At 73.7% G+C, this 56,390-nt stretch carries 54 protein-coding genes (1 of these 54 running past the window's edge); 17 read left to right on the top strand and 37 right to left on the bottom strand.

From position 1 onward, the window contains the following. A protein-coding gene (locus tag GXB85_RS13280) for an ROK family transcriptional regulator (protein ID WP_161918135.1) crosses the window boundary here: on the bottom strand, positions 1–380 show its 5' end (the start). Its footprint begins 865 nt before the window's first position; only the first 380 of its 1,245 coding nucleotides appear in the window; it begins with the start codon at positions 378–380; its stop codon lies off the left edge, out of view. Between the two features lie 177 nt (positions 381–557). Between GXB85_RS13280 and xylA the strand changes: the two genes are divergently transcribed. Together xylA and xylB are read left to right on the top strand one after the other, a co-directional pair. Beyond that, the gene (gene xylA, locus GXB85_RS13275; RefSeq protein ID WP_161918134.1) at positions 558–1,745 is read left to right on the top strand and encodes a xylose isomerase; all 1,188 of its coding nucleotides are present in this window, start codon (positions 558–560) and stop codon (positions 1,743–1,745) included. A 123-nt stretch (positions 1,746–1,868) separates the two neighbouring features. Next, complete coding sequence (gene xylB / locus GXB85_RS13270; protein ID WP_161918133.1) at positions 1,869–3,302, top strand: xylulokinase; 1,434 nt, start codon at positions 1,869–1,871, stop codon at positions 3,300–3,302. Between the two features lie 92 nt (positions 3,303–3,394). Here the strand turns inward: xylB and GXB85_RS13265 are convergent, their stop codons facing one another. From GXB85_RS13265 to nadC, 4 genes are all read right to left on the bottom strand, one after another. Further along, the gene (locus GXB85_RS13265) at positions 3,395–3,733 is read right to left on the bottom strand and encodes an Lsr2 family protein (RefSeq protein ID WP_161918132.1); all 339 of its coding nucleotides are present in this window, start codon (positions 3,731–3,733) and stop codon (positions 3,395–3,397) included. A 93-nt stretch (positions 3,734–3,826) separates the two neighbouring features. Next, positions 3,827–3,991 (bottom strand): hypothetical protein, encoded by a 165-nt coding sequence (locus tag GXB85_RS17880; protein ID WP_202627952.1) that lies wholly within the window; start codon positions 3,989–3,991, stop codon positions 3,827–3,829. A gap of 23 nt (positions 3,992–4,014) precedes the next feature. Then, positions 4,015–5,562, bottom strand: a complete 1,548-nt coding sequence (gene lysS / locus GXB85_RS13260) for a lysine--tRNA ligase (RefSeq protein ID WP_161918131.1) — start codon at positions 5,560–5,562, stop codon at positions 4,015–4,017. After that, on the bottom strand, positions 5,559–6,476 hold the full coding sequence (gene nadC / locus GXB85_RS13255; RefSeq protein WP_370524239.1) for a carboxylating nicotinate-nucleotide diphosphorylase: 918 nt from the start codon (positions 6,474–6,476) through the stop codon (positions 5,559–5,561). Before nadC ends, lysS begins: the two co-directional genes overlap by 4 nt. Positions 6,477–6,577: 101 nt before the next feature. Between nadC and GXB85_RS13250 the strand changes: the two genes are divergently transcribed. From GXB85_RS13250 to GXB85_RS13235, 4 genes are all read left to right on the top strand, one after another. Continuing rightward, positions 6,578–6,931, top strand: a complete 354-nt coding sequence (locus GXB85_RS13250) for a rhodanese-like domain-containing protein (RefSeq protein ID WP_161918129.1) — start codon at positions 6,578–6,580, stop codon at positions 6,929–6,931. A 30-nt stretch (positions 6,932–6,961) separates the two neighbouring features. Beyond that, a complete protein-coding gene (locus GXB85_RS13245; protein WP_161918159.1) occupies positions 6,962–7,225 on the top strand; it encodes a metal-sensitive transcriptional regulator in 264 nt (87 codons plus the stop codon). A gap of 127 nt (positions 7,226–7,352) precedes the next feature. Continuing rightward, entirely contained in the window at positions 7,353–9,044 is a 1,692-nt protein-coding gene (locus GXB85_RS13240) for an FAD-dependent oxidoreductase (RefSeq protein WP_161918128.1), read from the top strand. Further along, entirely contained in the window at positions 9,044–9,379 is a 336-nt protein-coding gene (locus GXB85_RS13235) for a rhodanese-like domain-containing protein (protein WP_161918127.1), read from the top strand. The genes GXB85_RS13240 and GXB85_RS13235 overlap by 1 nt, the downstream gene beginning before the upstream one ends. Here the strand turns inward: GXB85_RS13235 and GXB85_RS13230 are convergent. The 15 genes from GXB85_RS13230 to dacB form a co-directional block, all read right to left on the bottom strand. Then, the gene (locus GXB85_RS13230) at positions 9,313–11,064 is read right to left on the bottom strand and encodes an L-aspartate oxidase (protein ID WP_370524238.1); all 1,752 of its coding nucleotides are present in this window, start codon (positions 11,062–11,064) and stop codon (positions 9,313–9,315) included. The two genes, GXB85_RS13235 and GXB85_RS13230, sit on opposite strands and share 67 nt — an antisense overlap. After that, a complete protein-coding gene (panD, locus tag GXB85_RS13225) occupies positions 11,061–11,483 on the bottom strand; it encodes an aspartate 1-decarboxylase (RefSeq protein WP_237728251.1) in 423 nt (140 codons plus the stop codon). The genes GXB85_RS13230 and panD overlap by 4 nt, the downstream gene beginning before the upstream one ends. Further along, complete coding sequence (gene panC / locus GXB85_RS13220) at positions 11,480–12,337, bottom strand: pantoate--beta-alanine ligase (protein WP_161918125.1); 858 nt, start codon at positions 12,335–12,337, stop codon at positions 11,480–11,482. The genes panD and panC overlap by 4 nt, the downstream gene beginning before the upstream one ends. Then, entirely contained in the window at positions 12,334–13,281 is a 948-nt protein-coding gene (locus tag GXB85_RS13215) for a Rossmann-like and DUF2520 domain-containing protein (RefSeq protein ID WP_161918124.1), read from the bottom strand. The genes panC and GXB85_RS13215 overlap by 4 nt, the downstream gene beginning before the upstream one ends. Further along, a complete protein-coding gene (locus tag GXB85_RS13210; protein WP_161918123.1) occupies positions 13,278–14,792 on the bottom strand; it encodes a PH domain-containing protein in 1,515 nt (504 codons plus the stop codon). Before GXB85_RS13210 ends, GXB85_RS13215 begins: the two co-directional genes overlap by 4 nt. Beyond that, the gene (locus GXB85_RS13205) at positions 14,789–15,292 is read right to left on the bottom strand and encodes a PH domain-containing protein (protein ID WP_161918122.1); all 504 of its coding nucleotides are present in this window, start codon (positions 15,290–15,292) and stop codon (positions 14,789–14,791) included. Before GXB85_RS13205 ends, GXB85_RS13210 begins: the two co-directional genes overlap by 4 nt. Before the next feature lie 8 nt (positions 15,293–15,300). Further along, positions 15,301–15,780, bottom strand: a complete 480-nt coding sequence (locus tag GXB85_RS13200; protein WP_161918121.1) for a DUF3180 domain-containing protein — start codon at positions 15,778–15,780, stop codon at positions 15,301–15,303. Next, positions 15,780–17,015 carry a 2-amino-4-hydroxy-6-hydroxymethyldihydropteridine diphosphokinase gene (gene folK / locus GXB85_RS18915; RefSeq protein ID WP_161918120.1) on the bottom strand — a complete coding sequence of 412 codons (1,236 nt, stop codon included), beginning with the start codon at positions 17,013–17,015 and terminating at the stop codon, positions 15,780–15,782. Before folK ends, GXB85_RS13200 begins: the two co-directional genes overlap by 1 nt. Then, positions 16,999–17,856, bottom strand: a complete 858-nt coding sequence (folP, locus tag GXB85_RS13190; protein WP_161918157.1) for a dihydropteroate synthase — start codon at positions 17,854–17,856, stop codon at positions 16,999–17,001. Before folP ends, folK begins: the two co-directional genes overlap by 17 nt. Positions 17,857–17,927: 71 nt before the next feature. Then, the gene (gene folE / locus GXB85_RS13185; RefSeq protein WP_161918119.1) at positions 17,928–18,551 is read right to left on the bottom strand and encodes a GTP cyclohydrolase I FolE; all 624 of its coding nucleotides are present in this window, start codon (positions 18,549–18,551) and stop codon (positions 17,928–17,930) included. A 7-nt stretch (positions 18,552–18,558) separates the two neighbouring features. Then, a complete protein-coding gene (gene ftsH / locus GXB85_RS13180) occupies positions 18,559–20,583 on the bottom strand; it encodes an ATP-dependent zinc metalloprotease FtsH (RefSeq protein WP_161918118.1) in 2,025 nt (674 codons plus the stop codon). Between the two features lie 129 nt (positions 20,584–20,712). Then, entirely contained in the window at positions 20,713–21,267 is a 555-nt protein-coding gene (gene hpt, locus GXB85_RS13175; RefSeq protein ID WP_161918156.1) for a hypoxanthine phosphoribosyltransferase, read from the bottom strand. Between the two features lie 2 nt (positions 21,268–21,269). Continuing rightward, positions 21,270–22,331: a tRNA lysidine(34) synthetase TilS gene (tilS, locus tag GXB85_RS13170; RefSeq protein WP_161918117.1), complete on the bottom strand. Its 1,062-nt coding sequence runs from the start codon at positions 22,329–22,331 to the stop codon at positions 21,270–21,272. Positions 22,332–22,368: 37 nt separating this feature from the next. Next, positions 22,369–23,409 carry a zinc-dependent metalloprotease gene (locus tag GXB85_RS13165; RefSeq protein ID WP_161918116.1) on the bottom strand — a complete coding sequence of 347 codons (1,041 nt, stop codon included), beginning with the start codon at positions 23,407–23,409 and terminating at the stop codon, positions 22,369–22,371. A gap of 4 nt (positions 23,410–23,413) precedes the next feature. Further along, positions 23,414–24,835: a D-alanyl-D-alanine carboxypeptidase/D-alanyl-D-alanine-endopeptidase gene (dacB, locus tag GXB85_RS13160; RefSeq protein WP_370524237.1), complete on the bottom strand. Its 1,422-nt coding sequence runs from the start codon at positions 24,833–24,835 to the stop codon at positions 23,414–23,416. 104 nt (positions 24,836–24,939) lie between these two features. On the opposite strand from dacB, the gene GXB85_RS13155 reads away from it, so the two are divergent. Beyond that, the gene (locus GXB85_RS13155; protein WP_161918115.1) at positions 24,940–25,428 is read left to right on the top strand and encodes an inorganic diphosphatase; all 489 of its coding nucleotides are present in this window, start codon (positions 24,940–24,942) and stop codon (positions 25,426–25,428) included. Between the two features lie 33 nt (positions 25,429–25,461). Here the strand turns inward: GXB85_RS13155 and GXB85_RS13150 are convergent, their stop codons facing one another. Continuing rightward, entirely contained in the window at positions 25,462–26,838 is a 1,377-nt protein-coding gene (locus GXB85_RS13150; RefSeq protein WP_161918114.1) for a C40 family peptidase, read from the bottom strand. Between the two features lie 423 nt (positions 26,839–27,261). Here GXB85_RS13150 and GXB85_RS13145 point away from each other — a divergent pair, with 423 nt between their 5' ends. From GXB85_RS13145 to GXB85_RS13125, 5 genes are all read left to right on the top strand, one after another. After that, positions 27,262–28,578 (top strand): bifunctional o-acetylhomoserine/o-acetylserine sulfhydrylase, encoded by a 1,317-nt coding sequence (locus GXB85_RS13145; RefSeq protein WP_161918113.1) that lies wholly within the window; start codon positions 27,262–27,264, stop codon positions 28,576–28,578. A 134-nt stretch (positions 28,579–28,712) separates the two neighbouring features. After that, positions 28,713–29,867: a homoserine O-acetyltransferase gene (locus tag GXB85_RS13140; protein WP_237728255.1), complete on the top strand. Its 1,155-nt coding sequence runs from the start codon at positions 28,713–28,715 to the stop codon at positions 29,865–29,867. A gap of 102 nt (positions 29,868–29,969) precedes the next feature. Next, positions 29,970–30,725, top strand: a complete 756-nt coding sequence (locus tag GXB85_RS13135) for a maleylpyruvate isomerase N-terminal domain-containing protein (protein ID WP_161918111.1) — start codon at positions 29,970–29,972, stop codon at positions 30,723–30,725. A 113-nt stretch (positions 30,726–30,838) separates the two neighbouring features. Further along, positions 30,839–31,807, top strand: coding sequence for a zinc-binding dehydrogenase (locus GXB85_RS13130; protein ID WP_161918110.1), 969 nt, complete (start codon positions 30,839–30,841; stop codon positions 31,805–31,807). Between the two features lie 10 nt (positions 31,808–31,817). Continuing rightward, positions 31,818–32,783 (top strand): alpha/beta hydrolase, encoded by a 966-nt coding sequence (locus GXB85_RS13125; protein ID WP_161918109.1) that lies wholly within the window; start codon positions 31,818–31,820, stop codon positions 32,781–32,783. A gap of 25 nt (positions 32,784–32,808) precedes the next feature. Here GXB85_RS13125 and GXB85_RS13120 read toward each other — a convergent pair whose 3' ends face one another. The 7 genes from GXB85_RS13120 to GXB85_RS18910 all read right to left on the bottom strand — a co-directional run bounded on the left by GXB85_RS13120 (position 32,809) and on the right by GXB85_RS18910 (position 41,869). After that, entirely contained in the window at positions 32,809–34,062 is a 1,254-nt protein-coding gene (locus GXB85_RS13120) for a hypothetical protein (RefSeq protein WP_161918108.1), read from the bottom strand. A gap of 185 nt (positions 34,063–34,247) precedes the next feature. After that, entirely contained in the window at positions 34,248–37,202 is a 2,955-nt protein-coding gene (locus tag GXB85_RS13115; RefSeq protein ID WP_161918107.1) for an FAD-binding and (Fe-S)-binding domain-containing protein, read from the bottom strand. Between the two features lie 288 nt (positions 37,203–37,490). Next, entirely contained in the window at positions 37,491–38,681 is a 1,191-nt protein-coding gene (locus GXB85_RS13110; RefSeq protein WP_237728254.1) for an ABC transporter permease, read from the bottom strand. Beyond that, entirely contained in the window at positions 38,681–39,355 is a 675-nt protein-coding gene (locus GXB85_RS13105) for an ABC transporter ATP-binding protein (RefSeq protein WP_370524236.1), read from the bottom strand. The genes GXB85_RS13110 and GXB85_RS13105 overlap by 1 nt, the downstream gene beginning before the upstream one ends. Continuing rightward, a complete protein-coding gene (locus tag GXB85_RS13100; RefSeq protein ID WP_161918105.1) occupies positions 39,352–40,518 on the bottom strand; it encodes a peptidoglycan-binding protein in 1,167 nt (388 codons plus the stop codon). The genes GXB85_RS13105 and GXB85_RS13100 overlap by 4 nt, the downstream gene beginning before the upstream one ends. Positions 40,519–40,562: 44 nt before the next feature. Further along, entirely contained in the window at positions 40,563–41,117 is a 555-nt protein-coding gene (locus GXB85_RS13095; RefSeq protein ID WP_161918104.1) for a hypothetical protein, read from the bottom strand. Positions 41,118–41,503: 386 nt separating this feature from the next. Then, the gene (locus GXB85_RS18910; protein ID WP_370524235.1) at positions 41,504–41,869 is read right to left on the bottom strand and encodes a peptidase inhibitor family I36 protein; all 366 of its coding nucleotides are present in this window, start codon (positions 41,867–41,869) and stop codon (positions 41,504–41,506) included. A gap of 354 nt (positions 41,870–42,223) precedes the next feature. On the opposite strand from GXB85_RS18910, the gene GXB85_RS13085 reads away from it, so the two are divergent. Then, positions 42,224–43,417 (top strand): zinc-dependent alcohol dehydrogenase, encoded by a 1,194-nt coding sequence (locus GXB85_RS13085; RefSeq protein ID WP_161918102.1) that lies wholly within the window; start codon positions 42,224–42,226, stop codon positions 43,415–43,417. Between the two features lie 77 nt (positions 43,418–43,494). On the opposite strand, the gene GXB85_RS13080 is transcribed toward GXB85_RS13085, so the two are convergent. Continuing rightward, positions 43,495–43,932, bottom strand: a complete 438-nt coding sequence (locus GXB85_RS13080) for an OsmC family peroxiredoxin (RefSeq protein ID WP_161918101.1) — start codon at positions 43,930–43,932, stop codon at positions 43,495–43,497. A 95-nt stretch (positions 43,933–44,027) separates the two neighbouring features. On the opposite strand from GXB85_RS13080, the gene GXB85_RS13075 reads away from it, so the two are divergent. Continuing rightward, positions 44,028–44,618 (top strand): protein-L-isoaspartate O-methyltransferase, encoded by a 591-nt coding sequence (locus GXB85_RS13075; protein WP_370524234.1) that lies wholly within the window; start codon positions 44,028–44,030, stop codon positions 44,616–44,618. Between the two features lie 9 nt (positions 44,619–44,627). Here GXB85_RS13075 and GXB85_RS13070 read toward each other — a convergent pair whose 3' ends face one another. Both GXB85_RS13070 and ppdK read right to left on the bottom strand, forming a co-directional pair. Further along, positions 44,628–45,644, bottom strand: coding sequence for a DUF368 domain-containing protein (locus tag GXB85_RS13070; RefSeq protein ID WP_370524233.1), 1,017 nt, complete (start codon positions 45,642–45,644; stop codon positions 44,628–44,630). A gap of 25 nt (positions 45,645–45,669) precedes the next feature. Further along, complete coding sequence (ppdK, locus tag GXB85_RS13065; protein ID WP_161918100.1) at positions 45,670–48,396, bottom strand: pyruvate, phosphate dikinase; 2,727 nt, start codon at positions 48,394–48,396, stop codon at positions 45,670–45,672. 213 nt (positions 48,397–48,609) lie between these two features. Between ppdK and GXB85_RS13060 the strand changes: the two genes are divergently transcribed. Together GXB85_RS13060 and GXB85_RS13055 are read left to right on the top strand one after the other, a co-directional pair. Continuing rightward, positions 48,610–51,162, top strand: a complete 2,553-nt coding sequence (locus tag GXB85_RS13060; RefSeq protein WP_161918151.1) for a sodium-translocating pyrophosphatase — start codon at positions 48,610–48,612, stop codon at positions 51,160–51,162. Continuing rightward, the gene (locus GXB85_RS13055; protein WP_161918099.1) at positions 51,159–52,247 is read left to right on the top strand and encodes a glycosyltransferase; all 1,089 of its coding nucleotides are present in this window, start codon (positions 51,159–51,161) and stop codon (positions 52,245–52,247) included. Before GXB85_RS13060 ends, GXB85_RS13055 begins: the two co-directional genes overlap by 4 nt. A 12-nt stretch (positions 52,248–52,259) precedes the next feature. On the opposite strand, the gene GXB85_RS13050 is transcribed toward GXB85_RS13055, so the two are convergent. Continuing rightward, complete coding sequence (locus GXB85_RS13050) at positions 52,260–52,574, bottom strand: type II toxin-antitoxin system PemK/MazF family toxin (protein ID WP_161918098.1); 315 nt, start codon at positions 52,572–52,574, stop codon at positions 52,260–52,262. A 2-nt stretch (positions 52,575–52,576) separates the two neighbouring features. After that, entirely contained in the window at positions 52,577–52,810 is a 234-nt protein-coding gene (locus GXB85_RS13045) for a YlcI/YnfO family protein (RefSeq protein ID WP_161918097.1), read from the bottom strand. 82 nt (positions 52,811–52,892) lie between these two features. Between GXB85_RS13045 and GXB85_RS13040 the strand changes: the two genes are divergently transcribed. After that, the gene (locus GXB85_RS13040) at positions 52,893–53,399 is read left to right on the top strand and encodes an ATP-binding protein (protein WP_161918096.1); all 507 of its coding nucleotides are present in this window, start codon (positions 52,893–52,895) and stop codon (positions 53,397–53,399) included. 40 nt (positions 53,400–53,439) lie between these two features. Here the strand turns inward: GXB85_RS13040 and GXB85_RS13035 are convergent, their stop codons facing one another. From GXB85_RS13035 to GXB85_RS13020, 4 genes are all read right to left on the bottom strand, one after another. After that, a complete protein-coding gene (locus GXB85_RS13035; RefSeq protein ID WP_161918095.1) occupies positions 53,440–54,282 on the bottom strand; it encodes an SDR family NAD(P)-dependent oxidoreductase in 843 nt (280 codons plus the stop codon). 66 nt (positions 54,283–54,348) lie between these two features. Further along, entirely contained in the window at positions 54,349–54,876 is a 528-nt protein-coding gene (locus GXB85_RS13030) for a GNAT family N-acetyltransferase (RefSeq protein WP_370524231.1), read from the bottom strand. Then, positions 54,873–55,103: a hypothetical protein gene (locus tag GXB85_RS13025; RefSeq protein WP_161918094.1), complete on the bottom strand. Its 231-nt coding sequence runs from the start codon at positions 55,101–55,103 to the stop codon at positions 54,873–54,875. The genes GXB85_RS13030 and GXB85_RS13025 overlap by 4 nt, the downstream gene beginning before the upstream one ends. Further along, on the bottom strand, positions 55,100–56,390 hold a 1,291-nt coding region (locus GXB85_RS13020; protein ID WP_370524230.1), incomplete at its 5' end, for an FtsX-like permease family protein. The genes GXB85_RS13025 and GXB85_RS13020, both read right to left, overlap by 4 nt.

Below are 56,390 nucleotides of genomic sequence, written 5' to 3'. Positions count from 1 at the left end.
ACGCGCTCCGAGACCACGCGCCCCGCGAGGTCGACGCCGCGCACGCCCAGGTAGTCGACGTTGACCTCCATGCCGAGCGCGGCGACGGTCCCCCGGGCGGGCGCCAGCGGCACGGCGGGCCGGCCGGCGCGCTGGGCCGCGACAGGCGCCATCTCGACCACGAGCCCTGCGGCGAGCAGACGGTCGACGAGCGCCGAGACCGTGGCCCGCGTGAGGCCCGTCGCCTGGGCGATGTCCGCGCGGGACACCGGCTCCGGGGCGTCCAGGACGTGCCGCAGCGCGAGGCGCAGGTTGTGGTGCCGCATGCCCTGCGCGCGGACCGCGAGCCCGCGACGACGCGTGCGGCCGGCGGCCTCGGGGCGCGGCGCGACGTCGTCCATGTCTTGACCCTACCCGCTCGGGAGGGATAAGTTCATTCACACAACAAATGGCAGCGTGGCCCTTCCGGACGTCCGCCCCCTCCCCGGGCGAGGCCTCCGGGCCGCGTCGCCGACGACGCACCGGCTCGTCGCCGGGCCACCCGCCGGCCCACCGGCCGCAGCAGCGAGGAGATGGACATGGTTCGCAAGCCCACCCCCGAGGACAAGTTCTCCTTCGGCCTCTGGACCGTCGGATGGGCGGCCCGTGACCAGTTCGGTGACGCGACGCGTCCCGACCTGGACCCGGTCGAGTCCGTCCACCGTCTGGCCGAGCTCGGCGCGTCCTTCGTGACCTTCCACGACGACGACGTCGTGCCGTTCGGCTCCGACGCGGCCGAGCGCGACCGCATCCTCGCCCGCTTCCGCGGTGCGCTGGACGAGACCGGCATCAAGGTCGAGATGGTCACGACCAACACCTTCACGCACCCGATCTTCAAGGACGGCGCGTTCACCTCGAACGACCGCCGCGTGCGCCGCTACGGCCTGCGCAAGATCGTCCGCAACGTCGACCTCGCGGCCGAGCTCGGCGCCAAGACGTTCGTCATGTGGGGCGGCCGCGAGGGCGCCGAGTACGACTCCGCGAAGGACCTCTACGCCGCGCACGAGCGTTACGCCGAGGGCATCGACACGGTGGCGGGCTACATCAAGGAGAAGGGCTACGACCTCAAGATCGCCCTCGAGCCCAAGCCGAACGAGCCCCGCGGCGACATCCTGCTCCCGACCGTCGGCCACGCCCTCGCGCTCATCGCCAAGCTCGAGCACGGGGACATCGTGGGCCTCAACCCGGAGACGGGCCACGAGCAGATGGCCGGCCTGAACTACACCACCGGCATCGCCCAGGCGCTGTGGGCCGACAAGCTCTTCCACATCGACCTCAACGGCCAGCGCTCGATCAAGTACGACCAGGACCTGGTCTTCGGCCACGGCGACCTGTTCTCCGCCTTCGCGACGGTCGACCTGCTCGTCAACGGCTTCCCGAGCGGTGGCCCGCGCTACGACGGCCCGGTGCACTTCGACTACAAGCCCTCGCGCACCGAGGACATGACGGGCGTCTGGGACTCGGCCGCCGCCAACATGTCGACGTACATCCTGCTGGCCGAGCGCGCGAAGGCCTTCCGTGCCGACCCCGAGGTCCAGGAGGCCCTCGAGGCGTCCGGCGTCCTCGAGCTCGCCACGCCCACCCTGGGCGAGGGCGAGACGCTCGCCGACCTGCTCGCGGACCGCTCGGCCTACGAGGAGCTCGACGTCGACGCCGTCGCCGCGCGCGGCTTCCACTTCGTCCGGCTCAACCAGCTGGCGCTCGAGCACGCGATCGGCGCCCGCTGACCCTGCTCTCCCCGGCGTCCCGCCGCCCCCGCCCGACGTGGCGGGGCGGCGGGCCGCCGGCTCCCGTCCCCCGTGGTCGGTCGCCCCGCCGCGACCGACCACACGCGTATCGAAGGAGCCGTCATGGCGCTGGTCGCCGGGGTGGACTCGTCCACCCAGTCCTGCAAGGTCGTCATCCGTGACGCGGAGACCGGCGCGCTCGTGCGCTCGGGTCGCGCGCGTCACCCCGAGGGCACCGAGGTGCACCCGGACCACTGGTGGACCGCGCTCACCGAGGCGCTCGAGCAGGCCGGTGGCCTGGACGACGTCGCGGCTGTCGCGGTGGGCGGCCAGCAGCACGGCATGGTCGTGCTCGACGAGCACGGCGAGGTGATCCGCCCCGCCCTGCTCTGGAACGACACCCGCTCCGCCCAGGCCGCCCTCGACCTCGTCGACGAGCTCGGCGGGCCGGCCGAGTGGGCGCGGTCGATCGGATCCGTCCCGGTCGCGTCGCTCACGGTGACCAAGCTGCGTTGGCTGCGCGACGCCGAGCCGGACAACGCCGCGCGGGTCGCCGCCGTCGCGCTCCCGCACGACTGGCTCAGCTGGCGCCTCGCCGGCTACGGGCCCGGCAACGCCGACCTCGCGGCCCTCGCGACCGACCGCTCGGACGCGTCGGGCACCGGTTACTGGTCGCCCGTGACCGAGGGGTACCGACGCGACCTGCTCGAGCTCGGCCTCGGTCACGACGCGGTGCTCCCCCGGGTCGTCGGCCCGGCGGAGGCGGCGCACGTGGTCGAGCGGGCCTCGGGCACGCTCCTGGTGGGCCCCGGCGCCGGCGACAACGCCGCCGCGGCCCTGGGCCTCGGCATGAGCGCGGGCGACGTCACGATCTCGATCGGGACGTCGGGCGTCGTCTCGGCGATCGCGGACGAGCCCACCGCGGACACCTCGGGGCTCGTCACCGGGTTCGCCGACGCGACCGGCCGCTACCTGCCGCTGTGCGCGACCCTCAACGCCTCGCGCGTCCTCGACGCCGCCGCCCGCATGCTCGGGGTCGACCACGCGGGCCTCAGCGAGCTCGCGCTCTCGGCGCCCGCAGGCGCGGACGGCCTCGTCCTGGTGCCCTACCTGGAGGGTGAGCGCACACCGAACAAGCCCGACGCGACCGGCGCGCTGCACGGGCTGAGGCTCGCGAACACCACGCCCTCCCACCTCGCGCGCGCGGCCGTCGAGGGCATGCTGTGCGCCCTCGCGGACGGCCTCGACGCGCTCCGCGCCCAGGGCGTGCCGGTCGAGCGCCTGCAGCTCATCGGCGGGGGCGCCCAGTCCGAGGCGGTCCGTCGCATCGCCCCCACCGTGCTCGGCCTCCCCGTGAGCGTGCCCGAGCCGGGCGAGTACGTCGCCGACGGTGCCGCGCGTCAGGCCGCGTGGGTGCTCGCGTCGCGCGCGGGAGCCGGCGGTGCCGAGCCGCCCGCGTGGACCCCCGCGCCCGCGGAGGTCCACGACCAGCCCGTGGAGCCCGCCGTGCGCGCCCGGTACGCCGAGGTGCGTGAGCTCACCGCGACCCGGGGCTGACCGGCCGGAGGAACGACGAGGCCCGCGGTGCGTGCACCGCGGGCCTCGTCGTTCTCGTGCGCCCGGCTCGACCTACCGCCGGGAGGAAGCCGTCAGCGCGACTTCTCGTACGCCTCGCGCACCTCGGCCGGGATGCGGCCGCGCTCGTTGACGGTGAAGCCGTTCTCGCGCGCCCACTCGCGGATCGCGGCGCTCTCCCCCGAGCCGCGGCTCTGGCCGCGCGAGGCGCCGCCACGGCGCCCGCTGCGTGCGCGGCCCCCGACGCGGCGCGCGTGGCCCACCCAGGTGGCGATCTCGTCGCGGAAACGTGCCGCATTCGCGGTGCTCAGGTCGATCTCGTAGGAGATACCGTCGAGTGCGAAAGAGACAGTCTCGTCAGCGGTTCCGCCGTCGATGTCGTCGACAAGGACGACCTGGACCTTCTGTGCCATCTGGCTCTCATTTCCGGGTGCTCGACTGAACTGGTGCGCAGATCCTACGACGATTTCTGCAGGATCGCCCACCCGAGAAATGTGCGGGGGAATTCACGCGGCGTCGTCGGCGCCTTTTGCCTCGGCTTCCTCGAGGCGCGCGAGCGCGATTCGCTCACGCCTGTCGGCGCGGATGATGGCGCGCATCGCGTACCAGAAGACGAGCCCGACACCGACGGACGGTGCGAGCGCGGCGAGCACCTCGAGAGCCACGGGCATGCGGACGATGCTACTCCGCGCAGTCAGGACAACGGCTTGACCAGCGGGAACAGGATCGTCTCGCGGATGTTGAGCCCCGTCAGCGCCATGAGCAGGCGGTCGATGCCCATGCCCATGCCGCCCGCGGGGGGCATCGCGTGCTCCATCGCGGTCAGGAAGTCCTCGTCGAGCGCCATGGCCTCGTCGTCACCCGCGGCCGCGAGAAGTGCCTGCGCCTCGAATCGCCTGCGCTGCACCACCGGGTCGACCAGCTCGGAGTACGCGGTCGCGGTCTCGACCCCGCGCACGTACAGGTCCCACTTCTCGACGACGCCGGGGATGCTCCGGTGGTCACGTGTGAGCGGGCTCGTCTCGACCGGGAAGTCGCGCACGAACGTGGGGGCGTGCAGCGTGTCTCCCACGTGGTGCTCCCACAGCTCCTCGACGAGCTTTCCGTGGTTCTGCCGCGCCGGGTCCACCTGGAGGTCGAACTGCTCGACGAGCCGCATGAGGTCCGCGACGGACGTCTGCGGGGTGATCTCCTGCCCGAGCGCCTCCGACAGCGAGCCGTACAGGCTCAGGTGGGTCCAGTCCCCGCCGATGTCGTACTCGGTCCCGTCGGCGAGGGTCAGCGCAGTGGTGCCGAGCGCGTCGAGCGCCGCGGTCTGCACGAGGTCCTGCGTGAGGGCCGCCATCGTGTCGTAGTCGCCATACGCCTCGTAGGCCTCGAGCGTCGCGAACTCGGGTGAGTGGGTCGAGTCCGCCCCCTCGTTGCGGAAGCTGCGGTTGATCTCGAAGACGCGCTCGACGCCGCCCACCACGGCGCGCTTGAGGAACAGCTCGGGTGCGATGCGCAGGTAGAGGTCGAGGTCGAACGCGTTCATGTGGGTCGTGAACGGCCGCGCGGCCGCACCGCCGTGCAGCGTCTGCAGCATCGGGGTCTCGACCTCGAGGTAGCCGCGCCGGTGGAAGTTCTCGCGCAGCGAGCGCACGACGGCGGCGCGCAGGCGCACGGTGTCCCGTGCGGCCGGACGCACCACGAGGTCGACCTCGCGGCGGCGCACGCGCGCCTCCTCGGACATCTCCTTGTGCAGCACCGGCAGCGGGCGCAGCGCCTTGGCGGCCATCCGCCACTCGTCGGCGAACACGCTCAGCTCGCCGCGGCGCGAGGAGATCACCCGGCCGTGCGCGAACAGGTGGTCGCCCAGGTCGACGTCGGCCTTGAACCGCTCGAGCTCGTCCTCGCCCACGACCGCCTGGCTCAGCATGACCTGGAGGCGGTTGCCCTCGCCGTCCTGGAGCGTGGTGAAGCACAGCTTGCCGGTGTTGCGCAGGAACACGACCCGGCCCGCGACGCCCACCTCGACGTCCGTCTCCTGGCCGGCCTCGAGGTCGCCGTGCTGCGCACGCACCTGGGCGATCGTCGCCGTGACGGGGACGCCCACCGGGAAGGGCTCGCGCCCCTCGGCGAGCATGCGCTCGCGCTTGGCGCGCCGGACGCGGATCTGCTCGGGGACGTCCTCACCGAACGTCTCGTCGACGACGGGGTCGCCTGCGGCTGCGGTCGCGGGGGTGGGCTCGGGCGCGGTCACCCGGGTGATCCTACGAGGTCGAGCGCGAGGTCGAGGATGGGCGAGGAGTGGGTCAGCGCGCCGACGCTGAGGTGGTCTACCCCGGTCGCGGCGACCCGCGCGGCCGCCTCGAGCGTCAGGTTGCCCGTGGCCTCGAGCTCGACGCGCCCGTGCGTCGGCTCGAGGGCGCGTACGGCCGCGACCACCTCGCGCAGCATCTCCGGTGCCATGTTGTCGAGCAGCAGGAACCGCGCACCGGCCTCGACGGCCTCGACCGCCTGGGCGAGGGTGTCCGCCTCGACCTGTACCTCGACGTCGGGGAAACGCTTGCGGACCGCGCGGACGGCGGCCGTCACGGAGCCGGCCGCCACCACGTGGTTGTCCTTGACCATCGCGACGTCGAACAGCCCCATGCGCTTGTTCGTGCCCCCGCCGCAGCGCACCGCGTACTTCTCGAGCTCGCGCAGGCCGGGTGTGGTCTTGCGCGTGTCGAGCACGCGCGCGCCCGTGCCCTCGAGCGCGTCGGCCCACCTGCGCGTGTGCGTCGCGACCCCCGACGCCCGCGAGAGGAGGTTGAGCATCGTCCGCTCGGCCACGAGGAGGCTCAGCACCGGCCCGACGAGGCGTGCCACGCGCGTCCCCGTCACGACGCGGCCGCCGTCGGCGGTCAGGACCTCGACCCGCACGGGCGCCGTGCCCAGGCGTACCGCGACCTGGTCGAGCACCTCGGCGACCACGGGCAGACCCGCGAGCACGCCGTCGGCGCGCGCGACCAGCTCCGCGGTGCCGCTGGTCGTGGGGTCGATGGTCGCCTGCGACGTCACGTCACGGCCCGGGGCGGGGCCCAGGTCCTCGTCGAGCGCGACAGCGACGGTGCGGCGCAGCCACGCCGGGTCGAGCCCGGGCGTGCGGACGGGGGTGGGGGCGCTGGTCACGGGCCCCACGGTAGCGGCGCACGCACGGCCCGCGGGAATCCTCGGGCCTCCCGTGGGTTATACCCCTTGGGGTATGTTCATCACCGACGAGAGGACCCACCATGACCACCACCCGCCGCTCCTTCCTCGACCGCCTGCTGCGCCGCGACCCCGACGCCGTGCCCCGCAGCGTGCCCGTGGCCCGCGCGGTCGAGCTGCTGGACGCCGGCGCCGTGCTCGTCGACGTGCGCGAGCGCGACGAGTGGCGCCGCGGCCACGCCCGCCGGGCACGCCACATCCCGCTCGGCCGGCTCGACGCCGAGGCCCGTCGCCTGCCCAAGGAGGCGCCGGTGGTCGTCATGTGCGCCTCGGGCATGCGTTCGCGCGGCGCCGCCGCCCGCCTGCGCGCGGCGGGGTACCGTGCGACGAGCCTCTCGGGCGGCCTCGCCGCATGGCGCGCCGCCGGGCAGGACTGACCCGTGGACAGCACCGAAGGACGTGCGCGCATGCAGCTCGACCCCGCAGAGATGACGTCGGTCATCCATCGCCTCCGTCGCGCCCAGGGGCAGATCGGCGGCGTGCTCAAGATGCTCGAGTCCGGCGCCGACTGCGTCGACGTCGTGACGCAGCTCTCGGCCGCCTCGAAGGCGCTCGACCGCGCCGGCTTCGCGATCATCGCGACGGGCCTCGAGCGCTGCATCCTCGAGGGCGACGAGGCCGCAGGCATCGACCGCGAGCGCCTGCAGAAGCTCTTCCTGTCGCTCGCCTGACCGCCGCCGTCGCCCGCCCGGGGGCGTGACCTCGGTCCCAGGGAATCAATACCCCACGGGGTATGTTGACGTCCGCGGACCTGAAGGAACCACCCAGGCGCGGCGGCGAGCCGCACGGAGGAGAGTCATGAAGATCGTCATCGTCGGCGGGGTCGCCGGGGGCATGAGCGCCGCGGCGCGGGCACGTCGCCTGTCAGAGGACGCCGAGATCCTCGTCCTCGAGCGCGACGCCTACGTCTCGTTCGCCAACTGCGGCCTGCCGTACCACGTGGGTGACGAGATCGCGGACCGCAACTCGCTGCTGCTGCAGACGCCGGCCTCGCTGCGCGCGGCGCTCGACCTCGACGTCCGCACGGGCCACGAGGTGGTCGCGATCGACCGTGCGGCGCGCACCGTCACCGCACGGTCTGCCCACGGCGTCGAGACGTTCGCCTACGACGCCCTCGTGCTCGCCCCCGGTGCCGCGGCGGTGCGCCCGCCGGTCGAGGGGCTCGACCTGCCCGGCGTGCACACGCTGCGCACCCTCCCCGACGCCGATGCGCTGCGCGCCCTCGTCGCTGACGGCGCACGCCGCGCCGTGGTGCTGGGCGCCGGCTACATCGGCCTCGAGGCCGCCGAGGCCCTGCGCGTGCGCGGCCTCGACGTGGACCTGGTGGACCTCGCACCGCACGTGCTCCCCGTGATCGACGACGAGCTCGCGTCCCTGCTCGACGCGGAGCTCGCCGCGCACGGCGTACGCACCCACGTGGGCGTCGCGGCCCAGCGGGTCACCCGCACCCCGGGGGCCGAGACCTCGCTCGAGGTCACCCTCTCGGACGGCACCGTGCTGCCGACCGACCTCGTCGTGCTGTCCGTCGGTGTCGCCCCCGACAGCCGGCTCGCACGCGACGCCGGCCTCGAGCTCGGCGTCAACGGCGCGATCGTCGTCGACGCGCAGCAGCGCACCTCCGACCCGCACGTGTGGGCCGTGGGCGACGCGACCACGGTGCGCCACGCCGTCACCGGGACCGTCGCCCCCGTGCCGCTCGCGGGCCCCGCCAACCGCCAGGGCCGGCGCGCCGCGGACGCGATCTTCGGCCGGCTCACCTCGTCGACCGAGGCCCGGCCGGTGCTGGGCACCGCCGTCGTGCGCGTGTTCGGCCTCACGGCGGCCTCCACGGGGGCCAACCACCGCACGCTCGAGCGTGCAGGCGTCGAGCACCACACGGTGCACGTGCACCCGGGGCACCACGCCGGCTACTTCCCGGGGGCCGAGCAGCTCCACCTGCTCGTGCACGTGGGCGCCGACGGCCGCCTGCTCGGCGCGCAGGCCGTGGGCCGCGAAGGAGTCGACAAGCGCATCGACGTGCTGGCCACGGCACTCGCCGCAGGCATGACGGCCGACGACCTCGCGGAGCTCGAACTCGCCTACGCGCCGCCCTACGGCTCGGCCAAGGACGCCGTCAACATGGCCGGCTTCGTGGCCCAGAACGTGCTCGACGGCACCCTGCGGCTCTGGTACCCGCGTGACCTCGACCAGGTGCGCGCGACGGCTCTCGTGCTCGACGTGCGCTCACGCGGCGAGTTCGCACGCGGGCACCTCCCCGGCGCGCTCAACGTGCCGCACACCGAGCTGCGCGAGAGGCTCGACGAGGTGCGGGCGGTCGCAGCCGGGCGCCCCGTGCGCGTGCACTGCGCGAGCGGGTTCCGGTCCTACCTCGCGCACCGCGTGCTCGACCAGGCCGGGTTCGACTCCGCCAACCTCTCGGGTGGCATGCTCACGCTGCAGGCCGCCGTCCCGGGCCTGGAGCTCGCCACCGCCGAGATCGAGGAGGCCTGATGACCACCGGACCCGAGCAGATCCCGACGATCGACGTCGCAGGGCTGCGCGCCGCGCTCGGCAGCGACGACGGCACGCCCCGCACCGTGGTCGACGTGCGCGAGGAGCACGAGTTCGCCACGGGCCACGTGCCGGGAGCGCTCAACGTGCCGCTCACCACGTTCGTCGACCGCGTGACCGAGGTGACGGCGCGTCCGGGCGAGGTGTACCTGATCTGCCAGTCGGGGAACCGCTCGGGACAGGCCACGGCGTGGCTCGCCCAGCAGGGTCACGAGGTCGTCAACGTCGCCGGCGGTACGGGCGCCTGGCGTGCCGCGGGGTTCCCGCTCGACTGAGCGCTGAGGGGCACGCGGTCGAGCACGAGCCCGCCGTCCGGGTCCAGCGACGCGACCAGACGTACGCGCCACGCGCCGTCGTCGGGCTCGGGGAAGTCCTCACGGAAGTGCCCGCCCCGGCTCTCGGTCCGGGCGCGCGCGGCCGCGGTGAGCACCGAGGCGACCTGGTGCAGGTTGGTCGTCTCCCACTCCGCCGTCTGGGGGCTCGCGACCGTGCCCGGGTCCAGGTGCGCACGCGTGGGCACAGACGCGAGCGCATCGGCAGCCGCGGCGAGACCCGCCTCGGAGCGGATGACCCCGGGCCCGCGCTGCGCGAGCCGCTGGAGCCGCGGCCGGGCCGCCGCCGCGACGAGCGCAGCCGGGCCGCCCCGCTCGACCGGCTCGAGCTGCGGCAGGTCGCCCGCCGCAACCCGCGCGACGACGTCGTCGGCCGCGCGGTGCGCGAAGACCAGGCCCTCGAGCAGCGAGTTCGACGCGAGCCGGTTGGCGCCGTGCACGCCCGTGCACGCGGCCTCCCCGACCGCCCACAGCCCCTCGACGCCCGAGCGCCCGTACACGTCCGTCAGCACCCCGCCCGAGTGGTAGTGCTGCGCCGGTGCGACGGGCACCAGGTCGTTGCCCAGGTCGATCCCCTCGGCCGCGAGCCGCTGCGCGATCGTCGGGAACCGCTCCGCGAGGAACGCCGCGCCCAGGTGGCGCGCGTCGAGGAAGACGTGGTCCGAGCCCGTGCTCGCCATGCGGCGCACGATCGCGTGCGCCACGACGTCCCGCGGTGCGAGCTCGGCGAGCGGGTGCTCGGCGGGCATAAACCGCACGCCGTCGGTGTCGACCAGCCACGCCCCCTCGCCACGCACGGCCTCGGAGACGAGCGCGAGCTGCCCCTTGACCCCCGCGCCGAGCCACAGCACCGTCGGATGGAACTGGACGAACTCGACGTCGGCCACCGCGGCCCCCGCACGCAGCGCGGCCGCGAGCCCGTCCCCCGTGGCCGAGGCCGGGTTGGTCGAGGACGGGTAGACCTGGCCGATGCCGCCGGTCGCGAGCACGACGGCGCGGCCGAGCGCGGCGCCCTCGCCGTCCCGGCTGCCCTCGCCGATCACGTGCAGCGTCACGCCGCACACGGGCCCGGGCCGGCCGTCGGCGTCCGGCGCGGCCGTGAGCAGGTCCAGCACGAGCGCGTGCTCGATCACCTCGATGCCCGGGTCCGCCCGCACCGCCTCGAGCTGCGCGACGAGCGCACGTGAGATCTCCGCGCCCGTCGCGTCGCCGCCCGCGTGCGCGATCCGATCGGCACCGTGCCCGCCCTCGCGCGTGAGCGCCAGGCCGCCGTCGGGCCCCGTGTCGAACGCCGCGCCCAGGCCCGCGAGCTCGCGCACGCGCGCGGGGCCCTCGGTCACCAGGACGTCGACGGCGTCCGGGTCGCACAGGCCGCCCCCGGCCGCGATCGTGTCGTCGCGGTGGGCGGCCGGCGAGTCCGTCGGGGCGAGCGCCGCGGCGATCCCGCCCTGCGCCCACACCGTCGAGCCGGACGCGAGGGCGCCCTTGGTGACCAGCAGCACCCGGGGGACGCGCGTACGCAGGCGCAGCGCGGCCGTCAGACCTGCGATGCCCGAGCCCACGACCACGACGTCGGCCGTGGCGGTCCACCCCGGGACGGGGCCCGCGAGCCGACGCGCGAGCCTCACCGCGTCGCGCCCCACGGGAGCGCGGAGGTCGCCAGGCCCTCGAGCGGAGCACCCGGGTCCTCACCCACCTCGACGAGCCGGTTCTGCGCGTCGACGTGCACCACGTGGGGGCTGTACGTGCGGGCCTCGTCCTCGTCGAGCATCGCGTAGGCGATGAGGATCACGACGTCGCCCGGGTGCACCAGGTGGGCCGCGGCGCCGTTGATGCACACGGTGCCCGACCCGCGTTCACCCGCGATCGCGTACGTCGTCAGCCGCGCCCCGTTGGTCACGTCGACGACGTCCACCTGCTGGCCCGGGAGCACGTCCGCGGCGTCGAGCAGGTCTGCGTCGACGGTGACGGAGCCCACGTAGTGCAGGTCCGCCTGGGTCACCGTGGCGCGGTGGATCTTGCCCACCATCATCGGTCGCATCCTCATGCGGTCTCCTCGATCTCGAGCACGACGTTGTCGATCAGGCGCGTCGACCCCACGCGGCCGGCGACCGCCAGGACGGCCGCCCCGCGGTGGTCGCCCGCGACGTCACGCGCGAGGACCGGGTCGATCAGCGCGACGTAGTCGACCACGAGGCGGTCCGTGCGCGCGAGCTCTGCCGCGGCGGCGAGCCGCACCTCGTCGGCCCCCGCACCGGCACGCGCCCGCTGCTCGGCGAGCCGCAGGGCACGCGAGAGGCCGAGCGCGACCTGGCGCTCGGACGGGTCGAGGTACGCGTTGCGCGAGGACAGCGCGAGGCCGTCCGGGTCGCGCACCGTGGGCACCGCGACCACCTCGACGGGAACGTCGAGGTCGTGGACCATGCGGCGCACCGCCATGAGCTGCTGGGCGTCCTTCTGGCCGAACAGCGCGACCTGCGGCCGCACGAGGTGCAGCAGCTTGAGCACCACGGTGAGCACGCCGTCGAGGTGGCCCGGACGGTGCGCCCCCTCGAGGCGCGAGCCGACCTCGCCCGCGTCGACGCGCACCACGGGCTCGTCGCGGTACACCTCGTCGACCGTCGGGGCGAAGACGACGTCGGCCCCGGCGCCGGCGAGCAGCGCGACGTCGCCCTCGAGGTCACGCGGGTAGCGCTCGAGGTCCTCCGTCGGGGCGAACTGGAGGGGGTTCACGAAGATCGTCACGACCACCTGGTCGGCGCGCGAGCGCGCCTCGCGCACGAGGCTCAGGTGGCCCTCGTGCAGCGCACCCATGGTCATGACGACGGCGCGCCGGGGCACGGGCACCAGGGCGATCGCGAGCTCACGGCGCGTGCGCACCACGACGGGGGGCCTGGTCATCTGTCCTCCTCGGGCTCGGCGAGCACGTCGAGCACGGCCTGGGCCGACGACGTGCCGATCCGGCCACCCGCGAGCGCGCGGGCGGCCGTGGCACGGGCGAGCGCGCGGTACGTCGCCGGGACGTCGGCGGCGCGAGGCTCGCGGCCCGCGAGCGCGGTGAGCTCGCGCAGGTGCGCCGCCACCGTCCCCGCGTCCCCGCGGACCACGGGCCCGGTCAGGACGGCGACGCCCGCGGCCGCGGTCCCGGCCGGGTCCTCCCCGATCGACGCCGACGCCCGCACCGCGCCGTCGAGGGCCGCGGTGAGCAGGGGGCCGAGCACGCGGTGCGGCTCGGCGACGCCCGCGCCAGCGAGGGCCTGCGCGGCCTGGGCGACGAGCACGACGAGGTGGTTCGCACCGTGGGCGAGGGCCGCGTGGTAGAGCGGTCGCGCCTCCTCGGCGACCACCACGGGCTCACCGCCGATCTCGACCACGAGCGCCTGGCCGATGGGGAGCACGGGCGCCGGGGCCGTCACCGCGAACGTGCAGCCCACGAGCCGGCCCAGGTCGAGCGACGTGCCCGTGAAGGTCATCGCGGGGTGCAGCGCGAGCGGGATCGCGCCGAGCGCGCGCGCGGGCTCGAGCACCGCGGTCCCGTGGGCGCCCGCGGTGTGCACGACGATCTGCCCGGGCTGCCACGCCCCGAGGCGGGCGAGCCCCTCGACGAGCTCGGTGAGCGCGTCGTCGGGCACGGTCAGCAGCACCAGCTCGGCACGCTCGACGACCTCGGGCACCTCGAGGTGCGGGACACCCGGCAGCAGCGTCGCGATGCGCTCGGTGGTCGCGGCCGAGATGCCGCTCGCCCCCACGACGGCGTGCCCGGTCGCGCGCAGGGCGCTGCCGAGCACGGCCCCGACGCGACCTGCCCCGACCACGCCGACGCCCAGGCGTCCGGGCGCGGTCATGACGGACGTGCCTCGCCCGCCGGGTCGTCCTGCGCCGCGGCGAGCTCCGACATCCAGCGCTCGGGCCCCGCGGCGGCGCGCGCGGCACGGGCGCGGGCGGCCTGCTCGGTCATCAGCTCCGAGGCCGCGGCCGCGTCGAGGTGGTCGACACGCGGCGCGACGGGGCCCGGCGTCGAGTGCAGCGTGAACGAGGCGAGACCGAGGCGCCGCTGCAGCGGACCCTGGACGAGGCCGAGGGACTGGGTGCGCTCGTGCGGGACCACGACGAGGCGACGCACGAAGCGCCCCGAGCGTGCGAGCAGGGCGCGCGGCGTCACGACGAAGCCCTCGCGCCGCCACGAGAGCGGGTCGAGCCAGCGCGCCCGGCGCGGGCTCGTGGTGAACCCGCCGTCGGGGCCCTGCCCGGCGAGCGCGACGTCGAGCAGGGCGCGCGCGTCCGCGACGCCCAGGTCCGGGACGACGAGCCACAGCGTCGCGAGGGCCTCGTCACGGTCGCCCACGGGCAGCAGGACGGTCTCGGTCGACGACGTGCCGTCGCCCTGGCCGTAGCCGGCCACGTTGACCTGGACGCGCCACCAGTCTGGTCCGCGCCACAAGAGGGGCTGGGTGAGCCGGACCGCCTGGACGCGGCCGGGCGGCACCGTCTGCGTCCGCGTCTCGAGCAGCCCCCGGCGCAGCCGGATGCCGTCGGGCGAGAGCGCCGAGCGGAAGCCGAACTCGCCCGCGAACCGCTGCCACAGGTAGCCGATCGTGCCTGCGAGGACGGGCAGCATCGCGAACGTCGAGCCGACCGATCGCGTCGTGATCGCCGTGACCGTCACCACCGCGACGGCGACGACCGCCCAGAACGTCGCCGACGAACGCACGAGCGAGCTCACGAGGCGGCCCGGCGGCACCGCGACCATGGGCCGCTCCGGCGCGACGGGCGCCTCGGGCTGCTCGGGCGTGCCGAAGCGCACCCCCGCGGCCCGCGCGAGGATCTCGTTGCGCACGGCCTGCGCGTCGGCCTCCTTGAGGAACGCGAGGGCGACCGCCGAGTCGCTGCCGCCGGCCACCTCGATCTTGAGCTCCGCCAGGCCGAAGATGCGCGCCAGGACGGGCTGCACCACGTCGATCGCCTGGATGCGGTCGAGCCGTGCGCTGCGCTGCTGGCGGAAGAGCACGCCCGTGTGCAGGTAGACGGCCTCGTCGTCGATCGCGTAGCGCGTCATGCGCCAGGCGATCGCCGAGTAGCCGAAGCCGATGAGCGCGACGACCACCACGAGGCCGAGCACCGGGAGCCAGCCCACGGCGTCGATCGCCTCGCGCGCCGCCACGACGTTCTGGCTCACCTGCTGGCCCAGCACCACCAGCAGCACGACGATGACCTTCCACCCCCTGACCGCGGGGGTCACGGGGTGGACGCGGCGCCAGCGGTCGGCGGGGGCGTCGGGAGCGGGGTCGGCGACGCCGGGCTGGGCCGCGAGGGCGTCCGGCGCGTGCGGCCCGGGGGCGGGGTGCGGGGTGGTCACAGGCCCGCGAGCTGCGCCTCGCCGCGCGCAGCCAGACGGTCACGAAGGCGGGCCGCCTCCTCGGGCGGCAGGCCGGGGATCACGGCGTCGCTCGAGGGCGATGCCGTGTGGAGCTGCACCTTGGCGACCCCGCCCCAGCGGTCCAGCGGGCCCGCCTGGACGTCGACGAACTGCATGCGTCCGTAGGGCACCACGACGAGCGACCGGAAGAGCACGCCCGAGCGGATCAGCAGGTCGTCGTCGCGCTCGGCGTAGCCGATCGCACGCACCTGGCGCGGCACGACGACGGCGGTCCACACGGCCAGGGCGGCCACCGCGGTGGGCACGAGCCACAGCCACGGCGAGCCCACGAGCACCGCGAGCACCACGCCACCCGCCAGGGGCAGCGCGAGAGTGATCCCCGCGCTGATCAGGCGCACGGTGGTCAGGCGCGGGGAGACCCGCTGCCACGCCATCCCGGGCAGGTCGAAGACGTCGGGGTGCTGGGTCATGCGCACCATCCTCGCACTCAGGCGGTGCTGCCCGTGGCGGCGCCGTCGCCCGTCTCGTCGTCACCGCCACGCACCTCGCACCAGCGCTCGACCACGAGCCCCACGACGGCGAGCGCGACCGTGCACACGAGGGCCGGCAGCGTGCTGAGCGCGACCTCGCGACGTGCGGGGATGTCGAGGTCGCCGAGCACCACGAGGGCGTGCGCGCCGTACCAGCCGGTCAGCAGCGCCCCCGTGTAGGCCGACGCGGTCGCGAGCACCACGGTGCGGGCCGCGACCAGCGGGTCGAACCCCGGTCGACGACCGCGCGCGAACTGCCGCACGTTCCAGCCGAGCACGAGCACGACCACGGCGATCACACCCACCACCAGGCTCGAGAGCAGCGGGACGGGCAGCAGGGTGGCCCCGCGGGTCTCGGCGAGCCGCAGCCCCCCGAGGGCCACGAGCGTCGCGACGACGGCGACGCCGACGACGCGCAGCCACGGGGTGCGTCGCATCAGGACCCGGCCTCGGGCTGCTTCCACCAGTCGAGCGCCATCCAGCGGATCCCCTCGCGATCGGGGGCGGTGCGCGCGAGGTCCGCCACGGGGCCGCCACCCAGCCCGGGCAGCACGGCGTCGGGGTCCACCTGCGCCCACGGCTGGAGCACGAACGCCCGCTGGTGCGCGCGCGGGTGCGGCAGCTCGAGGTCGTCCGCGACGGCCACGGTGCGACCGTGCAGCACGATGTCCACGTCGAGGGTGCGCGGCCCCCAGTGCTCCTCGCGCACACGGCCGTGCTGCGCCTCGACCGCCTGGGTCGCGTGCAGCAGCGCGCGCGGCGCGAGGGTCGTGCGACCGAGCACCACCGCGTTGAGGTAGTCGGGCTGCTCCGGCCCGCCCACCGCGGCGGTGCGCGCGAGCGGCGAGATCACCGTGAGCTCGAGGCCGTCCACGGCCGCGAGGTCCCAGATCGCCCGGCGCAGCGTCTCCTGGCTCGCACCCACGTTCGAGCCCAGCGCGAGCACGACGTCGACGGGCTCGTCGGGCGCCACGTCGAGCCGGTCCTCGAGGGTCAGGGCCGGCAGCGCCATCGGCGCCTCGCCCGCTGCGACCTCCGCGGGAGCGGCGACGTCCGGGCTGAAGGGCACGGGTGCGGGCGTGGGCGCGCCCGTGGCTGCGAGGCCTGCGCCGACGACGGCGGCCCCGGCCGAGCCCCCGAGGGGCAGCGGCGTCGCGACCCCGCCCGCGACACCCGTCGCGAGGTGCGGGGCGATGATCTCAGCCAGCGGTACCGCGGCGTCGAGGACGTCGGCGGGTGCCGGCCGGGTCGCCGGGCCGGACGAGCTCGGGACGCCGACCACCGGGCGGTGCTCGCGGTCCCGGTGCACCTCGACCGTCACGTCCGTGAACGGGACCGTGATGGGGGCCTGCGGCTTGTGCAGCACCACGTCGACGGCCTCCACGGCCGGGTGGGCGAGCGCGACCGCGGCGATGCGTTCGGCCACGGTCTCGAGCAGGTCCGCCGGCTCACCCGTGAGAACCCCCGCGACCTGCTCCGCGACCGCGCCGTAGTCCACCGTGCGGTCGAGGCGGTCCTCGTGCGCAGCGGGACGCGTGTCGACGTGCAGCACGACGTCGGCGACGAACGTCTGCCCGTCGCGGCGCTCGTGCGCGAACACCCCGTGGTAGCCCGTCGCCGCGATCCCCGTGAGTCGGATCCGGTCGAGGGACCGGTCAGCCGGCTGGTGCACTCTCGTGTCCTTCCTGCGTCGTCCCCTGCAGGTGGTCGCCCGTCGAGCGGGCGGCTGTCCACGCGTGGGCGACCCGGACGGCGTCCGCCGAGCCGGGTACGTCGTGGACCCGCACGCACCATGCTCCCGCAACCGCGGCCAGCGCCGACACCGCCGCGGTCGCGCGGTCGCGCGCTGCGGGTGCGACGGGCGCGCCGTCCGGCCCCGCGAGCAGATGGCCGAGGAACCGCTTGCGCGACGCGCCCACGAGCACCGGCCGGCCGAGCCCGACGAGTGCGTCGAGGTGCGCGAGCAGGGGCCAGTTGTCACGTCCCGGCTTCGCGAAGCCCAGCCCCGGGTCGAGCACCACCTGCTCGGGCCGCGCGCCCGCGGCCACCACGGCCTCGAGGCGGGACGCGAGCTCGTCGCGCACGTCCGCGACGACGTCGTCGTACGCGGCGAGGTCGTCCATCACGTCGGCGTGACCGCGCCAGTGCATCGCGACGTAGACGACGCCCGTGCGGGCGACGACGTCGTACATCGCCGGGTCGGCCAGGCCGCCCGAGACGTCGTTGACGACGAGCGCGCCCGCCTCGACCGCTGCCTGCGCGACCTCGGCCCTGGTCGTGTCGACGCTCACCACGGCACCCGCGTCGGCGAGCGCACGGATCACCGGCAGCACGCGTCGGTGCTCCTCGTCGAGCGGCACCCGGCGCGCACCGGGCCGCGTGGACTCACCGCCCACGTCGAGCACGTCCGCGCCCTCCGCGAGCAGCGCCAAGCCATGCGCGACGGCGTCGTCGGGCTCGAACCACCGGCCGCCGTCGCTGAACGAGTCGGGGGTCACGTTGACGACGCCCATGACGAGCGTGCGGCGCAGCCGCGTGAGCCGCTCGGGCAGCGGGGCGGGGTGGAGCACGGTGCGCCCCGCGCTCAGCGTCCGAGGATGAGGCTCATCGCCTCGGCCCGGGTCGCGACGTCACGCATCTGCCCGCGCACGGCCGAGGTCACGGTGCGCGAGCCGGGCTTGCGCACACCGCGCATCGACATGCACAGGTGCTCGCACTCGATCACCACGAGCACCCCGCGCGGCGCCAGCCCCTCGACGAGCGCGTCGGCCACCTGGGACGTGAGGCGCTCCTGGACCTGCGGTCGCCGTGCGTAGAGGTCGACCAGGCGGGCGATCTTCGACAGGCCCGTGATCCGGCCGTCGGCGTTCGGGATGTAGCCCACGTGGGCCACGCCGTGGAACGGCACCAGGTGGTGCTCGCACGTCGAGTACACCGCGATGTCCTTGACGACCACCATCTCCTCGTGGCCCTCGTCGAAGGTCGTCGCGAGCACCTCGCGCGGGTCGGAGTACAGGCCCGCGAAGGTCTCGGCGTAGGCGCGGGCGACGCGTGCGGGGGTGTCCCGCAGGCCGTCGCGGTCCGGGTCCTCCCCCACGGCGAGCAGCAGCTCGCGCACCGCACGCTCGGCGCGTGGCGCGTCGTAGCGCACGGGGGCGCGCACGGCGTCCTCCTCGGGCAGCGGCACGTCGTCGGGCGTGTGCGTCATCGTGACCTCAGTGCGCGCCGTCGACGGTGCCGCCGGGCGGAACCTCGCCGACGGGGTTCGCCGGGTGCTCGTCCTTCGCGGCCGCGGCCTCGTCCTGGGGGACCACGGGCGCGCCGTTGGCGCTCGCGCGCTCCTTGGCGGTCTGGACGGGCGGCAGGTCCGACGGCGTGCGCTCGGGGCTCGAGAGCCAGACGTCGCGCGGGTCGCGCTTGACCACCGGGGCGAAGACCTCGGCCAGCTCGGCCTGGTTGAGCGTCTCCCGCTCGAGCAGCTGGACCACGAGGTCGTCGAGCACGTGCCGGTACTCGTTGAGGATCGCGTAGGCCTCGTCGTGGGCGAAGTCCATGAGCCTGCGCACCTCGACGTCGACCGTCGCGGCCACCTGCTCGGAGTAGTCGCGCTCGTGGCCCATGTCGCGGCCCAGGAAGACCTCGCCGCTGCCCTGGCCCAGTTTGACCGCGCCCACGCGCTCGCTCATGCCGTACTGGGTGACCATCTTGCGCGCGACCGAGGTCGCCTTCTCGATGTCGTTCGAGGCACCCGTGGTGGGGTCGTGGAAGACGATCTCCTCGGCCACGCGGCCGCCCATCGCGTACGCGAGCTGGTCGAGCAGCTCGTTGCGCGTGGTCGAGTACTTGTCCTCGGCCGGCATGACCATCGTGTAGCCCAGGGCCCGCCCGCGCGGGAGGATCGTCACCTTCGTGACCGGGTCCGTGTACCGCAGGGCGGCCGCCACGAGCGCGTGCCCGCCCTCGTGGTACGCGGTGATCTTCTTCTCCTTGTCGTTCATCAGCCGGGTGCGCTTCTGCGGTCCGGCGATGACGCGGTCGATCGCCTCGTCGAGCTCACGGTTGCCGAGCTGCTGCCCGCCCGAGCGCGCGGTGAGCAGCGCGGCCTCGTTGAGCACGTTCGCGAGGTCCGCACCCGTGAAGCCCGGCGTGCGCTTGGCGACCGCGTGCAGGTCGACGTCGGCCGCGACCGGCTTGCCCTTGGCGTGCACCGTGAGGATGCGCTCGCGGCCCTTGAGGTCGGGGGCGTCGACGGTGATCTGGCGGTCGAAGCGCCCCGGGCGCAGCAGGGCCGGGTCGAGGATGTCCGGCCGGTTGGTCGCGGCGATGAGGATGACGTTCGCGTTGACGTCGAACCCGTCCATCTCGACGAGCATCTGGTTGAGGGTCTGCTCGCGCTCGTCGTGGCCGCCGCCCATGCCCGCGCCGCGGTGGCGACCCACGGCGTCGATCTCGTCGATGAAGATGATGGCCGGCGCGTTCTGCTTCGCCTGGTCGAACAGGTCGCGCACGCGCGAGGCGCCCACGCCCACGAACATCTCGACGAAGTCCGAGCCCGAGATCGAGTAGAACGGCACGCCCGCCTCACCCGCGACGGCACGGGCGAGCAGGGTCTTGCCGGTGCCGGGCTGGCCGTACAGCAGCACGCCCTTGGGGATCTTGGCGCCCACGGCCTGGAACTTGGCCGGGTCTGCCAGGAACTCCTTGATCTCCTGGAGCTCCTCGACGGCCTCGTCGACACCCGCGACGTCGGCGAAGGTGACCTGCGGGGTCTCCTTCGAGACGAGCTTGGCCTTGGACTTGCCGAACTGCATGACGCGCGAGCCGCCGCCCTGCATGCGCGACATGAGGAACCAGAACAGGCCCAGGATGATCACGAACGGCAGCAGGAGGCCGAGCAGGCTCGCCCACCACGACGTCTGCGGCACCTCGGAGTTGAAGCCGCCCTCCGGGTCCGCCGCGGCGATCGCCTCGACCACGGCCTCGCCCTGCGGCGCGACGTAGTAGAACTGCACGTTGCGGCCCTTGTCACCGAAGTCCTCGGTGAGGGTCAGGTCCACGCGCTGCTGCCCGTCGACGATCTTGACCTGCTCGACCGTGTCGCCCGCGAGCAGCTCGAGGCCGTCGGAGGTGTCGATGCGCTGGATGCCGGGCGCCATGAAGGACGACGCGCCGAGCCACAGGATCACGACCGCGAGGACGATCCACAGCACTGGGCCGCGGGAGAGACGCTTGAGGTTCATGGGCGACGGGCCGAGCCCTCTCCCTCTCTGGTCGTGGGACGTCTGGGTCCCGTCACGTTACCTGCCGAACCTGGGCGTACGGCCCCGTGTTCGCCGCAGGCGCACGCGCGCACGGTGCCGCGCGGCGGCTCAGTCGCTGTAGACGTGGGGCGCGAGCGTGCCGACGAAGGGCAGGTTCCGGTAGCGCTCGGCGTAGTCGAGGCCGTAGCCCACGACGAACTCCGTGGGGATGTCGAAGCCCACGTAGCGCACGTCGACCTCGACCTTGGCGGCCTCGGGCTTGCGCAGCAGCGTCGCGATCTCGACCGAGGCCGCGCCCCGGGTGCGCAGGTTCGACAGGAGCCAGGACAGCGTGAGCCCCGAGTCGATGATGTCCTCGACGATCAGCACGTGCCGGCCCGTGAGGTCGGTGTCCAGGTCCTTGAGGATCCGCACGACGCCCGACGACGACGTGCCCGCCCCGTACGAGGACACCGCCATCCAGTCCATCTCGACCGGCGTGTGCAGGCGACGTGCGAGGTCCGCCATGACCATGACCGCACCCTTGAGGACCCCGACCAGCAGCAGGTCGCGCCCCGCGTAGTCGGCGTCGATCCGCTCGGCGAGCTCGTCGAGGCGGGTCCCGATCTGCTCCTCGCTGAGGAGCACCCGCTCGAGGTCGTCGCCCATGTCCGCTGGGTCCACCGTCACGTCTCCTCGTGCGTCCTCGGCCGCTCGGCCCGCTCTCCGCGCGCGGCCGGCGAGCCGCGCAGCGTCAGCCTGCCACACGTGCGCCGGGCCTCGCCGCCGCCGGGCAGCGCGACCGGGCCCTGGCCGTGCCACGCGACGACGAGCGCCTCGACGGCCAGCACGTGCGTGCGCAACAGCGCCCCCGGGCGCGCGCCGGCGTCGAGCACGGCGCGGTGCAGCGCCCGCCGACGCAGCGCGGCGGGGGCGCCCGCGAGCGCCTGCACGTCGAGCACGACGGCGTCCGCCCCGCCGTCGGGCACGCTCGGCTCGGACACCCTCGCGAGGGTCAGCAGCTCGTGCGCGAGGGAGTCGAGGAGCGCGTCCTCGTCACGCAGCTGCTCGGCGGTCCGCGCGAGCGCGGGTGCCACCGGGCCGAGCACGTCCTCGAGCACGGGCAGCACACGGTGGCGCAGCCGCGAGCGCAGCGGTGCCAGCGGGCCGTCGGCGTTCGTCGGGTCGTGCCACGGCTCGAGGCCCTGCGCGGCGCACGCGGCGAGGGTCTCGTCGCGGCGCACGCCCAGCAGGGGCCGGCGCAGCAGGCCGCGGACGGGCGCCATGCCGGCGAGGGCCCGGGGCCCCGCGCCCCGCGCGAGCCCGAGCAGCACGGTCTCGGCCTGGTCGTCGAGGGTGTGGCCGAGCAGCACCGCGGCCGCGCCGTGGGCGCGTGCGGCCGTCTCGAGGGCGGCGTACCGGACCTCGCGGGCGGCGGCCTCGGGGCCACGCCCGCGCTGCTCCACGTCGACGGGGTGCACCTCGACGGGAGCGAGGCCGAGCCGTCTGCACGCCTGCGCAGCCCGGTCCGCGACCGCGGCGCTCCCCCGCTGGAGGCCGTGGTCGACGACGACGGCGCCGGCGCGCAGGCCCGCCCGCGGTGCCACGAACGCCGTCGCGGCCGCGAGGGCGAGGGAGTCGGCGCCACCCGAGCACGCGACCAGCACGAGCGCGCCGTCGGGCAGGTCGGCGAGCGCGTCGCGGACGGCCGTGCGCAGCCGCGCGACCACCGGGGCGGGCCCGGTCATCCGGGCACCCCGCGGCCGTCGCGCGTCGCCACGTCGCTCAGCCGTGCACCCGCCGCACCCAGGCGGCCGGGTCGGTCAGCTCGACCGGGGTCGGCAGCGCCTCGGGGCCGGACCAGACCGGGTCGAGCGCGCGGCGCCCACCCGCCCGGCGCGCGCCCCGCACGAATGCGGCACCGCGCCGGTACTGCTCGAGCTTGGCGTCCATCCCGAGCAGCCGACGCAGCAGCCGGTCGATCCCGGTCGCGGTGCGGCGGCGCGCGTCGAAGCGGGCCCGCAGCCGCCGTGCGCTCGGGATCGAGCGCGTCCCGACGGCGTCCATCGTCACGTCGGCGTGCCCCTCGAGCAGCGACATGACGGCGGTGAGCCGCTCGACGCGGTCGCGCTGCGCGTCGTCGAGCACGGCCTCGAGCACGCCCCACTCGTCGTCCCCGCCCTGCCGCAGCGACCTGAGACCGCGCTGGACCGCCGCGAGGATCTCCTGCCCGGCAGACCCCTGCGACAGCTCGGTCACCAGCGAGCCCACCTCGTCGCGCAGGTGCGCGGCGAGCCAGGGCGCGGCGGCGAACTGCAGCGCGTGGGTCTGCTCGTGGACGCACACCCACAGGCGGAAGTCGGCCGGGTCGGCGGAGAGGTCGCGCTCGACCCGCAGCACGTTGGGCGCGACCAGCAGCAGGCGTCCGTCGGCCGCGAACGGGTCGAACTGGCCGAGCACGCGGCTCGCGAGCAGGCCCAGCATCCCTGCGGCCTGCGCGGTCGCCGGCACCGCACGCACGGCGGCGACGCGCCCCTCGCCCCGACCGCCCGCGAGGCTGCCGAACGACTGGGCCGCGGCGCGCGCCCACCCGGCCCGGTCGACGACGAGCACCGGGGTGGGCGGGACGTCGTCGGGCAGCAGGTCGGCGAGGCGCGAGGACCGCAGCGCGAGGCCGTGCGCGCGCGTCGCGGCGTCGTGGAGCTCCCCGACGAGCCGCGCGAGGTCGGCGCGGCTCGCGGTGGGCCCGGGCGACGCCAGGCGCCCCGCCCAGCGGCCGGCCTGGTCCCAGTCCACCTCGAGGGACCCCTGCGGCGGCTCGCTCATCGGCTCACGGTAGCGGGCAGTCGCAGCCCGCGATCTGCTGCACGAGGGCGTCGATCACGCGTCGCGGGCCGAGCTGACCGCCCGGCGGCGTCTCGTTGGTCATGACGGCGAACGCGAGCAGGCGCCCCTCGACCGTGAGCACGGTGCCCGCGAGCGTCGTGGTGCCCGGCAGGCTCCCGGTCTTGGCACGCACGAGGCCGCGCGCGGGGCCCTCGAGCAGGCGGTCCGCGAGGGTCCCCTGCCACCCCGACACGGGGGCGTCGACCGCGACGGGCAGCAGCTCGGGGTGCTCGCCGTCGGCCGCCAGGGTCATGAGGTTCACGAGGGTCGCGGCGGGCACGAGCGACCCGGCCGCGAGGCCGCTCGCGTCGGAGAGCCGCGCACCCGTGACGTCGACCCCGGCCTCCTCGACCGCCGCGAGCACGGCCGTCGTCGCCCCCTGGAAGCTCCCGGGCAGACCCGCGCCCACGGCGACCAGCCGCCCGAGCGCCTCGGTCACCGTGTTGTCCGACGTGTGCAGCGCGTACCGCGCGATCTCGCGGATGGTCGCGGACTCGACGGAGCCCAGCTCGCGCGCCGACTCCGGCGCGGTGCCGCGCACCACCCCGCTGACCGCGACGCCCTGCTCGACCAGCAGGTCCGCGAACGTCCGCGCGGCGTGCAGCGCGGGGTCGGCGTGCCGGGGCGGGTAGGGCTCCTCGCGCGTCTTGGCGATGTTGACCGCGAGGGCCGCGACCGGCGCCACGTACCCGAGCGACGAGTGCTCGGTCGTCCACCCCGGGTTGAGGGCGGGGCCGGTGAAGAGCGTGTCGTCGACGGCGACCTCGACCTGCGTCGTCCCCGCGAGGCGCAGCTCACGCACCACCTGGGCCGCGAGGTCCACGAGGCCCGCCCGGCCGTTGGTCGCCTCGGGCTCGCCCGCGCCGGCCGAGAGCATCATGTCGCCGCCGCCCACCAGCACGACACGACCGGCGCCGTCGGCGACCACGCGCGTGCTCACGGTCGCGTCAGGGTCCAGCGACGTGACGGCCGCGGCGACCGTGAGCAGCTTGGCGGTGGACGCGGGCTCGCGCGGGGTCTCGCCCGCGAGGTCGACGAGCGTCTCCCCGGTCAGGACGTCCCGCACGACGACGGCGGTCGACTCGCCCATCCACCTGTGGTCCACGGCGGCCTGCGCGGCCGCGGTGAGCGCGGCCGCGTCCGGGACCGGTGCGGCCGGGTCCGCGACGTCGAGCACGGGCACGACGTCGGGCCCGGGCACGGCCGCGGGAGCTGTCGGGAACGGCGGCGCAGGCTCGGGCTCCGGCTCGAGCGTGACCAGGCCCGGGACGACGTCGTACGCGTCGGCGGTCGCGTACGCACCGGCACCGGCGAGCAGCACGCTCACGACGACCGCGGTCGCGCGCGCCGCACGTGACCTCGCCACCTGACCTCCCTCGTCGGCGCCCCCGCCGCGGGAGCCCTGCACGTGCGTCACACTAGTCACCGGGCCGGGTGCGCCGGACACCGGCCGGGCCGCGAAGGAGAGCTGTGGAGTTCGACGTCACGATCGAGATCCCCAAGGGTCAGCGCAACAAGTACGAGGTGGACCACGAGACGGGCCGGATCCGGCTCGACCGCATGCTCTTCACCTCGACGCGCTACCCCGACGACTACGGCTTCATCGACGGCACGCTCGGTGAGGACGGGGACCCCCTGGACGCGCTCGTGCTGCTCGAGGAGCCCACGTTCCCGGGCTGCCTGATCAAGTGCCGCGCGCTCGGCATGTTCCGCATGAGCGACGAGGCCGGGGGCGACGACAAGGTGCTGTGCGTGCCCGCGGGCGACACGCGCGCCTCGTGGCGGCTCGACATCGACGACGTGAGCGAGTTCCACCGCCTCGAGATCCAGCACTTCTTCGAGGTCTACAAGGACCTCGAGCCCGGCAAGTCCGTCGAGGGCGCGCACTGGGTGGGCCGCGAGGAGGCCGAGGCGGAGATCGTCAGGTCGTTCGAGCGCGCGAAGACCTCGGGCCACTGACGCGCTCTGAGCGGGCCGACGCGTGCGGCCCGCTCAGGGGCGCCCGGCGTAGAGCATGGTCCCGGACCAGCGCACGGCGGTGACGCGCACGTTCACCCCGGGTCGCGGGGCCTCGACCATCTGGCCGCCACCCACGTACATCGCGACGTGGTGGATGGACTGCGGGTCGGCCGTGTTGGTGCCGTAGAAGATCAGGTCGCCGGGACGCATGTCGCCGAAGCGGATCTTGCGCACCTCGACGAACTGCGAGCGTGACGTGCGCGTGAGCGACAGACCCGCCGCCCGCCAGGCCTGGCTCGTGAGCCCCGAGCAGTCGAACGCGGAGGGGCCTGACGCACCCCAGCCGTAGGGCTTGCCGACCTGCTGGAGCGCCCACGCGACCGCGGCCTGTCCCTGCGCGGCCGAGCCGCGGGCGCTGCCGGTGCCCAGCCCGTAGCGATCCGCGGGAGGTGTGGTGGGCGGCGGCGTCGTGGGTGGGGGCGTGGTCGGCGGCGCGGTGGTCGGTGGGGGCGTCGTCGGGGTGGTCGGCGGCGGAGTCGTCGTAGCCGGCGGGGTCGCCGGGTCGGACGAACCACCCGAACCCGAACCACCGGAACCCACCCCACCGGAACCGGTGCCGCCGGAACCGCCCGTCGGCGCGTCACGCTCGCCCGCGGCCGCCGCCTCCTGCCGCGCACGACGTTCCTCGTCGAGGCTCTCCTGACGCGCACGCTCGACCTCGACCGAGGTCTGGCGAAGGTCGGCGAGCTGCACCACGAGGGCCTCGCGCCGCGCGGTCGCGTCGGCGACCTCCTGCTCGGCGTCGTCCTTGGCGGCCTCGGCCTCGGCGAGCTGTTCCTCGGCCGTACGGGCGGCCGCGTCGGCCTCGTCCGCCGCGGCCTCGGCGAGGTCGGCGAGCGTGCTCGCCACCAGGTCCGCCGCGCTGAACCGCTGGACGGCGCGGTCGGCCTGGGTGCCCAGGCGGTCGACCGCCTGCGAGCGCTGGACCAGGTCCTCGAAGCCGTCGGCCGAGAACATCGCGCCCACGGTGTCCATCGAGCCGCCGCCGCGGTAGGCCTGCTGGGCGATGGCGCCGAGCTCGACCCTCGCGGCCTCGACCTCGAGCTGCGCGGCGTCGTGCCGCTCGGCGGCGGCAGCAGCAGCCGCAGCGGCCTCGTCGGCGGCGACCACGGCCGCGGTGTAGTCCTCGTTCGCGGCGGCGACCGCGACCCACGCGTCGTCGAGGCGGGCCGCCTGGGCGGCCATCTCGACCTCGAGGCCCGCGATCGTCGCGGCCGTGCTGCGCACGGCGTCCTGCGCGCGGCGGACGTCGTCGTCGGTGGGCTCTGCCTGGGCTCCGGGCACGACGAGGAACGAGCCGACCAGCAGCGTGACGGCCACGAGCGCGTGGCCGCCGGTTCGTGTCGTCACGGTGTCTCCGTCCTCACCCGTCCGGGCCCGATCGAGCGTACTCACGGCAGTCCCACAAGAGAACACCTGTCACCCGAATGCCACCGAGTCCCACCAACCACATGAGTCACACGAACAACACCCTCGACCAGCTCGACGGCACGTCTCGACCGCCCAGCCGCAGAGGGCGTCGACTCCCGTCTCGGTTGGTGAGACGGGCGTATCGGGAGACGGAGCGCGGTCCCTACGCTCGGGGCCATGTACTGCCGAATGTGCCGCTGACCCGCGCACGTTCGGCGTGCCCGCGCCCGGTCGCCCGCCCCTGAGGCCACGAGCACCGGCTCGGGACCACCCCCACGTGCACCCACCCTCGTCCGTCCCCTCCGCGGGGACCAGGGTCAGTGTGCTGACGACTGGTTCTCGCCCTGTTCACCAGGAGTCCTCATGAGCCAGAGCTGGTCCTTCGAGACGCGTCAGATCCACGCCGGGCAGACCCCGGACCCGACCACCGGCGCACGCGCGCTGCCCATCTACCAGAGCACCTCGTTCGTGTTCCCGGACGCCGACACGGCCGCCGCGCGCTTCGCGCTGCAGGACCTCGGCCCGATCTACACGCGCATCGGCAACCCGACCCAGCAGGCGGTCGAGGACCGCATCGCGTCCCTCGAGGGCGGCGTCGGCGCGCTGCTCCTCGCGTCGGGCCAGGCCGCGAGCACGTACGCGATCCTCAACGTCGCCGAGGCGGGCGACCACGTGGTCGCGAGCCCGAGCCTCTACGGCGGCACCTACAACCTGTTCGCCCACACGCTGCGCAAGCTCGGCGTCGAGGTGAGCTTCGTGAGCGACCCGCACCAGCCGCAGGCCTGGCGCGACGCCGTCCGCGAGAACACCAAGCTCTTCTTCGCCGAGTCGGTGCCCAACCCGCGCTCGGACGTGCTCGACATCGAGGCCGTCGCCGGGGTCGCGCACGAGGCGGGCGTGCCGCTCGTCGTCGACAACACGATCCCCACGCCCTACCTGCTGCGTCCCCTCGAGCACGGCGCCGACGTCGTGGTGCACGCGGCCACCAAGTTCCTGGGCGGGCACGGCACCGCGATCGGCGGCGTCATCGTCGACGGCGGCTCGTTCGACTTCGCGCAGCACCCCGAGCGCTTCCCCAACTTCAACACGCCGGACCCGACCTACAACGGCCTCGTCTACGCGCGCGACCTGGGCGTCGACGGCGCGTTCGGCGTCAACCTCTCGTACATCCTCAAGGCCCGCGTGCAGCTGCTGCGCGACCTGGGCTCGGCGATCTCGCCGTTCAACGCGTTCCTCATCGCGCAGGGCCTCGAGACGCTGTCGCTGCGCATCGAGCGGCACGTCGAGAACGCGCAGAAGGTCGCCGAGTGGCTCGAGGCGCGCGACGAGGTGCAGGGCGTCCACTACGCGGGCCTGCCCTCGAGCCCCTGGCACGCCAACGCGCGCAAGTACCTGCCCAAGGGTGCCGGCGCGGTGCTCGCGTTCGAGCTCGCGGGCGGCGCCGAGGCCGGCAAGGCCTTCGTCGACGGCCTCGAGCTGCACTCCAACCTCGCGAACATCGGCGACGTGCGCTCGCTCGTGATCCACCCGGCGTCGACGACGCACAGCCAGCTGAGCCCCGAGGAGCAGGCGCTCTCGGGCGTCACCCCGGGCCTCGTGCGGCTCTCGGTGGGCCTCGAGCACATCGACGACATCCTGGCGGACCTCGACGCGGGCTTCCGAGCGGCCAAGGGCGCCTGATGACCGCCCACCCGCACCGGCCCGCGGCGCACGCCGTGGACACCCCGGGCCGCAGGGACGCACGCACCGTAGGTTTGCACCTCGTGCAGCCCGGTGCGTCCGCCCCCGCGCCCCGGGACCCGTCCGCCGAGCGCATGCGGGCCGGGGCGGTGTGGGCCGAGGGAGCGCCCGTCCCGGCGTCGGGTGCCTGGCGCGAGGGCGACCCCGTGGGTGACCGACGGTTCGTCGACATCGGCGCGCTCGACCTCGAGGGCGGCGGCCACCTGCCCCACGTGCGGATGGCGTACGAGACGTGGGGCACCCTCTCGCCCGAGCGTGACAACGCCGTCCTGGTGCTGCACGCGCTCACGGGCGACTCGCACCTGACCGGACCCGCGGGGCCGGGTCACCCCACGGCCGGATGGTGGGACACCATGGTCGGGCCTGGTCGCCCCATCGACACCGACCGCTGGTTCGTGGTCGCCCCCAACGTGCTGGGCGGCTGCCAGGGCAGCACCGGGCCGGCGTCCACCGCGCCCGACGGACACCCCTGGGGCGGGCGGTTCCCGTACGTCACCACGCGCGACCAGGTGCGCGCGGAGGTCGCCGTCGCGGACGCGCTCGGGATCGACACGTGGGCCCTGGTGATCGGCGCCTCGATGGGCGGCATGCGCGTGCTCGAGTGGGCCGTCACCGAACCCGCGCGCGTGCAGCGCGTCGCGGCGCTCGTCACGACGGCGCAGACCTCGGGCGACCAGATCGCGTGGGCGCACCCCCAGCTCGAGGCGATCCGCTCGGACCCGGGGTGGCGCGGCGGCGACTACTACGACCTGCCCGACGGCGAGGGCCCGCACCGCGGTCTCGGCGTGGCGCGCCAGATCGCGCACACCACGTACCGCAGCTCGGTCGAGCTCGACGAGCGGTTCGGCCGGCTGCCCCAGGGCGCCGAGCTCCCCATCACGGGCCGCGGGCGCTACGCCGTGCAGTCCTACCTGGACCACCACGCGGGCAAGCTCGCACGCCGGTTCGACGCCAACACCTACCTCGTGCTCACCGAGTCGATGCTCTCGCACGACGTGGGCCGAGGCCGGGGCGGCGTCGAGGCCGCGCTCGCCGGGGTCGCCGCGTCCGCCCTGGTGATCGCCGTCGACACCGACAGGCTGTACCCGCCCACGCAGTCCCGCCGGATGGCCGCGGCGATCCCCGACGCCGAGCTGCACGTGATCCGCTCGGACTTCGGCCACGACGGGTTCCTCATCGAGTTCGAGCAGATGGGCGCCCTGGTGACCGACTTCCTCGCGCGCACCTGACCCACCCCGGCCTGATCCTGCGCCCCGCCCGCCCCGGCCTGGACCCTGCGCCCCGCCCGCCCCGGCCTGCGTCCCCGCACGCCCCTCCCTACGATGATCGCCATGGGAGCCCCCTACGACGCGACCGAGGTCGCCGCCCTCGAGGACCTGCTGCGACGTCAGTGGCTGCGCCTGCGCACCTGGCTCGGCGAGCTCGACGACGCCGCGACCACCGAGCCGAGCGTGCTCGACGGCTGGACGGTGGGCGACCTGGTGGCCCACCTGGGCCGCGCGATGGACGCGCTGGCCGCGGTGCAGCCGACGCCCGAGGGCACCGTGCCCCTCTCGCTCGCCGAGTACCTGGGCGGCTACGCGCGCAGCGCCGACGAGATCGCGCAGACCACGCGCGAGCTCGCGGCACAGATCGCGCAGGACCCGCTGACGGCCGTCGACCGCCGCGTCGAGGCCGCGTTCGCGCAGCTCACCGCCCTGCGCGAGGCCGGGCCCGACCCGGTGGTCCAGGCCCGCCGCGGCCCGATCCACCTCTCCGAGATGTTGCTGTCGCGCCTGCTCGAGCTCGTGGTGCACGCGGACGACCTGGTGCGCTCGACGACGCTCGGCGGCGAGGGGGCCGACGACGAGCCGGGCCGGGGCACGAGCCCGCTCGACCCCGACGCGGTCCACGTCTCGGCGCGCACGCTCCTCGAGATCGCCGTCGACCGCGGCGGCTGGAGCCTCGAGGTGGCCGACGAGATGGCGTGGGTGCGGCTCGCGTCCGGTCGAACGGACCTGACGCCCGACACCGCCGCCCGGGCGCTGCGGCCCACGTACACCTCCGACTCGCTGCCCGACCTCGGCACGGCGCTGCCCCTGCTCTGAGCCGACGGCGTGCCGCTGCGGCCGGCGGCGGCACGCACCGACGACGGCGCAGCCGGGGCCGGGCCGGGCCACGAGTCCCAGCGCCGGACCGCGGACGGTCGTAGGTTGGGGCCATGCTCGCCGCCTACGCCGCCCGCACCGACGCCGATGACCCGCTGAGCGGCCTCGAGGTGGGCGAGGTGCCCGACGCCGCTCCCCCGGCCGGCCGGCCGGACTGGACGGTCGTCGACGTGCGCGCCGCATCCCTCAACCACCACGACCTGTGGTCGCTCAGGGGCGTGGGCCTGCCGGACGACGCGCTGCCGATGGTGCTCGGCACGGACGCCGCGGGCGTCACGCCCGACGGCCGCGAGGTGGTGGTGCACGGCGTCATCGGCGGCGAGGGCCACGGGGTGGGACCCGGCGAGCGCCGGTCCCTCCTCTCCGAGCGGTACCCCGGCACGCTCGCCGAGCGCGTCGCGGTGCCCACGTGGAACCTCGTCGACAAGCCCGCCGAGCTCACGTTCGCCGAGGCTGCGTGCCTGCCGACGGCCTGGCTGACGGCGTACCGCATGCTCTTCACCTCGGCCGCCCTTCGGCCGGGCGACCGCGTGCTGGTGCAGGGCGTGGGCGGCGGCGTGGCCAGCGCGGCGATCACCCTCGGCGCCACAGCCGGCATCGAGGTGGTCGCGACCAGCCGGGACGCGCACAAGCGTGAGCGTGCGCTGGGCATGGGTGCCGCGCACGCCGTGGCGCCGGGCGACCGGCTGCCCTTTCGGGTGGACGCCGTGGTCGAGACCGTCGGCGCCGCGACCTGGGCGCACTCGATGCGCTCGGTGCGCCCGGGCGGCACCGTCGTGGTCGCGGGTGCGACGAGCGGGGACCAGCCGGGCGCCGAGCTCACGCGCGTGTTCTTCACCGAGGTGCGCGTGCAGGGCGTGACGATGGGCACGCGCGCCGAGCTCGAGGCCCTGCTGCGCTTCTGCGCCCGCACGGGCCTGCGGCCGACGATTGACTCGACGTGGTCCCTCGCCGACGCCCCACGGGCGCTGGCGCGCATGGCTGCGGGTGAGCACGTCGGCAAGATCGTCGTGACGCCGTGAGGACGGGGCGATGACCCCGTGGGAGCCCGACGTCCTCGGTCCCGGCTACGAGGCGTGCACGCTCCCGCTCGAGGACGACGACGAGGGGGAGGTGGTCGCGACCCTCGTGCGCCACCGGCCGCCGTCGGAGGAGCCCGTGCGGCCCGCGCGCGCGGTGCTCTACGTGCACGGGTGGAACGACTACTTCTTCCAGACCGGCCTCGCCGAGTACTGGGCCGCGCAGGGTGCCGCGTTCTACGCGCTCGACCTGCGCAAGTACGGCCGGAGCCTGCGCGCGCACCAGACCCCCAACTACGTCGACGACCTGGCGACCTACGACGAGGACCTGGCCGCCGCGCTCGACCGGATTCACCGCGACCTGGGCCGCCGCGCGCGCGTGCTGCTCATGGGCCACTCGACGGGAGGGCTCGTGGGCGTGCTGTGGGCCCAGCGGCACCCGGGCGCCGTCACGGGTCTCGTGCTCAACAGCCCATGGCTCGAGCTCACGGGCTCGTCCGTGATGCGCAACCTGGGCACACCCCTGGTCCAGCAGCTCGCCCGCACGCGACCCAAGGCACCCGTGCTCACGATCGACCCGGGCTTCTACACGCGGACCATCAGCTCCGAGCTCGAGGGCGAGTGGACCTACGACGCACGCTGGCGACCCACGCCGTTCTTCCCGATCCGGCCCGGCTGGCTCCAGGCCGTGCTCAACGGCCACGCGCAGGTGGCCCGGGGACTCGACCTCACGGTCCCGGTGTTCATGGCGGCCTCCTCGCGCAGCGTGATCGGCCCGCGCTGGCGCGAGGACATGCGCGAGACCGACACGGTGCTCGACGTCGACCTGCTGGCCCGCCGCGCGGTGCTCCTCGGCTCGGTCGTCACGGTCGTGCGCATCCCGGGCGGGCTGCACGACCTCACGCTCTCGGCCGCGCCGGCCCGCGAGCGGTTCTACGCCGAGCTGAGCCGCTGGCTCACCGCGTACGGCTGGGACTGACGGGCCGGCTCACGGCCCCGCCCGGCTAGAGCTCGAGCGCCTCGGCGAGCGTGGGGCCGTCTCCCGCGAGCCGCCAGACCGCCCAGCCGTCGACGGGCCCCTCGGCACCACTCGCCGCCGCGGCCGCGTGGTCGGGGTCGCTGTGCAGCGCGCCGTCGGGCAGCTCGATGAGCCCGTCCACGGTGAGCACGGCGTCGAACCGCGTGCCACGGCGCTGCCGCACCCACGCGAGCGGCATGGGCTCGCCGATCTCGGCCGCGAGTCGGACGAGCCGGGGGTCGGGGGTCGGCGCGGACTCGTGCCCCGGTGCGAGGACGCCCGTGAACGCGTAGGGCGCCGCGGCCGACGGCGCGGAGGGGCGGGGCGCAGGCTCGCGGGCGGGTCCCGCGGACGGCGCCCACGCGAGCGGCGGCGTGTCGAGGGCCCGGCTCGGCACCGCGGGGGCCGGCACGGGCACGGGTGGGAGGTCCGACGACGGGGTCCACGTGCGCTCGTCGTGCGCGGGGCTCTCGGCCGCGTCGACGTAGGGCACCGGGGGGACCTTCGCGAGCTCACGCGTCTCGGCGCCGTCGGGCACGTGCGTGATGACCGAGCCCGCGAAGGCCGGCGGCACGATGCGCGGCGTGCGCGGACCGGGCGCCGACGACGGCGTGCGGTGCAGGCTGGGGGTGCGCGTGGGCGGTCCCGACGAGGCCCGCGTGCCGCGGCCGGGCGTGGTCGGGTGGTGCGACTCGAGCCGCGGCCCGGGGCCCGTGCGCACGAGGGGCGAGACGTCGACGATCCGGCGTCCCTCGTCGTCGTGCAGCACGCCCACCTGGAGGATCTCGACCTGCCAGCCGGGCTGGAGCAGGAACTCCGCGACGTCCTGCATCGCGGGCGTGACCTCGGAGCACACGAGCAGCAGCCGCGCGCCGACCCGGGGCTGTGCCGGGGTCAGGGCGCTCGCCGGGACCTGGCCCCGGAACCGGGCGAGGTGCTCCGCGAAGCGCTCGGGGCCCGCGTGGTAGGCGGCGGCGATCTCGCCGTTCGTCATGCGAGCGGCACGGCCAGCGTGCCGCAGGGCGCGCGTGCCCGCCGCCTCGTCGAGCACGGGCACCACCTCGACCACCACGGGCAGCCCCGCGGCGTCGACCGCGAGCAGGTAGGGCGCGTCCTCGCCGCCCTGCCGGGTGCGCACGGGCAGCAGCTGCTCGCCCAGGAGCGCGTCGAGGTGCTCCGCGACCATGTCCGGCGCCTCGGCGCCGAAGCGCTCACGCGTCGGTGGCTGCGGCTCGACCATCGTCGACCTCCCGCCAGCGACCTGGAACATGGGCACCGATCCCAACGCCCCTCGCTGATCGTACGGACAAGCGTGACGGAACGGACACGCGAGGCGAGCGTACGCGCGGTCCGGTATGTCCGTCATGACCCGTTCAGGCGACATGCCGGCGCGCCCGGCACCACGGGTGACGGCTGTGGCGCAGGTCAGGCGGGCGCGCGTCCCTCGGCGGCCAGGGCGTCCGCGAGCACCTGCGCCAGGTGCACGCCGTCGGCGTCCGCGAGCTGGTCCGCCTGCGTGCGGCACGAGAAGCCGTCGGCGAGGAGCACGGTGCCCGGGGCGCGTTCGCGCAGCGCCGGGAGCAGCGCGTGCTCGGCCACCGCGACGGACATGTCGTAGTGCCCGCGCTGCATGCCGAAGTTCCCGGCGAGCCCGCAGCAGCCCGCGAGCGTCGTGACCTCGGCCCCCGTGCTGTCGAGCAGGGCGCGGTCCGCGTCGTACCCCATCACCGAGTGGTGGTGGCAGTGCGGCTGCGCGATCACCGTGGTGCCCGCGAGGCTCGGGGGCTGCCAGCCGTCGGGGCCCAGCGGCGCGGGGGCCGTGAGCAGCTCCGCGAGGGTGCGGGTCGCACGCGCCACCGCGACCGCGCGCGGGTCGTCGGGCAGCAGGTCGAGCAGGTCCGAGCGCAGCACCGCCGTGCACGACGGCTCGACGCCGATGATCGGGATGCCGTTGACCGCGTAGGGGCCCAGCACGCCGAGCAGGTGCGTCAGGCGCTTGCGTGCGCCGTCGAGCTGGCCCGTGCTGATCCAGGTGAGGCCGCAGCACGCGGCCTCGTCCGGCACGATCACCTCGTAGCCCGCGCTGCGCAGCACCGTGATCATGGCGCGCGGCACCTCGGGGTCGAACCCGTCGCTGAACGAGTCGGTCCACAGCACCACGCGGCGTGCGGGGTCCACCTCGCCCGCGGCGTGCGCGTGCGACGCGGCGTCCTCGCCCAGGCCCTGGTTGGTGTGGGACTGCTCCGCGTGCCGCTCCCACCAGGTGCGGAACGGGACCTCGGCGAACTGCGGGATGCTGCGCCGGGTGTCCATGCCGCCCAGGCGGAGCACGAGGCGGGCGATCGGTCGCACGCCGAGCACCGCGTTGGCCAGCCGGCCGGCGCGCAGGCGACCGACCAGGGCGCTCCACCGAGGGAGCCAGCCGAGCGCGTAGTGGTCGACCGGCCGCAGCTTCCCGCGGTAGGTGCGGTGCAGCACCTCGGCCTTGTACTGCGCCATGTCCACGCCCGCGGGGCAGTCGCTCGAGCAGGCCTTGCAGCTCAGGCACAGGTCGAGCACCTCGTGCACCTCGCGCGAGCGCGGGCCGTCGGTCACGAGCGTGCCGTTGGCCATCTCCTGGAGCACACGTGCGCGGCCGCGCGTCGAGTCCTTCTCGTCGCGTGACGCGAGGTACGAGGGGCACATGAACCCGCCCGACGCCGACGAGTCGGCGCGGCACTTGCCCACGCCCACGCAGCGGTGCACGGCCGTGGTGAGGTCGCCGCCGTCGTGCGGGAACGCGAAGCCGCCGGCGCGCGGCAGGGGCGCGGCGTGCGGACGCCGCAGGTCGGCGTCGAACGGCCGGGGCCGCACCAGCACGCCGGGGTTGAGCACATCGGTCGGGTCGAACAGCTGCTTGGTCGCCGCGAAGAGGTCGACCACCTCGCCCGGGTACATCACCGAGAGCAGCTCGGAGCGCGCACGCCCGTCGCCGTGCTCACCCGAGAGCGAGCCGCCGTGCGACGCGACCAGGTGCGCGGCCTCGGTCATGAACGCGCGGAACCCCGCGACGTCGTCGGCCCGCTCGAGCGGCAGGCCGATGCGCACGTGCATGCAGCCGTCGCCGAAGTGGCCGTAGGGCAGGCCGTCCACGCCGTGCGCGGCCATGAGCGCGTCGAACTCGCGCAGGTAGGCGCCGAGCCGCTCGGGCGGCACGGCCGCGTCCTCCCAGCCGGGCCACGCCTGGGCGCCGTCGGGCGTGCGGCCCGCGAGGCCCGCGCCGTCGGCCCGGATCTGCCACATCGCCGAGGCCTCGGCGCCCGGCGGGATGACCCGGGCGGCGTCGGTCCCGGCGTCGGCGACCATCGCGCGCGCGGCCGCGAGCGCCTGCTCGCGGGTCTCGCCGCCCATCTCGACCATGAGCCAGCCCGCGCCCGGCGGCAGCTCGGGTACCTGGGCCTCACCGCGGTGGCGGCGCACCACGTCGACCAGGCGCGCGTCGAGGCCCTCGACCGCGAGCGGGTGGTGCCGCAGCAGGGCGGGCACGGCGTCGGCCGCGCTCGGCATGTCCGGGTAGCCGAGCACCACGAGCACCGCGGCGTCGGCGATCGGGACGAGCTTCACGGTCGCGCCGAGCACCGTGACGAGCGTGCCCTCGGTGCCCACGAGCATCTTGGCCAGGTCGGTGCCGTTCTCGGGCAGCAGGTGCTCGAGCGAGTAGCCGGACACCTGCCTGCCGAACCGGCCCAGCTCGGTGCGGATCGTGCTGAGGTTGGCGGTCACGAGCCCGCCGAGCCCGGGCACGGCGTCGAGCGCGCCGCTCCCGCTGCCGGCCGTGAAGCGTCGGCCGTGGCCGTCGACCACGTCGAGGGCCACCACGTTGTCGGCCGTGCGGCCGTACGCGACCGCATGCGGCCCGCACGCGTTGTTGCCGATCATCCCGCCGAGGGTCGCGCGGTTCTGGGTCGAGGGGTCCGGGCCGAAGCGCAGCCCGTGCGGGCGCGCGGCGGCCTGCAGCGAGCTCATCACCACGCCGGGCTCGACGACGGCGGTACGGGCCTGCGGGTCGATCTCACCGATCGCGTGCAGGTGGCGCGAGGTGTCGACCACGATCCCCGGGCCCACGGCGTTCCCGGCGACCGAGGTGCCGCCGCCCCGCACCGTCAGGGGTGTGCCCGTGGTGCGCGCGACCTCGTGCACCGCGAGCAGCTCGTCGACGTGCCGCGGGAACACGACCACCTGCGGAGGGACCCGGTAGTTGGACGCGTCGGTGCTGTACTCGGCGCGGCGCCGCGTGGCGACGTCGACCTGGCCCGGGGCGGGCGCGGCCGAACGCAGCAGGTGCAGCAGCTCGGCGGTGGCCTCGGCGTGGGCGGCGGGTGCCGCGATCTCGGTCGACACGCGCCGATCCTGCCACGCCGCCCCCGCCGCCCTCCCGGACGTCCCGCCCACCGACACCCGCGAACCCGGAACTCCGAGGTTGCGTCATCGTTCGCCCCCAAGTGGGAGCATGGGGCCGACGGACCGGGTGCGGGAGCGGCTGAATGGCCGGGGCGGGAAGTCTGCAAGTCCGCCACACCGCTCGGTGTACTGCGCCCTGCGCCGCCTCGCGGCGTGTGCGCCCGGGCTCCTGCAGGACTTGATGACACGTCGTGATGTCTCAACAGTGAATCAGCAGACTGGGGCCGACTACTCCACGCGAACGGCAACCGCAGGTCGGATCGACGCGGCACGCGCGGCGGGATATCCCGCCGACATCAGTCCGACAACGACCCCTATGGCGACGGCCGCAACTGGTATTCGCGAGTCGAGGACAGCCGTCCATGAGTTCATGTGGGCCACGGCCACCACGGCCCACGTTCCGATTGCAGCTCCCCCGAGGCCCCCGAGTGCACCCACCAGGGCCCCTTCGTAGAGGAATGTTCGGACGACATCGGCACGGGATGCTCCCAACGCTCGTCTGAGCCCGATCTCAGCCGTGCGCGCGACAACGGACACGATCATGGAGTTCGCGATGAGCAGGGCAGTCACAAAGAGCAAGAGCGCTCCGACGGCACCGACCAGACGACTCAACTGCTCCTGGACGCCGCGGCGCAACTCGAGCGGGTCAACGACTCGGGACGCGGTGACCGTGGCAGGGGCGGAGGGGACGACCGCCTCCCGTAGAACGGCGGCGACAGACGAACCGGCGCCCACCTCGGTGCGCACGACAAGTCGTGCAGCCTCGTCTCCCCCCAACCACGTCACGGCAGCGTCGTAAGGGACCATGATGGTCGAATCGAGTCTTCGGTCACCCTTCGCGTCGAGGGTGCCCACGACCGTCAGCACCCGCCCGGCGACACGGATCTGGTAGTCGCCACGAGCGGGTGAGCCCCCTATCCCAAGGGCCCGCGCGGCGGACGCTCCCACCAGAGCGACGTCGGCGCTGCTTCCTCGGTCGAACATCCATCCCGCCGTGGGGGCGGAGAGGCTCACCGCGTGCAGGTAGCCGGATGTCGCACCGAAGACCTGCACGCCTGTGACCGGATCATCACCGAGGAAACGGCGCGGGGACGCAACTACATGCTCGACATCGATCCGGAGGCCCGCGGCGGTGACCATCGGCAGCGCTGCCGCCCTGGCCTCCGCACCCGGGTCGAACAGCTCGCCTTGCGGAGTCTCGAACGTACCGCCGGGTGTGCGCGTGAGTGTGACCTCGTTGAGCATTCCTGCAGCGATGTCCGCTCCGATCTGCGCCGCGGCCGTCGTGCTGACGCCTACGCTTGCGACGAGAGAGCCGACACTCAGGCTGACAGCCGCGACCAGCAGCAAGGCTCGGGCGCGGCGGGAGTCGATCTCGAGGAGGACGTCGCCAAGGTCGTCGCGGACGCTCCCCAACATCACGTCGGTTCGTCCAGCACACCGGCCTCCAGACGGAGCACGCGATCGGCCCATGCTGCTGTGCGCGAGTCGTGGGTGATGACAATCACCGTCACACCCGTATGAGCCAGGCTCGCGAGCAGCCCGAGCACCGTATCCGCATTCGCGTCGTCAAGGTTGCCCGTGGGTTCGTCGGCGAGGACGATCTGCGGCTCGTTGACCACCGCCCGCGCAATGGCCAACCGTTGCTTCTCCCCACCGGAAAGAGTGCTACCCAGGGCGTGAGTGAGGTGTGAGAGCCCGACCAGCCCCAAAGCCCGGGCGACCTTCGCGTCACGTTCGTCCCTGGGCACCCTCGCGATCCTCAGCTTCAGCGCCACATTCTCGGCGGCCGTGCGGTTACCCAGAACGTGATACGCCTGGAACACGAATCCCAAGGCGTCGCGCCGCAATCGGTCGATGTCGGGCTGGCGCATGCGGGTGGACTCCGCACCGAGGATCGCGTACGAGCCAGAAGAAGGCGCGTCCAGCAGGCCAAGAAGGTTCAGGAGGGTCGACTTGCCCGACCCTGAAGGGCCAAGGACAACGAGACGTTCACCAGCTGCGACATCCAGCGACGCGTGGGCGAGGGCCTGGACGGGCGGTCGCCCTTCGAACGTACGGGACAGGCCGCGCGCTCGGATCGTGGTGGTCACTGCGCTTCTGCCACGACGACCTGGTCGCCGTCCCTGAGCGCTCCCGTGATCAGAGTCCGACCACCGTGCGCCAACGCGACCTCGACTGAGATTCGCTCGAACTCGGCTGATCCTGGCTCGACGTCAGACCGAGGCAACCGCAGGACGTAAGTGCCGCGGTCATCTTCCCGCACTGCGATGAGAGGAACGACGAGCCCGAGTTGCGGCGGGGGCGGGTCGCCAGGCGTGACGGTCACCCGGCTCCCATCAGCCCAGGTGGGGACTTCACTGAGGCCCGCAACCACGTCATAGCCCGGGGGCGTGTCCTCGTCGCCCGCCGGAAGGAAGTCGCTGACTGCTGTCACTGTCCCAGCAACGACAAGGGAGGTACCCAGGCTCGTCACCGCAACGTCGGACGCGACATCGAAGGCGGACGCATCAGCCACACTCGCTCGGAAGGTGACGTGAGGTGCTGTCGTGCGGAGCGTCATGAGCGGCGCCGCAGCGTCCGTCCGAACCGCCCCGACTGGGCTCCCGGCGACGACCGTCGCGGAGCCACTCGGAATCGCTACGATCTCCTCGGCCGGGAGCCAAGGATCGACCTCAACACGATCGTCGTCACCGGACGACGGCTCGGCGGTCACCTCTTGCGCAGCCTCCGAGTCAGGCTCTCCGGAGCTCGGGGGCGGCTGAGCAACCGTGACCGGGGCCGACGCGCCAGCTTGCACGTAAAGCGCCCGAACCGCCTCCGTAGTTTGTGGACCCATGTCGCCGTCCAGCCTGCCGCGGTATAGCCCGAGCTCTGCCAGAGCACCCTGCAGTGCTCGGACGTCTGGCCCGCTGTCGCCACGTCGCAGGTCGCGATAGAGCATAAATGGGAGAGCCAGGGCGATCATCGGGCGACCCGAAACCTCGATGAGAACCTCTCCGGAGCGGGTAGACTCTCCGATCTCCGCGCCAGTCGCCGTGACAACGGCGCGCCCTGCCCCATCGGGCCATTGAACGTCGAATTCGGCACCCAGAGAGAGACTACCGACGGCGACGGGCAACGGCGGGGTCAGCGTATCGGTCACCACAGTTGCGGTGGCAAACACCGGCTTCTCCGCGTTCTTCTCTGCAAGCGCCCACGGCGACGTGACAGACTGTCCGACAAAGTACCCGACAACGAGAAGGGTGAGCCCCATCCCGCCCCACCACAACCAAGGGCGGACCGTCGATCGCCGAACGCTCACTCGGCGTTCTCGCGGAGATAGGTGCGCGCCGCGTCCAGGGCCGTGTCATACTCCTGGCGCCACTCCTCGAGTTCCCTAAGGTGCTCAGCAATAACCGGCGCTTGAAGCTCGGCCTCGATAGCGGCTAGACGAGCGACGAAGTCCACCTCGGCCTTGCAGGACACGTCCAGTAGAGCGACGCGGATATTCTGCTCTGAAGGTTCGAGGCTTGTTCCCCTGATGTTGGTCGGGCTGACAGACGGGTTGCGCTGGAGGCCGTGTTCGGCAAGGCACTCTTCCCATTCCGCAAAGACCTGCCGGCCTTCGCTCGTGGCGAACGCATCGTCGCTCAAGCGTCCCGTCATAGCTTCCGCATAGTCGAACCCGGGCCGGATTCCCTCGAAGTTAAAGGCCCTCACGACCTCGTCCTCCGTGGCACACTCTTCGATCTCAGCTAGCTGCGCGTCGGAGAGCGCCGGTGTCGCTTCGCTCGGGGGCTCCGCTACCGGCAGCCCGTACCCATACCGCTCGGCCTCTGGCTCAAACCACACGCCATAGCGTCGGTCGCTCACGGGTTCAAAGTGCACCCGCTGCCAACCGAGGTCAAGCCCCTTGGCTGCCGCACATCGCGACAACGCCAACCCGCGGGCGCTACCAAGAATGTTGACCTCTTCGGCCGATAGCGCATATCGATCCGCCGGCAGGACAATCGCCCCGGTATCCGCGTGGATCTCCGGTGTCGCGTGAACCGGATCGACCTCCCGAGGATGATCGGCCGGATCTGAGCATCCAGTTGACAGAACTGCGAGAATGGGTGCCAACATCATGACTCGGAGCACGGGCACCCGCATCAGTCGAGCGCGCCCTCCAACCGAGGGTCGGCGACGATTCTCAACAGGACCTACCAGTGCCCGGCCCGGGCGCCTTGGCGTCTCAGCCGTGAGGGCCGCTTTCCACGCTAGAAGGGACACGTGCGCCAATTCGCCGAACCAATCTTGTGATTCCAGGGGAGGTGAGCTGTGGAACCGTATCCACCGCCGTTTCCAAGATTGGGATCTCGGTACGTGCCGCCTCTTCCAGGACGACTGAAGTAGATGTTCTCACCGGTAAGATCTTGTCGATCGAAAAACTGTGCACAGTTGACGTTTCCATACGACGCAACCGAGTCCGTCTGATTGTTGTATACCGCCCCAAGGATGATGTACCCAGTGGACTGGTCGAAGCCTCCGCTGTAGTCGTTGCTCAGCCAAAGGCACAAATTGCCGCTCGAGCACTGACTCAAGGCCGCGTTCGCTGCTCCGGAGACTGTGCCCACCAGCAACATCGCGGTGGCCGTTGCGAGGATTGCCCCCCGTCGCCAACCCTTCAATCCAATCGCCCCCTGTCAGAGTTCCGGCGGGGCCCCCGCCCTGCCGGAACTCAAAATAGCAGCCTGTGACTACCCGTCACAAGGCTCAGGCGGCCTTCGGAGCGATCCCAGCGTTGCTGTGTCAGGGCGCGCCCCCCAACGAGCCGGGAGCGGGAGGCCCTCCAACCGAGTTCGACGCTTGGGTGACCATGGTGTGGGAACGGCCAGCTCGCGTCGACGGTCGTCCATGTGCGGGACCTGCGTGGGCGGGGGAGAGTGGGCGAGGGCGGATCGAACGCCCGCGACTGCGAACGTCGACGGAGGCACCACATGCGCGCACTGACCTGGCAGGGCACCGAAGAGGTCTCGGTCGAGACCGTCCCCGACCCGACGGTGCGCGAGGACACCGACGCGGTGATCCGGGTGACGTCGACCGCGATCTGCGGCTCCGACCTGCACCTCTACTCGACCCTGGGCATGTTCATCGACGCCGGAGACGTGCTGGGCCACGAGGCCATGGGCGTGGTCGAGGCCGTGGGCGCCGGGGTCGCCGACCTCAAGGTCGGCGACCGCGTGATCGTGCCGTTCGTCATCGCGTGCGGCCACTGCCACAACTGCGCGCGCGGGCTGGTCACGCAGTGCGAGACCACGCAGGTGCGCGAGCACCACAAGGGCGCGTCGCTGTTCGGCTACACCAAGCTCTACGGCCAGGTGCCGGGCGGCCAGGCGCAGTACCTGCGGGTGCCGCACGCGGACTTCGGCCCGCTCGTGGTGCCCGACGACGGTGCCCCCGACGAGCGCTACCTGTACCTCACCGACGTGCTCCCGACGGCGTGGCAGGCGGTCGAGTACGCGAACGTCCCGAAGGGCGGCACCGTCGCGGTGCTCGGTCTGGGTCCCATCGGCCAGATGGCCGCGCGCGTCGCGGCGTACCGCGGAGCCGGTCGTGTGATCGGTGTGGACCTGGTGCCCGAGCGACTCGAGATGGCGCGCCGCCACGGGATCGAGGTGCTCGACCTGCGTGAGCACGACGACCTTCCCGAGGCGATCCGCGCGCTCACGGACGGTCGCGGGCCCGAGTCCGTGATCGACGCCGTCGGCATGGAGGCGCACGGCTCGCCCGTGGCCGAGGCGACGCACAAGGTCACGGCGATGCTCCCCGACGTCGTGGGGCGCGCGATGATGGACAAGGCCGGGATCGACCGGCTCGCGGCGCTGCACACCGCGATCTCGGTGGTCGCGCGCGGCGGCACGCTGTCGCTCTCGGGCGTCTACGGCGGCGCGGCGGACCCGATGCCGATGATGGAGCTGTTCGACAAGCAGCTGACGGTGCGCATGGGCCAGGCGAACGTGCAGCACTGGCTGCCGGAGCTGCTGCCGATCGCGCAGCGCGAGGACGACCCGCTGGGCGTGCTCGACCTGCGCACGCACCGGGCCTCGCTCGAGGAGGCGCCGGCGTACTACGAGACGTTCCAGAAGAAGCAGGACGGATGCATCAAGGTCGTGCTCGACCCCTGGGCCTGAGCCCTCGGCACGTCCCCGCGCGAGACCTCACCGGTCCCGGCGCCGACCCGTTGCGGGCCGGCGCCGGGACCGAGCGGTCAGGCGAGCGAGGCCTCGAGCGTGATCTGCACGCCCGTGAGCGCCTTGCTGATGGGGCAGGTCTTCTTGGCGTCCTCGGCGGCGGCCAGGAAGCCCTGCTCGTCGAGGCCCTCGACCTCACCGCGCACGGTCAGGCGGATGCCGGTGAGGTGGAAGCCGCCGTCCGGGTCCGGCCCCAGCTCGACGTCGGCGGTCACCTCGAGGCTGTGCGGGGTGCCGCCCGCCTCACCGATGAGCGCCGAGAGCTGCATCGCGTAGCACGACGAGTGCGCGGCGGCGACGAGCTCCTCGGGGCTCGTGGTGCCGTCGGCGTCCTCGGCGGCACGCTTGGGGAACGAGACGTCGTAGGTGCCGACGCCCGAGCTCGTGAGCTCGACCTGGCCCCCTCCGTCGGCGAGCGTGCCGTTCCAGGCGGTCCGTGCGGTGCGCGTGGCCATGCGTCCTCCAGGTGTCGGGCGGGTACGTGGTGCCGCGATGCGGCCCTCCCGACGCTAGACCGGACGCGGCATCCGGGCATCCGTAGGGGGCGGCTGTGACGGTGCCCGACGACGGCGTGCGGGCGCGGGTCGCGCGGGCGTTCGCGACGACGCCGCGGGCCGGGTTCCTGCCGCGGGGCGAGCGACGCCGCGCACACGAGGACAGGCCACTGCCGATCGGTCACGGGCAGACGAGCTCCCAGCCGTCGACGGCGCGCGCGATGCTCGAGCTGCTCGAGGTGGTCCCGGGGGCGCGCGTGCTCGACGTCGGGGCCGGCTCGGGCTGGACGACGGCGCTGCTCGCGCACCTCGTGGGGCCCGATGGCGAGGTGCTGGGCCTCGAGCTCGAGCCCGACCTCGCGCGCTGGGGCGCCGCGAACGTCGCCGCCGTGGACCCGTCCGGTCGAGGTGCGGCTCGGCTCGAGGCGGCGCGGCCGGACGTGCTGGGCGACCCCGACGGCGCCCCGTGGGACCGTGTACTCGTCTCGGCCGAGGCCCGCGAGCTGCCCGTCGAGCTGGTCGAGCAGCTGGCGCCGGGCGGGCGCATGGTGATCCCGGTGCGCGGGGAGATGCGCCTGGTACGTCGCGAGGACGGCGCGGTGCTGGTCACCGAGCACGGCGGCTACCGGTTCGTACCGCTGCGGTGAGCCCCTCGGTCAGTCGGGGTCGAGGACGTCCGCGACGTGCTCGGCCGTGGTCGCGTGGCGGCGCTCGTGCCGCGCCTCGACCACGAGCAGCGCGACGACCACGGCGGCGCCGGCGGCGACGAGCAGCAGCACCAGGCCCACGTCCCCGCTCGGCGCGAGCAACGTGCGGTCGTCGTCCTGCCACGGCCACAGCGCGCGCAGCGAGCCGGCCATGAGTCCGGTCATGACGACGAGCGTGATGCGGTGCCGGTGCTCGAGCAGCCACTGGAGCCCGGCGACGAACAGGCCCAGGCCGAGGATCGCACCGAGCACGAACACGCCCAGGTAGACGAGGTCGCGGTCGTTGACCGCACCCAGCGTCGCCTCGTACAGGCCGACGGTGAGCAGCAGGAACGAGCCCGAGACGCCCGGCAGCACGAGCGCGCACACCGCGAAGGCCGCCGCGAGCGCGACGAGCGGCAGGCTCGGGTCGCGCTCAGCCGCGGGCGGCAGGCCCGTGAGGACGAACGCGGCCGCAGCTGCCAGCAGCCCCACGACGATCTCCGGCGCGCGCCAGCGCCCACCGACCATGCGCGCCGGCACCACGAGCGAGGCGAGGATGAGCCCCGCGAACACGGCCCGTGACTCGACGGGGTGCTCCTCGAGCACCGGCTCGAGGACGGCGGCCCCCGCGACGACGGCCGCGAGCATGCCGATCCCGATCGGCAGCACCGCACCCCAGCGCACCTGGCGTGCGTGGTGCGTGGCCTCGTGCCGCGCCCCCTCACGCCCGAGCAGCGCGCGCACCCCGTGCACGCCGGCACGTACCAGGTGCCCGGCCGAACGGATGAGGGTCTCGTAGACCCCGACGATGAGCGCGATCGTCCCACCGCTCACGCCGGGCACGATCTCGGCGAGGCCGATGAGCGCGCCACGCAGCAGCAGGCCGAGCCTCGTGAGCCAGCCCTCGGGACGCTCGTGGTGGGGCGCGATCACGCCGTCGGGCTCGGTGGACGACGGACGCTCGGCGGGGGTCGCAGCAGACACCCGCCGAGCGTAGCCGTCGACCCCGTCAGCGGGTGTCGCTGCCTCCCGTCGAGACGGCGGCGCGGCCGGCCTCGAGCCGGGCCACGGGCACGCGGAACGGCGAGCAGGAGACGTAGTCGAGACCCACCTCGTGGAAGAAGTGCACCGACTCCGGGTCGCCGCCGTGCTCACCGCAGACGCCGAGCGTGAGCTCGGGCCGCGCGGCGCGCCCCTCCTCGACGGCGATCCGCACGAGGCGACCCACGCCGCGCCGGTCGATCGTCTCGAACGGCGACACGCTGATCACGCCCTTCTCGGTGTACTCGGCGAAGAACGCGCCCTCGACGTCGTCACGCGAGAAGCCCCACGTGGTCTGCGTCAGGTCGTTGGTGCCGAACGAGAAGAACTCGGCGGCGCCGGCCATGCGGTCGGCCGTGAGCGCCGCGCGCGGGAGCTCGATCATCGCGCCGATCGGGATGTGCAGCTCGACCCCCTGCTCGCGTGCGACGTCGGCGATGATCTGCTCGGCCTCGTCGCGCACCAGGTGCAGCTCCATCACGGATGCCGCGAGCGGCACCATGATCTCGGCGTGCGGACGGCCGCCGTCGGCCAGACGCTGCGCCGCGGCCTCGGCCACGGCCCGGATCTGCAGGGCGAACAGCCCCGGGATCACGATCCCCAGGCGCACGCCGCGCAGGCCCAGCATCGGGTTGGCCTCGTGCATGCGCTGCACCGCGGCCAGCAGCAGCCGGTCACGCTCGACGTCCTCGCCCGTCTCGCCGCGCTCGTCGGCGAGCGCGACCTTGACCGAGAGCGCGGTGAGGTCGGGCAGGAACTCGTGCAGCGGCGGGTCGATCAGCCGGATCGTCGTCGGGAGCCCGTCCATCTGCTCGAGCAGGTCGACGAAGTCCGCACGCTGGAGCGGGAGCAGCGCGTCGAGCGCCGCCGTCCGCTCGTCGTCGGTGGTCGCGAGGATCAGCCGCTCGATGAGCACGCGCCGCTCGCCGAGGAACATGTGCTCGGTGCGGCACAGACCGATGCCCTGGGCACCCCACAGCCGTGCACGGTGGGCGTCGTCGGCCGTGTCGGCGTTGGCGTGCACGCGCAGGCGACGCACGACGTCGGCGTGGGTGAGGATCCGGTCCACGGCCCGCACCAGCTCGGCCGTCTGGTCGGCGTCGTCCCCGTGCAGTGCCCCGAGCGCGACGTCGAGCCCCTCCTCGAGGTACTGGACGACGGGCGACGGGACCACCGGCACCGCGCCCACGAAGATCTCGCCGGTCGAGCCGTCGATCGCGATCGTGTCGCCCTCGGCCACCACGCGCTTGCCCACCCTGATGCGGCGGGCCACCACGTCCACGTCGAGCTTCTCGGCGCCCACCACGCAGGTGGTGCCCATGCCGCGCGCGACGACGGCCGCGTGCGAGGTCTTGCCGCCGCGCGACGTCAGCACGCCGACCGCGGCGATCATGCCGCCCAGGTCGTCCGGGTTGGTCTCGCGGCGCACGAGGATGACGTCCTTGCCCTGGGCCGCCCACTCCTGGGCCGTGGCCGAGTCGAAGACGGCCTGCCCGACGGCGGCTCCCGGCGAGGCGGCCATGCCCGTGGCGAGCAGGTCGCGCTCGGCCTCGGAGTCGAACTGCGGGAACATGAGGTTGCTCAGCTGGGCGCCCGAGACGCGCTGGAGCGCCTCGTCCATCGTGATGAGGTGCTCGTCGACCAGCTGGGTCGCGATACGGAAGGCCGCACCCGCGGTCCGCTTGCCCACGCGGGTCTGCAGCATCCAGAGCTTGCCGCGCTCGATCGTGAACTCGATGTCGCACAGGTCGCGGTAGTGCGTCTCGAGGGTGCGCATCGCGGCGCGCAGCTCGGCGTACGACGTCGGGTCGAGGCGCTCGAGGTCCGCGAGGCTCAGGGTGTTGCGGATGCCCGCGACGACGTCCTCGCCCTGCGCGTTGGGCAGGTAGTCGCCGTACACGCCGGACTTGCCCGTGGCGGGGTCCCGCGTGAAGCACACGCCCGTGCCCGAGTCCGCCCCGAGGTTGCCGAAGACCATCGACACCACGTTGACGGCCGTGCCCAGGTCGTGCGGGATGCGCTCGCGCCGCCGGTACAGGCGCGCGCGGTCGGTGTTCCACGAGTTGAAGACGGCGGTGATGGCGAGGTCGAGCTGCTCACGCGGGTGCTGCGGGAACTCGCGGCCCGACTGCTCGCGCACGATCTCCTTGAACTGGTCCACCAGCTCGTGCAGGTCGCCCGCGCTGAGCTCGGTGTCCGCCGCGACGCCGCGCGCCTTCTTCATGTCGTCGAGCGCGTGGCTGAACAGGTCGCCGTCGATGTCCAGGACGGTCTTGCCGAACATCTGGATGAGCCGGCGGTAGGAGTCCCACGCGAACCGCTCGTCACCCGAGAACTTCGTGAGGCCCTGCACCGACGCGTCGTTGAGGCCGATGTTGAGGACGGTGTCCATCATCCCGGGCATCGAGAACTTGGCGCCCGAGCGCACCGAGACCAGCAGCGGGTCGTGGAAGTCACCGAGCCCGCGGCCCAGGGAGTCCTCGAGCCTGCGCAGGGCCATGGTCACCTCGACGCGCAGCTCGGGTGGGAGGTGGCCGCTCGCCATGTAGGCGCGGCACGCCTCGGTGGTGATCGTGAACCCGGGCGGGACCGGCAGACCGATCCGCGTCATCTCGGCGAGGTTGGCCCCCTTGCCGCCGAGGAGGTCCTTGAGGTCCTTGTTGCCTTCGCTGAAGTCGTAGACGTACGTGGCCACGATGCGCCTCTCTGCGCAGGACGCCCGCCCCGTTGCGGACGCCGACTACGTCCCAGGGTGCTCCCGCCCCGCCCCCCGATCCAGGGGACCAAGGACCCGCAGCGCCGTCGTGCGCCCGAGCAGGGGCCGAAGGTCACGGGTCAGGCGGGGCCGCGCGGTCCTAGCGTCGAGGGTGGGGTGGCAGACACGACGAGGTGGTAGCGCGTGACGCACATGGTGAGCGCCCTGAGCGGCGTCCGGACCGAGCACGGCGGCGAGGTCAACCTCGTGCTGCCGGACCTGAGCGCGGTGACGATCCTGGGCGGTGGCTCGGGGCGGAACCTGCTGGTCATCGGCCTGTTCGTCTGCGTGCTCGGCCTGGGCTTCGGCGTGCTCGCGTTCCTCCAGCTGCGCCGGCTTCCCGTGCACCCGTCGATGCGTGAGGTGTCCGAGCTCATCTACACCACGTGCAAGGCGTACCTGGTGCAGCAGGGCCGCTTCCTCATGGTGCTGTGGGGCTTCATCGCGGCCGTGATCGTCCTCTACTACGGCGTGCTGGTGGGCCTGCCCTGGGGCCGCGTCGCCGTCGTCATCGCCTTCAGCCTCATCGGCATGGCGGGCTCGTACTCGGTCGCCTGGTTCGGCATCCGGGTCAACACGTTCGCGAACTCGCGCACCGCGTTCGCGGCCCTGCGCGGCCGCCCGCTCCCGGTGCACCGCATCCCGATGAAGGCGGGCATGTCGATCGGCATGGTCCTGATCAGCCTCGAGCTGTTCATGATGCTGATCATCCTGCTGTTCCTCCCGGCGGACATCGCGGGCGCGTGCTTCATCGGCTTCGCGATCGGCGAGTCCCTGGGCGCCGCGGCCCTGCGCATCGCGGGTGGCATCTTCACCAAGATCGCGGACATCGGCTCCGACCTCATGAAGATCGCGTTCAAGATCAAGGAGGACGACGCCCGCAACCCCGGCGTGATCGCGGACTGCACGGGCGACAACGCGGGCGACTCGGTGGGCCCGAGCGCCGACGGCTTCGAGACCTACGGCGTGACCGGCGTCGCGCTGGTCACCTTCATCCTGCTGGGCGTGGCCGACCCAGCCGTCCAGGCGAGCCTGCTCGTGTGGATCTTCGTGGTGCGCTCGGTGATGGTCATGGCCTCCGCGTTGTCCTACCTGGGCAACGACGCGTGGGCCCGCGCGCGGTACGCCACGGCCGAGCGGATGAACTTCGAGACCCCGCTCAGCACCCTCGTCTGGGTGACGTCGGCCGTCTCGATCGTCGCGACCTACCTGACCACGTGGGCCGTGCTGGGCGGGCTCGACGGCGCCGCGGCGGGCGTGTGGTGGAAGCTCGCCACGATCATCTCGTTTGGCACGCTCGCGGGCGCCCTCATCCCCGAGCTGGTCAAGGCGTTCACCTCGACCGGCTCCAAGCACGTGCGCGAGGTCGTCAAGAGCTCGCGGCAAGGCGGCGCCTCGCTCAACATCCTCTCGGGCCTGGTGGCCGGCAACTTCTCGGCCTTCTGGCTCGGGATCGCCGTCGTCGGCCTCATGGGCGGCGCGTTCCTGGTGAGCGAGCAGGGGCTCGACACCCTCATGGTGGCCCCCGCGGTCTTCGCGTTCGGCCTGGTCGCGTTCGGGTTCCTGAGCATGGGCCCGGTCACGATCGCGGTCGACTCGTACGGCCCCGTGACGGACAACGCGCAGAGCGTCTACGAGCTGTCCGTGATCGAGGAGATCGAGGACATCGACGCCGAGCTCAAGCGCGACCACGGCTTCGACGTCCAGTGGGACACCGCCAAGCAGATGCTCGAGGAGAACGACGGCGCCGGGAACACGTTCAAGGCGACCGCGAAGCCGGTGCTGATCGGCACCGCCGTCGTGGGCGCGACCACCATGATCTTCTCGATCATCATGGCGCTCACGGGCGGCCTGACCGAGGGCCTCGAGAACCTCTCCCTGCTGCACCCGCCGTTCCTGCTGGGCCTGGTCACCGGCGGCGCGATCATCTTCTGGTTCACCGGCGCCTCGATCCAGGCAGTGACCACGGGCGCCTACCGCGCGGTCGAGTTCATCCGCACGACCATCCGCCTCGACGGCGTGACCAAGGCCAGCGCGGACGACTCGCGCCGCGTGGTCGAGATCTGCACCCAGTACGCCCAGAAGGGCATGCTGAACATGTTCCTCGGCGTGTTCTTCGCGACGCTCGCGTTCGCGTTCGTCGAGCCGTACTTCTTCATCGGCTACCTGATCTCGATCGCGCTGTTCGGCCTCTACCAGGCGATCTTCATGGCCAACGCGGGCGGCGCGTGGGACAACGCGAAGAAGATCGTCGAGATCGACCTGCACGCCAAGGGCACCGCACTGCACGACGCGACGATCGTGGGCGACACGGTGGGCGACCCGTACAAGGACACGTCGTCGGTCGCGCTCAACCCGGTCATCAAGTTCACGACGCTGTTCGGGCTGCTCGCGGTCGAGCTCGCGGTGAGCCTGACCGACCAGGGGCGGCACACGCTCGTGCTCGTGCTCGCGGGCGTGTTCTTCCTGGTGATGGCCTACTTCGTGCACCGGTCCTTCTACGGCATGCGCATCCGCACACCCCTGGCCGACGACGAGTCGCCGGTCGAGCCGCCGTCGTCCGACGACACCGACGGCACCCGAGCCCCCCGGGCCACGCACGACGACGAGGTCGCCGCGGCCCCGGGGGAACCCGCGGACGAGCGCGCCACGGCGCAGCCGGCCGGCACGGAGCTGATCGAGACGGGAGCAGGTGACCCACGATGAAGGTCGCGGTGCGGTACGCGCAGGCGATGGTCGACGCGGACGGTCACGTCACGGGCCACGACGCCGGTGCGACCCTCGTGCGGCGCCTGCTGCGCGTGTTCCCCGAGGCGCTGCTGATCGGCCCGGGGCCGCGGCAGTGCGACGGGTTCGACATGATCCCGCTCGAGTTCGTCGACACGGACGACACCGTGGTGCTCACCATGGACGTGCTCGACTCGGTGACCGTGTGGCAGACGCTGCACGCACGCGGCGCCGAGCCCCGGCTCATGAACTTCGTGTGGTGGAACACCTCGCAGTACACGCACAAGGTCGAACGCGCGGCCCTCGCGCTGTCCTGCGCGCTCTTCCCGACGTTCGCGAACTCGGCGCGTACCGCGACGGAGATCCGCGAGATCGTCGACCAGTGGACCATCGCGCCGCTCGCGGGCAAGGCCGAGATCGCGTGGGTCAACCTGGGCATCCGGCTCGAGCACGTGCAGCCGCGCTCCGAGCCGTCCGTGCCTGTGGTGCTCTACCCCGCGATCTACCTGTCCGAGCGCAAGCGTCCCGCGCTGTTCCTCGAGGTGGTCGAGCGCGTCGCACGCCGCACACCGATCAAGGTCGAGGCGCGGCTGCACGAGTCGCACCTGATCAGCGAGCAGGCGATGCGGCTCTCGCGGCGCGACTGGAGCTGGGTGGGCCCGCTCACCGCGTCCCGCGAGGACTACTGGCACGCGCTCGCGCGCACGACGGCGTTCCTCGCGACGGCCGTGGAGGAGTCGTACGGCCTGGAGTACGTCGAGGCGATGGTCGCGGGCGCCGTGGGGGTGTTCCCCGACGAGCCGTGGGCGCGCGCGCTGCTGCCCGAGGGCTACCCGTTCGTGTACCGCTCGGCGCACGAGGCCGAGGAGATGCTGCTGCGCGCGGTGACGGACACCGCCGCGTGCAGGCGCGAGCTCGACGCGTGCGCGGACGGCGACTTCGGCGCCTGGCTGCGCGCCCGCCACGACGACGACGTGTTCGAGCAGGCGATAGTCGAGCGTGTCACCGAGTGGTTCGGGCCCGTGGCGATCAGTGACGAGGTGCGCCCCGCCGTCCACCACTGAGCTCCGGGCGCCTCAGCCGAGGAGCGGCACGTCGAGGTCGTACGCGAGCACCACCGCGCGTGCGAGCTCGGCCTCCTGCGTCGCCGTGAGGTACCCGACGGTGCGTCCGAGGGCAGCGTCCGGCACCGTGACGACGTTGTCGAGCGCGACCACGCAGCGGTGGTCCAGGCCGTTCTCCGGGCCGACCAGCACCTCGCTGGACAGCCCCTTCACGGTGCTCGTGATCGGGGCGACCGTCACCTTCGACATCGCCGCGCGCGCAGCCTCCCGGGTCAGCACCACCGCAGGTCGCGTCTTGTCGAGACGTACCAGGCGGATCTCCCGCACGCTCAGTCCTCGATCTCGACGTGGCTCGCGGTCCACCGCACGAGCTCGTCGAGGTCGTCCGCACTCCCCTTCTGCTCCAGCAGGCGGGCGTCCTGCTCCGCCAGGAGGCGGCGCATCTCCCGCTCCACGGCCGAGACGACGACGGCGGCTCTGCTGGGTGCGAGCCCACTCGCGACCGTGCGGTCGAGGAAGGCGACCATCTCGTCGGGGAGCCTGACGGCGATCTGCGTGCTCATGCCGCCATCCTAGCTCTGTGCATCCCGGATCGGGATGCACAGAGCCGTCCCTTGCGACCTCCGGTCAGGCATGATCGCGGCCATGACTGGTCCGGCCGGGACGACGGTGCACCTGCTCGCGGGACTCAACGGTGCAGGCAAGACGACCCATGCCCGGCGCCTGGAGGCCGAAGGACCGGCGGTGCGGTTCACCCTCGACGAGTGGATGCTCCGGCTCCACGGCCTCTCGTACGAGGACCCTCGCTACCCCGAGCTGAGCGAGCGCTGCCGGCGACTGATCTGGGACGTCGCGCTGCAGGTGCTTGCCACGGGCACGGACGTCGTCCTCGACTGGAACCTCTGGAGCCGCGATCGGCGCGAGCGGTGGCGGGACGAGGCCCTGTCGGCCGGCTACCGACCGGTGCTGCACCACGTCGCGGTGCCCCTCGAGACGGCCCTCGGTCGGGCGGAGCATCGCCGCTGCGCCGGCGACGAGACATCGCACGCCCTCACCGCCGAGGGCGTGCGGCACCTGGCCCGGCTCTTCGAACCGCCGACGGCCGACGAGGGCCTCGAGATCCGCGTCGTCTCACCGTCGGCCCAGGTCTGACCGGGCTCGTCCACGCGTCGCGAGTCCCGACGCTCTCGGGTCAGGGCTGCAACGGGTCGTCGTGGCCCCACGGGAGCACGGCGAGGCGGCGCGAGTCGGCCACGAGGATGTCGTAGGCGTGGGTGCTGAGCGAGGCGAGGTCGTCCGAGCCTGCGCGAAGGAACCGCCCTGAGAGCGCGTCGAGCTGCCCGTCTCCGATGCCCACCACCAGGTCCACGCTCGCCTCGATGGGGGTCCACTCGGTGCGCTCCTCGTGCAGCGGCATGGCGCGCGTCATGTCCGTGACGACCACGCCCGGCGCGAGGTCGAACGTCCGCAGGCCCTGGTCGCGGTACTGCGAGTCGAGCAGCGTGGTGAAGCGCGCGAGGGCTCCCTTGCTGATCCCGTAGCCCGTGTACGTCTCGGAACGGCGGAACGCCGAGCCCGAGTTGATGTTGACGATGCGGCCGCCGCCGCGCGCGAGCATGCCGGGCAGCAGCGCATGCGTCAGCAGCAGCGGGCCCCGCACGTTGACCTCGATCACGCGCCACACGTCGGCCACGTCGTCCTCGGCGAACGGCTTCTCCTGCTGCTCGATCACGCCCGCGTTGTTGACCAGCAGGCCCACCCCGCCCTGCGCGCCGAACGCCCCCTCGATCTGCTGGGCGGCGGCGGTGACGGCGTCCGGGTCCGAGACGTCGGCCACCACCACCACGGCCTCGTGCTCGGCCGGGCCGTCAGAGATCTCGAGGGCGACGGCCTCGAGGGTGTCGCGGTTGCGGCCGACCAGCGCGACCGCGTAGCCGGCCCGGGCGAGGCCGAGCGCGAGGCCACGGCCGATGCCGCGACCTGCTCCCGTGACGACGGCGGTGCGTGGGGTCTGGGGATGGGCTGCGTCGCTCATGGGTCCATCCTGCCCCGAGCGCCCGCCACGCCGCACGGGGTCGGCGGGCGCGCCGGGTGGGCGGCGTCAGGCCGCAGGCCCCAGCCGCTTGACCATCTCGAGGAGCACCAGGTCGTCCCGCTGCGGGAGTCCGTAGCGCTCGTCGCCGTAGGGGAACGCGTGCTCGACCCCGGTGCGCGCGAACCCGCAGCGCTCGTACCAGGCGATGAGCTCGTGGCGGTGGTTGATCACCGAGATCTCGAGCGTGGCCGCACCCCATGCCCGGGCCGCATGCTCCTCGGCGGCGCTGAGCATCGCGCGCCCTGTGCCGCGGCCCTGGTGCCGAGGCCGCACCGCGAACATGCCGAGGTACGCGACGGCGTCACGGCGCTCGAGGTGGCAGCACGCCAGCAGGCCGTCGTCGTCCTCGGCGACCAGCACCACCCCGGTGGGCGAGGTCACGAGCTCGCTCACCATCGCGGCGTCCACGCGCTGCCCGCCGACGAGGTCGGCCTCCGTGGTCCACCCCGTGCGGCTCTCGTCCGAGCGGTAGGCGCGGTGCACCAGGTCGGCCACGGCAGGGGCGTCGTCGACCGTCGCCATCCGGGTGATCACGGCCCGAGCATGCCACGCCGCGGCGTGGGCACCCCGGCACGACGGCGTGCGGCGAGCGCCGCACGCCGGTGCAGGAGGACCATCCGCCGCAGCTCGCGCTCGGTGGGGCTGTCGTGGCCCTGGCCGGCTCCCTCACCCAGCACGTCATCGAGCGCGACCTCGGGCTCGTCGGCGCTCACGGCCGCAGACCCGGGTGCGGGCCCCACCGTGCCTGTACGCGGCGTCACGTCGCGATCCTGCGCACGAGCGGCAGGCGCGAGGGCGTCGCGACCATCGCCACCAGCACGGCGGCGGCGGGGAGGCCGAGGCCGATCATGCCGAGGGCGCCCCACGGCACGTCGAGCTCCCACGGCCCGAACCCGTCGTCGTACCCGCTGCTCGCGCGCATGTGCACCAGCAGGGCGGCCAGCAGCAGTCCCGCGACCACACCGAGGGCCGTGCCCGTCACGGTCACCACCCCGGCCTGCGCCCCCGCGACCCGGCGGCGGGTGCGCGGCGAGGCGCCCACGGCGGCGAGCGTCGCGAGGTCGGCCCGCGACTCGGCCGCGGCGAGCCCCACGACGATCCAGGTGGCGCCGAGACCGACCACCGCGGTGGCGGCGACGACGAGCAGGAGCGTGACCGCGAGCTCCCCGCGGTAAGGGCCCTGGACCGCGACGCTCAGGTCCGGGTCCACCGCACGCAGCGACTCGCGCAGCTCGACCTCGTCCGGCACGGCACCGCGAGGCCGCGCGAGCAGGCCGGCGGGTCCCACCCGACCGCCGAGGGGCGCGAGCTCGTCCGCGACCCCGACGGGGAGGACGACGTCCCAGAGCACGTCCGGCCAGTCGACCACGTGCGCGGGGAGCTCGAGCTCGACCACCTCCTCGTAGCTCTCGCCGAAGCCCGTCAGGTCGTACGACGACACTGTCACGCGTGCCGTCCCGTCCGGCCACACCGCGCGGGGGTCGTTGACCAGGGCCGCACCGCCGCGGACGGCCGCCGCCGCCTCCTCCGCTCCGGGCAGACCCGCGAGCGCGACGAACGTGCCGTCGTCGAGCAGCGGCGCCATGCCGCCGCCCACGGACCAGACGGCCGTGCTGGACCAGCCGACCTCGGACGCGCAGCGCGGGTCGTCGAGCAGGCGCGCGACCTCGTCCTCCGCGAAGGCTTCGTCCGACTCCCACAGCGGGCACGCCTGCTCGGGCGTGCGCGCGACGGATGTCGAGAGGAAGACGTCACCCGACGGCGGCAGGTAGCCGACCACCGGCGCGACGTCGGCGGGGAACCGCCGCTCGAGCGCCGTCGTCACCGTCGAGAGTCTGTCCTCGAGCTCGGTCGGCCCGTCCTGCTCCGCACCGGCGAGCGCGACCTGGACGGAGCCCATCGCGGTCGCCTGCGTCCACGCCTCCGCCCGCCGCGCGTCGTCGGTCGCCAGGTAGACGGCCCCGGCCGTCGCACCCGCCACGGCCGCGAGCACGGCGGCGACGGCGGGCGCGGTGCGGCCCCGCTGCCGGGCGGCGTCCCGGGCGTCT

It is taken from the genome of Cellulomonas sp. APG4, assembly GCF_009996735.1.
Classification (GTDB): domain Bacteria; phylum Actinomycetota; class Actinomycetes; order Actinomycetales; family Cellulomonadaceae; genus Actinotalea.
The sequence above is the reverse complement of the archived record's forward strand: the minus strand, read 5'-3'. Positions and strand labels throughout refer to the sequence as shown.

Coding starts and splice junctions, on each gene's coding strand:
- GXB85_RS13100 (WP_161918105.1), bottom strand. CDS start 40,518: ATGGGGCTCACCCTTCTCGTTGTCGGGTACTTTGTCGGACAGTCTGTC.
- GXB85_RS13265 (WP_161918132.1), bottom strand. CDS start 3,733: ATGGCACAGAAGGTCCAGGTCGTCCTTGTCGACGACATCGACGGCGGA.
- panC (WP_161918125.1), bottom strand. CDS start 12,337: ATGACCAGGCCCCCCGTCGTGGTGCGCACGCGCCGTGAGCTCGCGATC.
- GXB85_RS13080 (WP_161918101.1), bottom strand. CDS start 43,932: ATGGCCACGCGCACCGCACGGACCGCCTGGAACGGCACGCTCGCCGAC.
- GXB85_RS13250 (WP_161918129.1), top strand. CDS start 6,578: ATGACCACCACCCGCCGCTCCTTCCTCGACCGCCTGCTGCGCCGCGAC.
- GXB85_RS13120 (WP_161918108.1), bottom strand. CDS start 34,062: ATGGTCGAGCCGCAGCCACCGACGCGTGAGCGCTTCGGCGCCGAGGCG.
- GXB85_RS18910 (WP_370524235.1), bottom strand. CDS start 41,869: ATGTTGCTGGTGGGCACAGTCTCCGGAGCAGCGAACGCGGCCTTGAGT.
- folE (WP_161918119.1), bottom strand. CDS start 18,551: ATGACGCACACGCCCGACGACGTGCCGCTGCCCGAGGAGGACGCCGTG.
- xylA (WP_161918134.1), top strand. CDS start 558: ATGGTTCGCAAGCCCACCCCCGAGGACAAGTTCTCCTTCGGCCTCTGG.
- panD (WP_237728251.1), bottom strand. CDS start 11,483: ATGAGGATGCGACCGATGATGGTGGGCAAGATCCACCGCGCCACGGTG.
- GXB85_RS13240 (WP_161918128.1), top strand. CDS start 7,353: ATGAAGATCGTCATCGTCGGCGGGGTCGCCGGGGGCATGAGCGCCGCG.
- GXB85_RS13085 (WP_161918102.1), top strand. CDS start 42,224: ATGCGCGCACTGACCTGGCAGGGCACCGAAGAGGTCTCGGTCGAGACC.
- GXB85_RS13205 (WP_161918122.1), bottom strand. CDS start 15,292: ATGGTGCGCATGACCCAGCACCCCGACGTCTTCGACCTGCCCGGGATG.
- folP (WP_161918157.1), bottom strand. CDS start 17,856: ATGGGCGTCGTCAACGTGACCCCCGACTCGTTCAGCGACGGCGGCCGG.
- GXB85_RS13125 (WP_161918109.1), top strand. CDS start 31,818: ATGACCCCGTGGGAGCCCGACGTCCTCGGTCCCGGCTACGAGGCGTGC.
- GXB85_RS13045 (WP_161918097.1), bottom strand. CDS start 52,810: ATGAGCACGCAGATCGCCGTCAGGCTCCCCGACGAGATGGTCGCCTTC.
- GXB85_RS13215 (WP_161918124.1), bottom strand. CDS start 13,281: ATGACCGCGCCCGGACGCCTGGGCGTCGGCGTGGTCGGGGCAGGTCGC.
- GXB85_RS13060 (WP_161918151.1), top strand. CDS start 48,610: ATGGTGAGCGCCCTGAGCGGCGTCCGGACCGAGCACGGCGGCGAGGTC.
- GXB85_RS13135 (WP_161918111.1), top strand. CDS start 29,970: ATGGGAGCCCCCTACGACGCGACCGAGGTCGCCGCCCTCGAGGACCTG.
- GXB85_RS13140 (WP_237728255.1), top strand. CDS start 28,713: ATGCGGGCCGGGGCGGTGTGGGCCGAGGGAGCGCCCGTCCCGGCGTCG.
- GXB85_RS13200 (WP_161918121.1), bottom strand. CDS start 15,780: ATGCGACGCACCCCGTGGCTGCGCGTCGTCGGCGTCGCCGTCGTCGCG.
- GXB85_RS13040 (WP_161918096.1), top strand. CDS start 52,893: ATGACTGGTCCGGCCGGGACGACGGTGCACCTGCTCGCGGGACTCAAC.
- GXB85_RS13130 (WP_161918110.1), top strand. CDS start 30,839: ATGCTCGCCGCCTACGCCGCCCGCACCGACGCCGATGACCCGCTGAGC.
- GXB85_RS13035 (WP_161918095.1), bottom strand. CDS start 54,282: ATGAGCGACGCAGCCCATCCCCAGACCCCACGCACCGCCGTCGTCACG.
- GXB85_RS13145 (WP_161918113.1), top strand. CDS start 27,262: ATGAGCCAGAGCTGGTCCTTCGAGACGCGTCAGATCCACGCCGGGCAG.
- xylB (WP_161918133.1), top strand. CDS start 1,869: ATGGCGCTGGTCGCCGGGGTGGACTCGTCCACCCAGTCCTGCAAGGTC.
- tilS (WP_161918117.1), bottom strand. CDS start 22,331: ATGACCGGGCCCGCCCCGGTGGTCGCGCGGCTGCGCACGGCCGTCCGC.
- ftsH (WP_161918118.1), bottom strand. CDS start 20,583: ATGAACCTCAAGCGTCTCTCCCGCGGCCCAGTGCTGTGGATCGTCCTC.
- GXB85_RS17880 (WP_202627952.1), bottom strand. CDS start 3,991: ATGCCCGTGGCTCTCGAGGTGCTCGCCGCGCTCGCACCGTCCGTCGGT.
- GXB85_RS13245 (WP_161918159.1), top strand. CDS start 6,962: ATGCAGCTCGACCCCGCAGAGATGACGTCGGTCATCCATCGCCTCCGT.
- GXB85_RS13235 (WP_161918127.1), top strand. CDS start 9,044: ATGACCACCGGACCCGAGCAGATCCCGACGATCGACGTCGCAGGGCTG.
- GXB85_RS13110 (WP_237728254.1), bottom strand. CDS start 38,681: ATGTTGGGGAGCGTCCGCGACGACCTTGGCGACGTCCTCCTCGAGATC.
- GXB85_RS13165 (WP_161918116.1), bottom strand. CDS start 23,409: ATGAGCGAGCCGCCGCAGGGGTCCCTCGAGGTGGACTGGGACCAGGCC.
- GXB85_RS13055 (WP_161918099.1), top strand. CDS start 51,159: ATGAAGGTCGCGGTGCGGTACGCGCAGGCGATGGTCGACGCGGACGGT.